The organism is Aequorivita aurantiaca (assembly GCF_030410135.1).
GTDB lineage: Bacteria > Bacteroidota > Bacteroidia > Flavobacteriales > Flavobacteriaceae > Aequorivita > Aequorivita aurantiaca.
This window is the reverse complement of sequence record NZ_JAUGQQ010000007.1, coordinates 1-57,671: the sequence shown is the minus strand read 5'-3', so window position 1 is coordinate 57,671 and position 57,671 is coordinate 1. Positions and strand designations below refer to the sequence as shown.

Genomic DNA, 57,671 nt, shown 5'->3' with positions numbered 1-57,671 from the left:
TAATATATATCTAGTTTTTTATTTAAAAAAAATCAAATCTAATCAAAATTCAAACTTCTCATTTACGGAAAGCCTCAAAGGTCCAAATTATTCCCCTTTCCCGAAAGCCCCTCAAACTTCTCCGTCATAGTAGGGTTGCCTCTGGTGAGTTTTTTAATAGTCAAATCTTCCGCCTTATTATTGGCAAGGCGTAGGTTGTTTACGGATGCCAACAGACTGTCCTTTGTTTTTTGGAGATGATCCATTGTTTTGTCTATTTCCTCAATTGCGGTTTTAAATTGCCTGCTGGCCAAATCATAATTGCGGGCAAAGCCTTCCTTAAAGGTGTTTATTTTTTCCTCAAAATTGGTAATGTCCACATTTTGGTTTTTTATTAAACTGAGCTCTGCTTTGTATTGCATGGAGTTCATTGCCGCATTGCGAAGCAGGGTGATAATGGGAATGAAAAATTGGGGCCGCACCACGTACATTTTTTTACAGCGGTGCGATACATCTACTATGCCGGTGTTATAGAATTCATTGTCCGCTTCCAGTAAGGAAACGAGCACGGCGTATTCGCATTTTTTATCTGAGCGGTCCTTGTCCAGTTTTGCGAAGAAATCTTCATTTCGTTTTTTTGTGGCGGTCTCGTCGTTCTCATTTTTCATTTCGAACATAATGGAAATGATTTCATTGCCAGTTTCATCGAATTCCCGATAAATGAAATCTCCTTTGTTGCCGCCGCGGGCATCGTTGTCCTTTTCAAAATAGGCGTTTTGGAAGGCGGTGGCGCGCAGTTTGTTGAATTCGGCTTCGCAATGTTGTTCCAGGGTTTCGCCAATCATTTTTGTGGATAGCTTTTGCTTGAAGTCCTTTAGCCTATCAATTTCATCATCCTTCATTTTGATGGTTTCGTCCTTTACCATCAGTTGGGTTGAGAATTGTTCGCGAATGGATTTTTCAAGCAATTGCTTTTCGGTTTCCTTTATTTTAAGATCGCTGGCAAGGGTGTCGCGTTCTTTTTCGATGGCGCGGATGGCTTCGCCTACGGTTAGTTTTTTGTCGATTTCGGCATTTTGGATTTTGGATTTCATCTGGGATATCTCGGCTTCCTTTTTTGCCAGTTTTTCGGCAAGCGTACATTCGTTTTGATATTTAAGCTCGCTTATTTCCCTTTCCTTGGCGGCGAGTTTTTCGGCGAGTTCGCTGTTGCTTTTGGCTTTTAGTTGGATGAGTTCGTTATCCTTTTTTGAAAGTTGTTCCTGCAAGGCGTTTTTTATGTTAGCCTCGGCGAGTTTTACGGCGCTTTCCTTTTCCTTTTCGGCGAGATTTAGGCGGTTTTTTAGTTCGTGCTCAAATTCGTGGTCGCGGACTTGCTTTAGGATATCGGCAAATCCGGCTTCGTCTACTTTAAAGGCTTTTTTGCAACTGGGGCAGATTATTTCGTTCATTGTTTTATTATTCAGTTATTCTTTTTTTTAAATCCATTCTTTCGTGAAGTATTCTGGTTATTTCCACATAGTTTTCATTTAATTTTCGATAGAAAATAATATGTCGATTTGTTTTGAATGCGAATAGACTTTGGATAATTCCCTCATAGTTTTTCCCTAAAATTGGGTTTTCAGCTATTTCTTGACAGCTTGAAATTAGCATTTCGTAATATTTGTCGGCTTGATTTTCAGACCAAACTTCGAAAGTATAATCCCAAATCTGGGACAAATCCTCAACAGCTTTATTCGTTAATTCAAACTTAGCCATTTAAGTTTTTTTTCTTTTTCAAGGATTCGAGATGTTTTTTCGGGTCAAAATCGTGTGCAATTCCACTCTCTATTCCATCTTGAATTGCGGATCTTAATGCAATTACTTTAGTTTCTTCTTCTTCTAAAAGTCTTAATCCTGCGCGTATAACTTCGCTAACATTTTTAAATCGACCTTCCTTTATTCTGCTTTGAACGAATTCGTCAAAATAATTTCCGAGTGATATTGATGTGTTTTTACTCATTTTATTTCTATTTGATTCAAATGTACCAAAAATTGGTAATATTTGCAAAAGGATAAAATGTTGAATAGGTGTGCTTCGACAGGCTCAGCATGACGTTTAGTTAATTTTTAAATATGATGGGTGAATTGGTGAGTAGCGTAGGTGTGCTTCGACAGGCTCAGCATGACCTTTTGTGAATTTTTAAATATGGATGATTAATATACTTCTGCGATTACAACTCCCAAAGCTTCAGCATTATTGATATAAATTGAATAAACGCTAAGGTCTTCAATAATGAGCAAATTACCAGTTTTCAGAATATAATTTTCATTCATAAGTTGCAATTGCATAGTACCGGAAGTTGGAAATAAAAACAAAGTCTTGCAGGTTTCTTTTGGTTTTAGAACATAATTGTTACCTGCCTCCATTGCTATATGATATAACTCGCTTTGCTGCGAGCCAGTGGTCATTACATTAAAATCTATGCAGGTGCCTACGGCCGTGGTTTTCCAATCGCCGGAAAATGTATCTACCTCGAACGGTTTTAGATTTTTGCTGTATTGGCCTTCGTGGGTTATGTTTATTTCTCCCTCCAAAATCATAAGCTTGCGGTGCACTCCTGGCAAGGCCGTGAACGTTGAGGTTTCAACTTCCACTTTCGCGGTGCTTATTCTTATTTCAAAATTCCGTTCGGCATAAGTTGCGTCTGCTGGGTATATGTAAAGTTGGGTACTGCTTCCGCCCGACCATTTACTGGTAAGGAATTGTGCTGGCGAGAGAATCGTGGTTTTCAAGAGGGAGGAAATTTTATATTCAATAGATAATAAACAGCGGAGTTATCTATATTTTTCTTTGGTTATATTTTCGTTTTGTTCGGATAAATTTATGTCTCATATCGTCATAAAAAAGACTTGTTAATAAAATTCCTGCCCCGAACATGAGCGTATTCAGTTTTAAGTCGAGACTGGAATAAAGAAATCCGCCCACTATACCACCGAGAAAGAAAAAACAAATTATAAAGATTCGCAGTTTTATAGTGGATTTAATTTTAGCTCTATTAGGGTGGGATTTAGGGAAGAAGAGGTGCGATAGCTCAATTCCTAAATCGGTGAACAGTCCCGTTAGATGCGTTGTTCTGACAACTTCATTTGAAATTTTTGTAACGAAGGAGTTTTGGAGACCCATTGCGAAAAGTAGTAGACAAACAATTACATCGGGATATTTTATTTCTTCGGAATTGCTTGTGATTGCTATTGAAAATAGAATTAAAGATTCAATTATGGTTAATAGAACAAAAACGTTAGGTTTTCGATTTTCCTTAAATTTTTCGATTACAAAACTTGAAAAAAAGGACCCGAAAAGAAAGGAAAAAATATAAAGGAAGTAAACTGTTCCTTTCCAAAATTCGAAATTTGCGACATCATTAATAAAAAGAGCAAAATGACCGGTTACATTGGTTGTAAGTTGTTTAAAGGCTAAAATGCCAGTAACATTTACGATTCCGGCAACGAAAGACAAAATTATAGCAATGCGCAGGTTGTGCTTTAAAGTTCTGCTTCTGCCTTGATGTCTGAACATTTTAATGCCATTTAGTTGAGGACTTCAAATTGGGGGGTATTTATTTTAATTAAATAAATATCAAATGTAATGATATTTCGAATTAGCGATTTGCAATAGAATAATGCTTTTGGACTTTTTTCTATTTAACATATCATCAATAAACGGGGTTCACCTTTTTTTTCCTTTGGTGCGCGATGCAGGCAGGGGGGAACCATGCTTTCCGGATGATCAATTGCCAACCTCCATAAATGCCCGATGCCTAAACTGATGGGTTGCGCGTTAGGTAATTTCTGATAGTGGAGGTCAAAGAAGTTTTCGCTTAAAAAGTCTTCAAAACCATCATCTGCGCCGCCGTATAATTTTTTTAGTTTTTCGCGAATTTCCGGGATGAGCACTTTTTGAATGCCTTGTGAATTCGGTAAAATATCGCTGGGGGCGCCATGATAAGTGCATAAAAAAGTATCGGCGGGGATGGGGGCGCGATCTACGTGAAAGGAATAAACATCGGTTGGAAAAAAGGGGAAGGCGTCATCCCGTTCATAGTATTTTATAACATTCAGGGTTGGGGATGCGCCGTGGGCCTTCAATAATTTGAAGTCATTCAAAAGGATTTCGCGGGCGAGTTGGCCCTCTTCGCTTAATTTTAATTCCCGAAGTTCTTCTTCCTCAAGGGTTGTTATATTTTCGTGCAATTCGACCTTTTTGACGATTTCAGAAAAATCACCCAATAGTTCCCGCTTCCAACAAATTGCATTCACTTCTCCCTTAAAAGGAGTGGAAACCAGGTCGTGAAAATTGGAAACTTGTAGCATTTGGGTGGTCATTTTATTTGTTGATGGTTGATGGTTGATGGATTTTCCCTATTCTTCCCAGAAGCTGTGTGGTTTACACCTCATAGGCCATTTTGGCAAACTTGTTTCTATATTCAATTGGGGTTAGGCCGGTTATTTTTTTGAAAATATCGCGAAACGCTTTGGTGTCGGTATAACCTACATCGAACATTATTTCGGAAACATTTTTTCGGGAGGCTTCGAAGGATTTTTTGGCGGCTTCTATTCTCACCCGCTGCGTATATTCAATGGCGGTATTGTTGGTAGCGGCCTTAAACCTTCTTTCAAATGTCCGACGGCTTGTGCCAATTAAATTCGCCAGGTTTTCGATGGTTATTTTGTCTTCATAATTCGTTTCAATATAATCCTGCACCGTTTGTATTTCAGCATCCTCGTGGGTTCTTTGCCCCCTGAATATAGCGAATTGCGATTGGCTATCCCTTCCCATATCCAATGCAAAATATTTTGAAATCATTACCGCCGTTTCCCTGTCGGAATATTTTTCAATTAAATATAAAATGAGGTTCCACAAACTACTTGCACCGCCACTGCTGTAAATATTATCGTGTTCGGTTATGATGGCGCCGTCCTCAACTTCCACATCGGGATATTTTGCTTTGAACTCTTCAATATGCGCCCAATGGGTAGAGCATTTTTTGCCGTTCAGCAAGCCTGTTTCGGCCAAAAGAAAAGCACCGATGCAAAGACTGGCGAGGCTGGCGCCGTTGCCGTAAAGTTTTTTGAAATAGGGAACCGCTTCCGCATTGGCCTGTATTCCTTTATTGGTATCACCAAAGGTTGGGGGAATTATCAACAAATCGGTGTGGGTTACATTTTGAAGCAACCGATTGGTTTTTATAGTGTATTCGCCATTGTTTGCGGGAACGTATTCATTTAGGCCCACATATTCCACATTAAAAATGGGCTCTTTTCCAAAGGCACTTAAAAACTCATTGGCCGTGTTGAAACTGCGGAAAGGTGGCGTAATGGCTTCAATTACTCCGTATTCAGGTACAAAGACTGAAATTTGCATGATATGTAAAAATTAGATGCCCACTAAATTAGGAATTGTTTGTCATAATGAACCCCTAATGTTGTCATTTTCACTACGGTAATTTTTTTAAATGCTGTTGTAATTTTGAATATCAAATAATAATTAATAATGAATAATGAATAATGAATAATGAACAATAACCAATAACCAATAACCAATACCACACATTATGGAAAAAAACAAAATCATCTTTTGGACGGCGACGATTATTATCATTCTTTGGGAAGGGGTGATGCCGCTTAGCACGGTACTCTTTGCGCCGGAATATGTGAATGCGGGAACAAAACCACTGGGTTATCCTGATTATTTTGCCTATACGCTTATTTTCTGTAAAGTTTTGGGAGTGATTGCCATTGCTATTCCCAATATTCCAGCCAAGCTCAAGGAATGGGCGTATGCGGGTTTAAGCTTTAATTTAATCTTTGCCTTTATCAGCCACTCCTGTGTGGATAAAAATATTGGATATATGCTGATGCCGCTAGTGTTTTTGGGAATTTTGGCGGTTTCCTATATTTATAAAAATAAGATTTATAATAATTCCGCTTCCGGCTTACGGCAGAAAGCTTAACGCCTAAAATTTTTAATCATGAAAAACAACACAGTTTCATTACACAGAGTAATTAAGGCAAGCCCGGAAAACGTATTTCGGGCATTTGCAGACCCTATCGCCAACTCGTTTTGGTTTCCGCCATACGGTTTTCTTTGCACCGTTCAGCAAATGGATTTTATAGTTGGAGGTACTTTTAAAATGACCTTTATTAATTTCAGTACCGGCAACGGGCATTCCTTTGGTGGAGAATATTTGGAAATTAGCCCGAATGAATTAATTAAATATTCCGATAGGTTTGACGACCCAAATCTGCCCGGGGAAATGACCACCACCGTAACGCTAAAAGAAGTTTCGTGCGGGACGGAGCTTCGCATTTTACAGGAAGGAATTCCCGAACAAATCCCTGTGAAAATGTGCTATTTGGGTTGGCAGGAATCACTGCAAAAATTGATAAAACTGGTGGAGCCTGAAATTCCGGATGCTTAAAGTTTATTCAATATTCAATGCTCTATTTTCAATTTTCAATTAATAATAATATGGTTTTTATAACCTTTCCCGGAAATTGTAAAAAGGCACTCACGTTTTACCAATCCTGTTTTGGAGGCAATGTGAAATTCGAACCTTTTCCTTCCGAACTGCAGCATTTCAATGAAATAGTTGTAAGCGGCTCATTGCTTTCCGAAAAAATAATCATCCACGGGTCCGACTTGGTGCACACTGAAGGAAGAAAACTGGGAAATTCTATAGCTATTTTTTTCGGTTGTAATAATGTTTTGGACAGAACGGAACTTGTTGCAAAACTGGCAAAGGATAAAAAGAGATTTTTAAAAGAGAATTGCTCCGACCAAAAGCTTATTGAACTCACGGATGCTTTTGATGTTCGGTGGGTGCTTGGGGTAAATGAAGAATAGGGATTTTGAAATAGGGATTTGGGATGGTGAACCTCACGAAGTACCAGTTCCGTTTATAGCCGAGGTGTTATTCTTGAATTTATTTCTTGTCCTTGTTTTCAGAATAAACAAAGTAACTATGTATAATAAAACTATGGCGAAGGGAATAGCTATAAATCTATATTCCGGGAGTAGATACCATAGTGCTACTAATACTATAGTTCTTGTTAATGCATGGAAAATGCCCACCCAATGTTTTATGATCCACGAAAATGGCAGCCACATCAATCCGGTTAAAATTCCAACTGTCATTGGTAGGGAAGTGTAGTCAAGGAGGAAAAAGGGAATGGCTATTGAATAGACCAATATTGCCTGCCCGGCTGTAAAAAGGAAGAGGTTATCGAATTCATTTTTTGGTTTGCTTTTATCCAGAAAATTTTCACCGGTGAATTTTGAAAGGAATAGTCCAAGGTACACAATGCTACCTGTGCCAATAAAAATGGTCCAAACCGCTATAAAGTCAGAGAAAAAAATTCCGGCAAACCCGATGATTGTCCAAACAATCAACCCCGCTAAAGGGGTGGCCAAAAATTTTTGATTGGAAAATTCAATGCGCTGTTCCTCAAGTGTTCTTTTCATTGGCTTTTGGGTTTATAAACTTATAGTTTTAATTAAATAGATTTTGAATTCCCTCCACCTTTTTATTTAGGGAATCCAAGGTTGAGGATGCATCCTTTACAATGGAATCAGCTTTTTTAAGGCTCCTTTGGGTTTCCGGCAAAATGGAATCTAATTCAGTTATTTTCTCAAGATTTTCATTTAACATTGCATCGAGTTCCTCGGCATGTGAATTTAATCGATTCAATTCTTCTTCAGCTTTGCGGCCATATTCACACGAGGTAAAAAAAGTACCAACTATTAGCGCCAATATTATACTTAATTTAAGCTTCATTACATTTTTTTTGAATTAGGCGCAAAGATACGGCATCGGACGGACAACAAACGTTTCCAAATCGGAATAAGGCTTTATTTTCGGACCTTTTTTGAATTTCCGTCGGCCAATTCTTATTTTTTATTTTATAACAACGACTAGTGAAAATTTATTATTTCAACCCACCGAATCTACTTTGCGTCAATACTTCTAAAAGTAAGATTAATTCGAGGCGTTTGCACTTTAGTGGTTGGGGGCAAGCGGTGTAACCAATGGGTTTGGGTTGTGCCAGTCATAATCAAAAGGCTTCCGTGCTCCAGATTTAGGGAAATGGTCTCCTTCGTTTTCTTGTGCTTAAATGCAAATTTGCGTTCCGCGCCAAAACTTACCGAGCCGATGGCGGCATTTTTTTTCAAATCCTTTTCGGCATCACTGTGCCACGCCATTCCCTCCTCGCCCGAATGGTATAGGTTCAGCAGGCAGCTATTGAAGGTTTCACAGCTTTTTTCTTCTACGATTTTCTTTATTTCCAATAATTCTGGTGTCCACGGTAGGGCTTTTTTGGTCACTTTGGAGTAAGTGTATTCAAAATCGCGGTCGCCGTACCATGCCGCTTTGCGTTTTGTGATTATTTTTTTTCCAAAGATGATTGCCTCATCGTTTTTCCAGTCAATGGTGCGAAGCAGAATTTTATAATAATTATTGGCTTTTTCTTCAGAAAAAATTCTTCCGAAATAATTTACAATTCCATCCTGCGGTAGAAGGTTGCGACCGCTGTCCATTTCAAAATTGAATAACTCCATGCGTCAAAGCTATCACAAAAATTGAAGAAGGGAAAGTCTGCCCAAAAGGAATTTATACTATCTTAGAGCTTCATTTTGAGGCTGAAGGCGGATGATAGATGGAAGAATCCCGATTTGTCAAAAACAATTAAAAATTCACAATAAACAATACACCGAATGAGCCTTCCATTAATTATTCTTGTCCTCCTAATTATCCTTGGCATTATAGTCGTTTTTATTTACAACCGTTTCGTGAAAAACCGAAATGTGGTGAAGGACGCGTGGAGCAATATTGACGTGGCGCTAAAACGACGCTACGACCTGATTCCAAATCTCGTGGAAACCGTAAAAGGTTATGCCGCCCATGAAAGAAATACTTTGGAAAACGTGATAAAGGCCAGAAACGCTGCAATGTCCGTTCCGCCAGATGAAATAAACGCAAAGATAAATGCCGAAAACCAGCTGCAGCAAACCCTTCGCAGTCTTTTTGCCTTGGGGGAAGCCTACCCAGATTTAAAGGCGAACACCAATTATTTAGACCTGCAGCAAAAGCTGAGCGAAATTGAGGAAAATCTTGAACGGAGTCGCCGATATTACAATGGCACCGTTCGTGAAAACAATATCTATGGCGAAAGCTTTCCCGGCGTACTTGTTGCGGGAATTTTCCGGTATCAACATTTTGAGTTTTTTGAAACCGATGAGGTTAGTAGGGAGAATGTTAAGGTTAGTTTGTAAATAGGTTAGTTTGTGAATAGGTTAGTCTGTGAATAGGTTAATATGTGAATAGGTTTTTTTGTGAATAAGTTATTACGGAAATATGTGACTACTTCGATGGGCACGGCTCGGCATTTTTTAATAAATAATTTCGCTTTAAGCAATTCCCCAGTTTTTTAAATACACATTGAAACAATAAAATCTCTCGAAATGAATTTTTTAAGAAATAACATTAACCGCCATAAAGCGCTGATTACTCTAATTTGCGGGGTTTTATTTTTTTTGAAAGGATTTTCACAGGACTTTGAAGTGAAGCAGAGCAAGGTTGATATTTACATCAGCGAGGAGGGTTATTTTGATGTGGTTGAAAATTACGACTTAAACTTCACGGCCTATAAACACGGTATTTACAGAGATATACAGTTGAAATATGATTTACTAACCGAGGATAGTACAAAGGAAAAACGCAGAATAAAAATAGAAAATGTAGATGTTCCAAACCACAAATATGAGTCAGATCCAGATTTTGTCCAAAAGTTAAGCGATAACCTTCAAATAAAAATTGGCGATAAGGACGTTACCATTATCGGGCCACAGCATTATCAAATAAAATATCGGGTTTATAACGCATTTTTATTTGAGGATGACCAAATATATTTTTACTGGAATATTAAGCCCGACGGATGGAACGCAACTTTCAATCAGCTTGACTTCACAATCCATTTGCCGGCAAGCATAAATTCAGGTTTAGAGGATATTATTGTGTATTCGGGAGTTACCGGAAATAATATTCCCAGCACCCAATTTGATGTGAATTACAGTGACGGGGTTTTTACTGCAAAAAGCAATGCCACATTTTTTTCGATGCCCGGCAGCAGTGTTACGGTATTGCTGAAACTTCCGCCCGGATCAATTGCGGAAATAAAACCATTGTGGCCATTTTGGAGCGAATACGGGTGGACGCTAATTCTTGGCGTATTGTTGCTAGGGTTTTACTGGATTTGGAACAAATATGGCAAAGATGAAAGGGTAGTGGCCACAACCAGCTATTTTCCGCCGAACGGAATGGATCCCGCAATGGCAGGGTTTTTAATAGACGATGATGAAGACACCAAAGATCTCATTTCTTTGATCCCACATTGGGGCGCGCGCGGAATTATTAAAATGGAGCAGCTGGAAAAAAAGGGTTGGCTCGGCAGCGACGATACAAAATTAACGCGATTGCGGCCCTTACCTTCGGATGCACCGGATTATGAAGAGGAAATATTCAACGGGCTCTTCGGAAGCAATAATGAAATTGGCGAAAAGGAAGTTTTAATCAGCAGTTTGAAGGATACTTTCTACACAAAAATGGCAAGTGCGAAAACGAAGCTAAAGGCCAAAGCCCAAATCTACTACGAAGCCCAAGCCAAAAAAATGCAGACAAAAACAATTATTGGCGTATTGCTCATAGCAGTTATTTTATTTGTGTTATTCCTGCTCACGTGGGGCTTATGGGCTGCTTTGGCAGTGATTCCCATTACTATTTTTCTGTTGTTTATGACCGTTTATTTGGTGAAGAAAAATGATAAGGGCAACGAGGTTTTTTCCGAATTGAAAGGTTTTAGGCAATTTATAAAAGTAGCAGAGGAAAACAAACTGAAAATGCTTTTAAAAGACAGTCCCAATTATTTTGAAACTACCATGGGTTACGCCCTCGCCTTCGGATTGTTCGATCAATGGGCACAAAAGTTTGAAGCGCTTAATTTGCAACCGCCCAGTTGGTACACTTCTTATGCAGGGGCTTACACTATGCACAATTTCGCAAATTCATTCTCCAGTTCCATTTCATCGGCACAATCAACTATGGTCAGTTCACCCTCAAGAAGCAGTTCTGGCGGAGGATCGTCAGGTGGAGGTTTTGGTGGCGGTGGCGGTGGAAGCTGGTAATATTCATATTTAAAGTATGTGATTGGGAATAACGGCAAGTGAAATACTTTTTGAAAAGACTTCTTTTTCAAAATATATATATAAACAACTAAACCGAACCGTTATGACAACCCGTAGAAAATTCATCAAGCAGGTAGCTGTTTCTACCGCCGGCACCATTTTATTGCCCACTCCTTCCTTCGGCAACATTTTTACTCCCAAAGCAAAATCAGTTATCATTATCGGTGCAGGTTTCGCCGGACTTGCCGCAGCTAATAAACTGAAACAGCGCAATATTGATTGCATTGTTTTGGAAAGCCGTCCGCGCATTGGCGGCCGTGTTTTTTCGCATAAAATGGATACTGATTTAGTGGTAGAACTCGGAGGCGAATGGGTGGGAAATTCGCATACGCGCATTCACGAATTGTGCGGCGAGTTGAATTTGGAACTTCAAAATAACCAGTTTGATACGCATATGATTTACAAAGGCGAATATTCCCCGGCTGGGAAATGGGATTATAGCGACACTTGGAACAACACAATGAAAAAAATGCTGAAGGATTATGGGAATCTTACAGAAAAGGATAAGTTGGTAATGGATAAAATGGATTGGTGGCGCTATTTGGTTCAAAATGGTTGCGACGGTCGCGATTTGGATATCCGCGAACTTTTAGACAGCACCGATTTTGGGGAAAGCATCCGGCAGGTTTCATCATTCGCGGCCTTGGCGGAATATGCTGAAAGCAGTGAAAAGAACGAAATGGATCTAAAAATAAAAGGTGGCAACGGAATGCTTGCCGAACGTCTTTCGGAAAAAATAGGAAAGGAAAAAATTCTGCTGAAACACACCGTAAGCAAAATTGTGCAGGATGGAAAAGTGAAGGTCTATTGCGATAACGGAACTATGTTCGAAGCCGATAAACTTATTTGCACTATCCCAACTTTTGCGATGAACAAAATAGATTGGCAACCGGGTTTGCCCACGGAAAAAGTGAGCGCCATCAACGAATTGCAATACGCCCGAATCAACAAACACGCAATGTTGTTCAACGATCGGTTCTGGAAGGATGAAAGCTTTGATATGATTACAGACCAAAGTCCGCATTATTTTTACCACGCCACCAAAAACCAAAAGTCTGATAAAGGCGTGCTTATTTCGTATAGTATTGGTGAAAAGGCTGCGGTAATGGCAAACCAAAATGATGCTTGGAATGCAAAGATGGTTTCCGAAACCTTAACTCCGCATTTTGGTGATGTGTCTGGCAAATTGAACAAGCAAGTAAATTATTATTGGGGCACGGACCATTATTCCAAAGAGGGGCTACGCTATGTATGGAAAAGACCAATGGTTTAGGGTGCGTCCTATTTTGCAGGAATCATTTTTACACACCCAATTTGCCGGCGAACATTTGGCGGATTGGCAAGGATTTATGGAAGGCGCGATAAATACTGGAGAAGAAGCGGCCGAGAAGGTTTGAGGTTTTTTAAAATCTTTTAATCCCAACTTGGATTCATATAATTATAAATTGTGATTTCATAAATAAAGAATCACGGAATCAATCATAATCTGGAATATTTAAGCCTAAAATAATGTTTCGGTTTAAGCATAAAATTCCACCGTTCAATATCGGTTTTACAATTCCCGAGCCACCGCGATCAGTTAATCTTTCCCGGTGTTTTTGGGTTAAGAATGGGTCATCGTCAAAAATCACATCATCAATATAGTATTCATTTTTGTTTGGTTCCTTCACAGTTAAATGAATATGTTCGGGCTCCTTTGCGTTTGGATATGCCGCTGGCCTAGATGTGAAAAAGGTGTACTTGCCCGTTTTATCGGTTTTGATCCACCCCCGAATATAGCCGTGTCTTTTTGCCCACCCGATTTCATTTCCGTTTGTTGCATAAATACCCTTTCTGTTAGTGTGGTAAATGTACACGATAACATTTTCCGCAGGGGTTTTTCCATCATTTTCAAATACGGTTCCCGTGAGTTTTAGTTTTGGTTCGGTTTTTTCAAAATCCGGAAGCGTATCAACAGGGGATAATGGTTGGTTTCCGTATTCAAAAATTGCCTCACAACCTTCGCAGGGTCCGCCCACTACAATATGGGAACTGGCTTTTTCAGCTTTCTTGGTTTGCGATTCGCAGGATGAAAAGGTGATAATAAATATGAATAGAGCAGCAAAAACTTTCATAATTTTTAATTTTAAATTAATGTATAAGTCTTTGTTTGTTAGTGGTTTGTTACTGGATTTTGAAGATATTATCTTTTTTAATAATTCACATAAACCCACCCAATGAATGGTTCGAGGTATTTTGGATCGTTTAGAACCAAAACGTAATAATAGGTGCCCACGGGAACGGTGCTTCCGGTAAAAAGCAGTCCTTTTGTAGCCACGCCATCCCAAAAACCATCTGTATTTTGGGCGGTGTGAATTAAGTTGCCGTCGCGGGAGTAGATGTTCAGTTCAAAATTTTGGTAAATATTCAAAAGGTTGCTTATCTCGAATTCATCATTTATACCATCATTATTCGGCGAAAAACCTTGCGGAATGAACGGCGCACAGTTTTCCGTAGTCAATAAAAAGGAAGCGGTGGCAAAACAGATTTCGTTTTCCAAGCGCACAAAAATGGTTTGCGGATCGGTACTGTTTTGATATTCGGAAGGATTGGAGATGGGGTTTGTGTTTTGCAAAGCATCTTCGGAAGTTGTAAAATATTGAATTAAATCTGCTGCCCCAATTCCAATTAATTCATTTTGAATAGTCAGATCGAAAACAGCGGTATCAAAACCTTTATCGCACTCCAATAAATCGGGCAAATTGGGAATTGGCGGAATGCTTTCAAATGAAATGGTTTGTGTAAAATTATTGTTATCCTCACGAAGTTCTTCCACGCTGCCGATACCGTTTCCGTCATCGTCCACGACTGCCGTGATTGTAAAGGTATCGGGAAGATTATCCAAAAGAATTAATTCGATTTCCCCATTTTCACTACCATTTATGGGAATGGATTGCCGTGTCTGCGAAAGCCCTAATAAAACTTCTTCAACATAAAAGGCAATTGAAGTATTCGCGGGCAAGGGGCCGGTGGATTCCAGATTATAAACCGTAAACGGCAACATTAACGCCCTGTCTCGGCAAGCGGAAATTTCCGGCAGTTCAATGGTGGCATCGGGCAAAGGGCAGGGAAGTATTTCCACGGTAAAACTGTCAATAAGAAAGCAATCGGGGTTTGAAACGCGGATGAAAATGGTCTGCGGGTTTTCAGTATTCTGAAAAGATTCTGGGTCGAGGATTGGGTTTTCGTTATTTTGGGCGTCTTCTTCGTTTAGGTGAAAACTCAATCCATAAATTGGGTCTATTTGCGAAGTCGCTTCAGTTAGATCAAAAAATTCTTCGCCAATTACATCACAGGTTTCCAGATTTTGAAGTCCCGTAATTACCGGATTTAAAAGCAAATGAATTGGGGTTTCGTCTTCGTTGTTATCCTCATTTATTTCTGAAATGATTCCCGTTCCATTGCCCGTATCGTCAACTACGGCTTTCAACATAAAATCAGCATCGATATTGTTGGGGATAGTGAAGACAATACTTCCATTTTCCTGTCCACCAATAGGAATAATTGCTCTGGTTTCAGATTGTGCAACAAGAGTTTCATCGGCATAAAATGCAATGGGAATACCGGCGGGTAAAATATCGGTACTGTTTAAATTAAAAACCGTATAATCCACACTCATTTCCCGATTACCACATTCCGTACCCCCAATTATCGTGTCCATGGAAATGGTTGCATCGGGTAATTCGGTATTTAAAACTGTGATAATGTTGTTTATCATCACGAAATCCTGTCCGCTGGTAAGCTGAATGTTGGCTGTGGTATCTCCCGGATTTATATAGTTGGAAATGGGATATACATCAATATCCATATTATAAAGAACGCTGCTGCCCGTGAAACTGTTGGTGCCATTGAAGGCATTATCTGCGGGGTTTAGTGGCGGATTGCTAAGAATATTTCCATTGATTCGAAGGGTTTCGTTTACCGATATTCCCCGATCGCCTTCCCAGGCAAGAAACCCAATTTTGGCGCCCACATTGTCCAAAACCAGAAGATTGTTTAGCGTTATTTCTAAAGTCTGGTTGTTACGGGAAACGCTTTCCAAACCGTCAAAAATATTTACTTGGTTATTGGGGAGTGCCGCATCTTCATAAACCACAGTTACCGCCCAACCTCCGAAATTAGTTCCGGAACCCGGGGGGCTGCAGTAGGCGGGAATCACAAGCGTGAGATCCAAATCGGATAGGGTATAGTTGCCGTTGCCGGTGGTTTGGATTTGTTCGGTAATTTCGGCAAAGGCGGAAAAATAGATATAATCTTGGCCGCCATTGTTGTAAATTTCAGTGAAGGTGCGTTGTGCGGTTATCGTTTCCTGATTGAAGGTAACGTTAAAATCTCCCGGACCCGAGCCTGCCCAATACAGATATGCGGCAATAACGCTTTGGTTGGGTTGCAATTGAAACTCTGCGCTGTTGCCCGTAAGGATTGCACACTCACCGCCGGCTCCGTTTTCTTCAATATTTAAGGTATTGCCAAAAGCGGTGTAATCATAATGGCCGTTAAATTGTTTGAATAGCGCAATATCCTGTGGGAATACCGTCGCGGAAATAAGCAGGATACATATTAAAAATAATTTCTTCAAAAAATAACGAGAATTGAATGCCAGCTAAATATAGGAAAAAACCGCAAAAGGATGGAAGATTGTTGCTAAACTAACAAAGCATCTCACAGTTTCCCAAATTCATAAACTCACAAATCCCGTTTTTTCAAGATAGCATAGGACCAATAAAGAAAAAGGGCTGTCCACACCAAAACAATTCCTATGGTGAGCATACTTACATTATAATCCTTTGTAAAGTTTTCGCCCAATTGATTAGCGGCAGATTGAACGGCGCCCAACCGTGTAAAAGGTTCTTTGATGAGATTTGACATCGCTTCCAAAGGAAAAAATTGCATAATGGAATCGGCCTTTTCTTTATATAATCTATACTCCAAAATTCCCCAGAGAATTTTTTCGCCTATAAACCAAACAAAAAGAAAACCCAATGCAAAGGCCGAACGTTTCACTAACACACCCAAAAAAAGGCAGAAGGAAAAGAAGGCAACCAATTTTATAAAATAGGCAGCAACGTATTCCATGTCGCTGAAAATAATGCCAACTTCATTATAATCTGAAAAGGAAAATCCTAAAATCAAGGAAACGGCAAATATGAAAATGGTAGATATTATTGAGAAAAGCAGCACCGTCAAAAACTTTGAAAGCACAAATTCTTTTTTACTGAGGCCATCGATTAAATTTTGTTTGAGCGTTCGGTAGCTGTATTCGTTGCTCATCATCGAAACTATGACAATAGCCAAAAACAATTTCAGAATGGCGGCAATGTAGGTGTTGAAATGCCAGATATACGGAAAGTTGAAAATGCCTTGATCGGCCAGTCGAAAATGAAAATCGCCAAAATTAAATTCAATGGAAGCGATTAGCGCAATAAAAGTTATAAGAATAAAATAGATAATGGAAATAACCTTTGCTGCTCGGTTGTAGCGAAGTTTCTGAAGTTCTATGGTTAACAATCGTAGCATTGGTTAATTTTGTTTGGTGAGTTGCAAAAATTGTTCTTCAAGGCTTTCCTTGCGTTTCACGAGATGTGAAATAGAAATGCCTTTTTCAAAAAGAAGTCTGTTCACTTCGGAAGCGTCCATAGGTTCGTTTAGATAAGCAATCAAAAAATCACCTTCGCGTTTTACAATTCCGAAAGCGGGATTTCCTTCCAAGGCATTTTGAAGCAATTCCATGTTTTTACTTTGAAGGGTTATAAAACCGTGGCTGGCGTTCATAGCGTCAACACTGCCGGAATACAAACTCACACCTTTACGAAGAATCACAACGTGGCTGCATACTTTTTCCACTTCGTCCAATAAATGTGAAGCCAATAATATGGTAGTCCCTTTTGAGGCAATAGTTTTTATGATTTCCCGAATCTGATGGATTCCTTGAGGGTCGAGCCCGTTGGTGGGTTCATCGAGAATTAAAATTTCGGGATCATTCAATAATGCCGAAGCGATTGCCAACCGCTGTTTCATTCCCAAGGAATAAGTGCTGAATTTGCTGTCTTTTCTGTCGAGCAATCCAACGAGTTGTAGTTTCTCGCTAATCTTTTGTTCGGAAACCTCTTTTATTTTGCAAACCAATTGTAGGTTTTGAAAAGCCGTCATATACGGGTAAAAGTTGGGGCGTTCAATAATGGCTCCTACTTTTTTTAGCGCGTCATGTGTTGAGGTGTTGCCGTCAAACCATTTGAAATCGCCGGCGGTTTTATTTACAACATTTAGTACAATGCCAAGTGTGGTGCTCTTTCCACTGCCGTTTGGCCCGAGAATTCCGTAAACGTTTCCTTTTTCAATGGTGAATGAAAGATTGTCGACGGCAGTGAGCGAGCCAAATTTTTTGGTGAGATTGGAGATTGTGAGGATATTTTCCACGGAAGTGTTTTTGGATGGTTTCGTTATTTGTTTGACGAATGGGGTTTGGTTTTGTTACATTTTTGATTTTAGGGAATTTCTACCAGCTCTAACCGCTCTTCGCTTTTCGCTCTGGGCTCATGGCTCTTATATCTAATTTAAGAATTTGATAAATCGTATTTCCGTACCTTTACGGTTCAATTTAAAAAATAAAAAAATGCAAAACGGTATTTACGCAAAGATAACCACTGAAAAGGGAGAAATCCTTATAAAACTTACGCACGATAAAACTCCGGGAACGGTTGGAAACTTTGTTGCCTTGGCTGAGGGAAACTTAGAAAATGCAGCAAAACCACAGGGAACAAAATATTATGACGGCCTTAAATTTCACCGTGTGATTCCCGATTTTATGATACAGGGCGGCGATCCAAAAGGAACGGGTTCCGGCGGACCGGGTTACGATTTTGAGGATGAATTCCACCAAGACCTTCGCCACGATACTCCGGGCGTACTTTCTATGGCAAACTCTGGACCGGCAAGCAATGGCAGTCAATTTTTTATCACACATGTTGCCACGCCGTGGTTGGATAATAAACATACCGTTTTTGGAAATGTAGTGGAAGGGCAGGATGTTGTGGATCGTGTTGCGCAGGGCGATACAATGAAAAGTGTTGAGATAATCCGCGTAGGCGAGGAAGCCAAAAAGTGGAATGCTGTGGAGGCTTTTAGAAGTTTTACAGGCGAAAGGGAACAGCGAATTGCCAATATGAAAGCAAAGGAAGAAGCAGAACTTAAAAAAGTTTCGGAAGGATTTGATAGAACCGAAAGCGGACTTCTTTATAAAATTATCCAAAAAGGAAATGGTAAAAAAGCTGAAAAAGGAAAAACCGTTTCGGTGCATTACAAAGGTGCTTTGACTGATGGAACCGAGTTCGATTCGTCATATAAAAGAAAGCAACCCATCGATTTTCCATTAGGCCAAGGCCACGTGATTGAAGGGTGGGATGAAGGCATTCAATTATTGCAAGTGGGTGACAAGGCGCGTTTTGTAATTCCATCGCATTTGGGTTACGGAGAGCGCGGCGCTGGCGGGGTAATTCCTCCAAACGCTACTTTGGTTTTTGATGTTGAATTGATGGATGTGAAATAATTATTAAGTATTGGGAATTAGGAATTAGCGAAAGGGAATAGTGTCTATTTAAAATTTTTAATTAAAGCCTATTTTTCAACGATTCACAGCTCACTAATTCACTTATTCACGGACCCACTAATTCACTAATTCACCAATGGATATAGAAAAACTAAAATACCCAATCGGCAAATTCGATTGTCCTTCAAATATTACCATCGATATACAGCAAGCTTGGATTTCCATTTTGGAACATTTTCCGAATAGGTTGAATAAATTGGTGAGTACGCTTTCAGAAAACCAACTCGATACACCATACAGGCCCGAAGGTTGGACGGTAAGGCAGACAATCCATCACATTTATGACAGTCATCACAATGCTTATAATCGCTATAAGTGGGCATTAACAGAAGCCATCCCCATTATAAAGACATATGATGAAAAAGCCTGGGCAGAAACTGCTGACGCCAAAAACGCTCTGATTGCATTGTCGTTAGCAGCAATAAATTCGTTGCATGCAAAATGGGTTTATTTGATAAAGGGATTATCGCAGGAGCAATTGCTGAAGGAATTTCACCATCCAGACCGCAACCGAAATTATACACTTTTAGAAACCGTGGGAAGTTATGCCTGGCACAGTAACCATCATTATGCGCATATTGAGAATTTGTTGAAACGGCACGGGTGGAAATGATAATTAGCAATTAGCAATAAGCAATTAGTTATGGTCAATAATCACATTGTCACATAAACAATGGAATGATTAAACATATTATTCCTTCCACTTAATGCCGCACCCCATACTTGGTTTTTGGTCTTTTCGCTGCGGATTGTTGTTGAGCACATTGTCCAAAGCTTCGCGAAGGTCGCGGCCGTTTACGGGAATGCCATTTCCGGGACGGGAATTGTCCAATTGGCCACGGTAAATTAATTTTAATTCGGAATCAAAAAGATAGAAATCAGGTGTACATGCCGCATCGTAGGCTTTTGCAATATCTTGGGTTTCATCGAACAAATAGGGGAAGGGATAATTGTTTTTTCGGGCGGTTCGCCACATTTCTGCCGGGGCATCTTCGGGATATTTTATAATATCGTTACTATTTATTGCTACAAATCCAAAACCGGTAACACGATAATCGTTGCAGAGCCGGACAATTTCTTCATTCACGTGTTTTACAAAGGGACAGTGGTTGCAGATAAACATTACCACCGTTCCCTTTTTTCCACGGATGTCCTTTAGTGAAACTGGTTTATTGGTGACGGAATCAACGAGTATAAAATCTGGTGCGTTGGTACCCAATTCGAGCATTTTGGATTCTGTTCTGGCCATTCTATTTTTCTGTATATGGAATAGGTTATAAAGTTACAATTTTTAAGTTATGGGCAGTTCGTTTTGAATCTCGCGAATTGAGAATTGAATATCTTGCCAACCGTTCCTTATTAAAGAATCCATAAAATTTTGCTGTTAAGCATTATCTCTATTAATTTTAAAATCTAAACTAATCCAATATGAAAAATTCCTATTCATCACTATCTGTGGCCATTGAAGATTTGCAGAAGCACGGATATACCGAAGATTTTAATTTAATAGGCGAGGGTGTTGAATCTAAATCACTCAAGAAGCAATGGAAAGCAGGCGAACTGGACGTTGTGAAATTCTACCGCTTTGAAGGAATGACTGATCCGGGAGACAATACCATTCTATATTTAATAGAAACCAATGACGGCCGAAAAGGCTTGCTCGTTGATGCGTATGGAGCCTATCAAGGCGAGATTTCCCCTGAAATGATTAAAAAACTCACCATTCACCATGACGAATAATCTTTCGTGGGAAGATTTCGAAAAAGTGGAGATGCGCGTGGGCACTATTGTTGAAGCCAATGATTTTCCCGAAGCGCGAAATCCTTCCTATCAGCTTTTGATAGATTTTGGAGAAGAAATTGGCCATCGGAAAACTTCGGCACAAATAACTTCACTTTATTCAAAAGAGGAATTGATTGGAAAGCAAGTGGTGGCGGTAGTAAATTTTCCAAAGAAACAAATTGCAAATATTATGAGTGAATGTCTTGTTTTGGGTGCCGTGGAAGGAAAAAATGTTACGCTGTTGCAACCGGAAAAGAAGGTTCAAAATGGATTGCGCATCTCCTAATTAATTCTACTATTTTTACCGAATAAAATCCACTAATATGAAAAAGTTCATCTTTTTACTCTTTATTCCCTTGCTTCTAAATTCCTGTAAGAACAATTCTGAAAAAGGAAATTCCGGCGCTGAAATTATTGCAAAGGAGGAAAAGATTGATAAGTTGCAATGGCTTTTGGGCACATGGATCAACGAAAATGGAGAAGAGTTTTCACAGGAAACTTGGTCGCAGGAAAGCCCTACTACGTTTACGGCATTTAGCTTTACGCAAGTTGGGAAAGAAACAGTTTTTGCCGAAACCATGGCATTGGAACAAAAAGGAGATAGCCTATTGTTAACGGTTGCTACCGCGAATCAAAATGAGAAAAAACCTGTTACATTTAAAATGGTTTCTTCTGAAAAAGGACATTTCACTTTCGAAAATAAAAACCACGATTTCCCCGATAGGATTATATATACAAATCCGGCAAAGGATTCGCTTCACGCTTGGATTGAAGGCACTGTAAACGGCGTGCCTAAAAAGATTGACTTTTCTTTTTCGAGAAAGAACTAACGTTACAGCTCGGCATCCAATGTATCCGTAACCACATAATAGCGCGGGTCTTCAATGGAATCTTCAATTATGGTTTTAAATTCTGGGTTCCATTTTAAAAGAAGTGCCTTACAATCTGGGCTGAGGTGTGTAAGTTTAATTTGTTTCCCGCTGTCAATATATTTATTTGCGATATTTCGAACCGCCTCTACACCGGAATGATCAGAAATTTTAGATTCTATAAAATCAATCTCCACGGAATTCGGATCGGTTGAAATATTAAATTTACTGTTGAAAGCAGTGGTAGAGCCAAAGAATAGCGGCCCCCAGATTTCATAAACTTTCGTTCCATCTTCTTTAATTTGCTTTCGGGCGCGAATCATCGTGGCGCTTTTCCACGCAAAAACAAGTGCGCTCATAATTACTCCCACAAATACGGCTATTGCCAAATCCTGCCAAACGGTTACTGCCGAAACGGTTATTAAAACAATAGCATCTGCAAGAGGAATTTTATTCAAAATCCTAAAACTACTCCACGCAAAGGTGCCGATAACAACCATAAACATTACACCCACTAAAGCTGCAATAGGAATTTGTTCAATTAAAGGCGCGCCAAAAAGCACAAAACACAGCAAAGCTACCGCTGCCACCGTTCCGGAAAGTCTTCCCCTTCCGCCAGAGCTAACATTGATAATTGATTGACCAATCATAGCACAGCCGCCCATTCCCCCGAAAAGACCGTTCAAAATATTTGCGCTTCCCTGCGCAACGCATTCCCGGTTGCCGCTTCCGCGTGTTTCGGTCATTTCATCTATTAAATTCAGGGTCATCAATGATTCTATTAATCCAACAGCCGCCAATAAAAATGCTGTTGAAAAAATTAAATCCCAATGGCCATTTAGAGTATCAATAAAGCCGAAAATCTGTGTTTGGAAAACCGGAAGCGAGCCCTTTAAACCGCTTCCGCCGCCATCTCGAATAAAAGAGCCCACGGTGCTTACATCAAGATTTCCGAAAATAGTAATACAGGCCACAACAATTATAGCAATTAATGCCGCCGGAATTTTTTTGGTGAGCTTTGGCAAACCGAACATAACACCCATGGTTAATGCAACTAACGCAAGCATAATCCATAAATCTGGACCGGTGAGCCATTGTGGAACGGTGCCACGACTTTCTTTAAAGAGTCCCAATTGGGATAGAAATATTACGATGGCAAGTCCATTTACAAATCCCATCATGACAGGATGTGGAATAAGCCGAACGAATTTTCCCAACCTAAAAACCCCAGCCATAATTTGAATGGCGCCAACAAGCAGAAGCGTTATAAAAAGCCATTGTAAACCAAGATATTGTACGGGTTCGGATAAATTTAAACCGACCTCATTTCCCTTTTGTATTAAATGTACCATCACCACAGCCATTGCGCCGGTTGCTCCCGAAATCATACCCGGACGGCCACCAAAAAGCGCTGTTACTATGCCCATAATAAATGCTCCATAAAGCCCAACCAAAGGGTCAATGCCAGCTACAAAAGCAAATGCCACAGCCTCCGGAACGAGCGCCAATGCTACGGTCAACCCAGAGAGAATATCATTTTTAGGGTTTTGGGTAAAGTTTTTGAAAAGGGATAATAACATATTCTTTGCTTAAAAAGCGGCAAAGATAGGTTTTTCAAAATAGAAGAGTTGTGAACTTTATTTGCTGAATTTCACCATCTGCTTTACAAATTTTGTGGCCGTATCGGCATATTCCTTTTCATAAAATTTGAGCAACTCCTTTTTGGGAGTTTTTTCGCCCTTTGAATGCTTTACCGAAAGAACTGTAAGGGAAGAAAACGGTGGAAACAAAAGGCCAATGGCATTGAAGAAGTTTCCGAAATTGGAAATTAGGCTTTCCGCCCCGTCGGAATCACCGGTAACGACCACGCCGGCAACTTTTCCGTCAAAACGTGATTTTTTACCCTCATTTATTTCATCGTGAAGCTCATCAAGTCTTTCAATAACTCGCTGCATTTCGGAGGAATGGACGTTCCACCAAATGGGCGTGGCGAATATAATAATATCTGCCGCTTCCATTTGTTTGAGAATTTTTGGCCAATGGTCGCCTTTGCCCATATCGTTATAGGTTCCTGGCAAGATATTATGCTCTACCAATTTTATTAAAGAACACTCAATATTTTCCTTATCTAGATAATCTATTAAAAATTCGCAAAGGGTTTCGGTATTGGAAATTTCTTCCTTTTTAAGGGTGCCTAAAAGTATAACTGCTTTCATTTTTTTATTGGAAAGTTACATTAAAATGAAGCAAACAGCTATTAGGTTAAGGAAATTTTAGAATTTTAATTACCTCTAATTTGTTTAAATATTTTCCACGAATTAAATTTCAGAATCGCGGTAGCGCAGAGCAATCCTGAAAGCATAGCCCCTGCCACACCTACCAAAGTAATATCCTGCCCGGCTAAATACAAGCCTTTTATTTTGGTTTTTGGGCGTAAGAATGAAAGCGCAAAGCGTTCCGGCGAATGGGCCAGACCATAAATTTCCCCGCTTTTATAATTGGTAAAATTTTCGGTTGAGAGCGGTGTTGAAACTTCGGAAGCAATGATGGTTCCTTCAATCTGCGGATAGAATTCGTAAAGAATTTTTAGCATTTCGGTTTCAAAATTCTTTTTGAGTTGCACATATTCAATGCCGCGCTTCATCCATTTTGAATTTTTATACGCTTCAAACCAGTCCATATTTCCCACGGAAATGGCTTGAATGGTCGCCGTACCGGGGTTTTTTATTTCCCAGTTGGGGTCCTTGGCAGAAGGGAAGGAAATATATGCGAAGTTTCCAGGAGCATTTTCTAAAGTGGCTTCATCAAAAATTTTATCAATTCCGTGGTATTTGTAATACCACAAATTGTGCTTTGGAAGATTTAAAGCTTCGCTGGATTTGTTTAAACCCAAATACAAACAAATATGCGCACTGGCGGGCTGCACATTTTTTAAACTGAACTTGCAAGTTTTTCTATCTTCTTCCGAAAGTAAATAATTAAAAGTATTGTTCACCCCAATATTGCTGATCACATTTTTACACGGAATGAATTTTTCGCCAAGTTTGATTCCCTTTACGCAATTGTTTTCGGTTACAATTTCGGTGACATCAGCATTTATAAAAACCTTCCCACCGTTTGCCGTAAAGACTTCCAAAGTTTTTTCGCAAATCTGGTCGGCGCCACCAACGGGATAATAACCACCTTCCAAAAAATGGCCGATAACCATTGCGTGTGCCCCGAAACTGCTGTTATTTGGTGACAAGCCATAATTGCCACATTGGGCGCACAGCACGGCAATCAATCTTTCATTTTTGGTAATTTCCTGTAAAACTTCCCAAGTGGTTCTTTGGGAATATTTTGAATATCGATCTCTTAAAATCCAACCGAAAACTTTGCTGAGCCAAGTTTCAAATACTTTTTCAAGGAAAAAGGCATTTGCGCGTTTGTTAGTTTTTTCAATGAGTTTTAAATAGGTATGAATTGCATTTTCTTCTTCGGGAAAGTAGGCAATCATTTGCTTTCTGAAATTTTCCTTTCCAGCTTTAAAAACGTATTCAGTGCCGCCGATATTTGCTACATCATATATTTCTCCCATCGATTCCCACTCCAGTTTTCCATTCGTCAAAAAATCGAAGAAACTGCGCAATGAAGAACCTTCAGCCATATTGCCAACGTAATGCACGCCCACATCCCATTGAAAACCGTCCTTTCTTTTAAAACTGTGCGTGAAACCGCCGGGAACGTAATGCCTTTCAAAAATTGCGACCTTTTTTCCGGCTTTGGCGAGCCACGTAGCGACCGTTAAACCACCCATTCCACTACCAACAACAATATGGTCAAGCCCTGAAAAATCAAGATTGGGTTTGTAAGTTTGATAGAGTTTACTGACCATTTTTTGTGTGAATAAAATTACCGATATTTAGGAAAGCGAATAAAAAAACCGGCAACGGTAATGCCCGTGCCGGTTTTTTATTTAAATTATATTTTTTATATATCGTCAAATTCAATATCGGTGAAGTTGCTAGTGTCAGTTTGCCCATTCTCTGAAATTTTTTCAGCAGCCACAGGCACTTCATCGGTTTCTTTTTTGTAGTCTTTTTGGTGGCGCTCACTAATTACTTCTTCACCTTTTTCGTCGATTACGTAATTTATCATTTCATCCAAAGTGTCCTTAAATTCAGCGAAATCCTCTTTGTAAAGATAGATTTTGTGTTTTTTATAATGGTAGGATCCATCATCGTTTGTGAATTTTTTGCTTTCGGTGATTGTGAGATAGAAATCTCCCGCTTTTGTGGACCTTACATCAAAAAAATAAGTGCGTCTTCCTGCGCGCATTACTTTTGAAAAAATTTCCTCTTGCTCCATCGTATATTGGTCGCTCATAATTTTTTGGTTTATTGCTTACGTTTTGCCAAAAATCCAAAAAAAATCCAAATCAGCCAAAGCAAAATTTACATTTCTTTTTCCAAAAGCTGTTTTGCGTACAATTCCTTATAATATCCTTCGGAATTTACCAATTGGTTGTGTGTTCCCTGCTGAATTATTTTTCCGTCCTCCAAAACGATAATCTTGTTGGCATTTTTTGCCGAAGAAATTCGGTGGCTTACGATAATCGTAGTTTTGTCTTTAGAAATTTTATGCAGGTGTTGAAGAATTTCCTCTTCGGTTTCGGTATCAACGGCTGAAAGGCAATCGTCAAAAAGAAGAATTTGTGGGTCTTTGATGATGGCGCGTGCAATGGAAACACGCTGCTTTTGTCCGCCGCTTAACGTAATTCCGCGTTCGCCGAGAATGGTATCATATCCTTTGGTGAAACCGATAATATTTTTGTGCACCGCGGCATTTTTTGCGGCCTCAATTACTTCTTCTTCGGAAGCGTTTTCTTTTCCAAAACGAATATTATTCCGAAGCGTATCGCTGAAAAGAAAAGCATCCTGCGGCACGTAGCCAATACTATTGCGCAGACTGTTGAGGTTAATATTTCTGATTGCGGTACCGTCAATTTTCAGCATTCCTTCCTCCACATCGTACAGCCTTCCTATCAATTCAAGAATGGTAGATTTTCCCGAGCCAGTATTGCCAACTATCGCCAAAGTTTCGCCCGGTTTTACAGTGAACGAAACATCATTCAAAGCTGTAATTCCGGTATCGGGATAAGTAAATGTAAGGTTGTTGAATTCAATATTACCTTGGACAGGAGTTTCTTCCGCAACTAAATTTACAATTGTCGGTTCGGTTTCCAAAAATTCATTAATTCGCTTTTGTGAAGCCTCCGCCTGTTGCACCATCGACGTTACCCAGCCCACTACTGCAACGGGCCAAGTTAGCATGTTCACATAAATCAAAAATTCCACAATCGTCCCAAACTCGGCAATCTGCCCATTTATATAGCGAATACCGCCGATGTAAATTACGAGAATGTTGCTCACGCCAATCAACAGCATCATTAATGGAAAAAACAGCGCTTGCACCTTTGCGAGATCTATGTTTTTCACTTTGCTGCCTTCGGCAAGTTCTTCAAAATTTGCATTGGTTCTGGGCTCAATTCCGTAAGCTTTTATCACTGCAATTCCGCTGAAACTTTCTTGTGTAAACGTGGTGAGTTTTGAAAGGTATTGCTGTACAATGGTAGTTCTATGATTTATTAAAACGCTGAGTTTATAAATTGCAATTGATAGAATGGGTAAGGGGGCGATGGCATATAGCGTTAGGGTGGGCGCCTTGAAAAACATATAGCTGACCACCACAATAAAAAGCGTGACGGTGGTAATACTGTACATTAACGCTGGGCCAACATACATCCGCACTTTGGAAACGTCCTCACTAATCCGGTTCATCAAATCGCCGGTACGGTTTTGCTTGTAGAAGCCGAGCGAGAGCTTCTCATAATGTTGGAAGATTTCGTTTTTTAGATCATATTCCACATAACGGGAAACTACGATGAAAGTCTGTCGCATCATAAAGGTGAAAAAAGCAGAAAGCAATGCCGCTCCCAAAAGCAATAATATATTAATAAGAAGCTGGTGCTTAACAAATGAAAGGTCCGAAATTTCACCATTCATATACTGTTTTACAACCGTAACGGAGTCGCCAATTTTCATTGGGACTACCAACTTAAAAACCGTGGCAACAATTGTTATAAAAACCCCAAGCAGTAGACGACCTTTGTATTTCAAAAAATATTTGTTGAGATATTTTAATGCTTTCATCTATATTTTTCTGTTGGTTTTAAACAATTTTAAATTACTATACTATTGAACTTTAGCCTTCAACGGAGCGCCTATTGCGATTTTAAAAATTCTTAAATTATCCACCAATGCTTTGTGTTATTGACAACAATAAGTTATTTTTGCACCGCCTTTTTAAAGGATAAACAAAATAATTAAAAAGCTATGGTAACTGAGGTAATTGATACAAACGAACTTCATAAAATGGATCCGGTTTTCGGGCAAATGTCCTTTGATAATCACGAGCAAATCGTTTTTTGCAATGACAAAGATACTGGTTTAAAAGCAATAATTGGGATTCATAATACGGTTTTGGGTCCGGCTTTGGGAGGAACCCGAATGTGGAATTACACCAGCGAATGGGAAGCTTTAAATGATGTTCTGCGCCTTTCACGAGGAATGACATATAAGAGTGCCATAACGGGTCTTAACCTTGGCGGGGGAAAAGCTGTGTTGATAGGAGACGCCAAAACGCAAAAAACCCCGGAATTGATGTTGAAGTTTGGAGAATTCGTTAATTCCTTGGGCGGAAAATACATAACAGCTGAAGACGTTGGAATGGCCACGGCCGATATGGATTTGGTGAAAACCGTAACACCATACGTTACCGGAATTTCAGAGTCCAAAGGAGGTGCGGGTAACCCTTCACCCGTTACTGCATATGGCGTTTTTATGGGAATGAAAGCCGCAGCGAAATATAAATTCGGAAGCGATGTGCTTGAGGATAAAACTATTTATGTTCAAGGAATTGGAAACGTTGGCGAAGCTTTGGTGGAATATTTGAGCAATGAAGGCGCCAAAGTATATATTTCAGACATTAACCAAGATCGGTTGGAAGAAGTTCGCGATAAGTATGGTGTGGAAATTTATGGCGGGAGCAATCTATACGCCGAAAAAATGGATATTTATGCCCCATGCGCTTTGGGAGCTACCGTTAATGATTTCACCATAAATCAACTAACCACAAGCATTATTGCCGGTGCGGCCAACAATCAATTAGCTGAGGAGCAAAAACACGGTAAAATGCTTCGAGATAAAGGTATCGTTTATGCCCCCGATTTTTTAATAAACGCCGGAGGAATTATAAACGTTTATGCTGAACTTGAAAATTATGACCGAAAGGAAATAATGCGCAAGACCGAAAACATTTACAATACCACCTTGGAAATTTTGAAAAAAGCTGATAAGGAAGACATAACAACTTATCAGGCGGCATTCAATGTGGCACAGGCCAGAATTGATGCAAGAAAAAGCCAAAAATAAATTTCCTCTTTTATAAAATACTATCTTTGCGGCGCACAAGAATTTTCTTGTGCGTTGTTCCTTTAAATCAGTTCTTTCATAGAAAAATATGCTTACAAGAAGACATATCCGAGTAAAAGTGTTACAGTCCGTTTATGCCTATAACCAACGCGTAAACCCCGATATTGATTCGCAGGAAAAATTTCTGCTTCACAGTATAGACCAAATGCTGGACCTATATTTATTGCTTTTGCAATTTTTGGTATCACTTCAGGAACAAGCGGATAATTATCTTTTAATATCACAGAAAAAACATCTTGCCACTGCTTCAGAAAAAAATCCGAGCCGCACTTTTGTGGACAATAAGTTAATACGGCTAATTGGCAACAACACCATCTTTAAGGATGTTATAAACAAGAAAAAACTTGATTATTGGGCGCTGGACGGGGAATACGTAAACATCATATTTAAGGAATTGCGCCAACAGCAATGGTATGATTTCTATCTTTCCAAAAAGGAAACCACTTTTAAGGAAGACCAAGAATTCGTTCTTAAGGTGTTTAAAGAAATTATCGCCCCCAATGAAAAGTTATACGATTATTTAGAAGACAAGCGGTTGACGTGGGTTGATGACTTTCCCATTGTAAACACTGCCATCGTTAAAATGCTCGACAAATTAAATGAAAAAAACGCCGCCACACTTTTGGTTCCCAACCTTTATAAAAATGAAGAAGATCGTGAGTACGCACTGCAGCTTTTCAGAAAAGTTATTTTGAACGAGGACAAACTCAATGCACAGATTGAAGGAAAAACCCCTAATTGGGACCAAGAGCGCATTGCCGATGTAGATTTAATAATCCTTAAAATGGGCATTGCCGAATTCCTTTATTTCCCATCCATTCCCGTAAGGGCTACAATTAATGAATATCTGGAAGTTTCCAAAGAATATTCCACTCCCAAAAGCAGCATCTTTGTAAACGGAATTTTGGACAAGATTGTGAAGGAATTTGAAGAGGAGGGCAAACTGAATAAAATTGGCCGTGGCCTTCAGTAAAAATAAAAAAATACCTATTTTTGGCCTGCTAAAAACATAAAATATAATTATCATGAAAAAATCAGTATTAATAGTAGCAATACTATCTGTTTTTGCCTTTGCATCTTGTAAAGACAATGCCGCAGACAAAGTAAATGAAGAAAACGTTGCCACTGCGGAAGCACGCGATGCAGAATCGGGCAAATTTCCAGCAATCACTTTTGAGGAAGATGTATTCGATTTCGGAACTATTGACCAAGGAACAAACGTAGAGCACTTATTTAAATTTAAAAACACTGGCGAAGCTCCTTTAATGATTGTAAACGCCAAAAGTAGCTGTGGTTGTACAGTGCCGGAATACACTAAGGAGCCAATTGCCCCAGGTGCAGAAGGACAGTTGTTGGTAAAATTTAACGGTAGTGGTCAAAATCAAGTTAGCAAGACTGTAACGCTTACAACAAACACAAAAGCTGGTGTGGAAACACTTACAATTAAGGCTTTTGTAAATCCGAAAGCTGGTGCGTCTGCCACTCCCATAAAAACTCCAACCACTAAATAATATTTAGAATTCCCAAATAATTGCTATGGATCAAATTCAAAGTTTTTTACCGATAATTTTATTGTTTCTGGTAATGTATCTATTCTTGATACGCCCACAAATGAAAAAAGCCAAACAAGAGAAACAGTTTGCCGCCCAACTGAAAAAAGGCGACAAAGTAATAACCTTGGGTGGCATTCACGGTAAAATTTCAGAATTGTATGATGATGGAACTTGCGTAATTGAGTGTGGCGCCGGAAAAATAAAGTTTGAAAGGGCAGCTATTTCAATGGAAAAAACCGCAAAATTGAATGCTCCGGTAAAAGAGAAAAAGTAGCAGTAAAAAGGAAATAATATAAAGCACCAACTTCCAATTTTTATTTGGAATTTGGTGCTTTTTTTTAAATAGTTAGCTAGGATTTTTGGATACTTTACCTTTATTCTTCTTCCATTTTAAATTTGGAAATATCCTGTGCGGTCAATTGCGCGATATTCACGATTACTTCCACCGCTTTTTGCATACTTTCCACGGGTACATATTCATACCTTCCGTGAAAGTTGTGCCCACCCGCAAAAATATTTGGGCAAGGCAATCCCATAAAACTCAACTGTGAGCCGTCCGTTCCACCCCGAATTGGTTTTATTATTGGCTCGATGCCTGCTTGCTCCATAGCCTGTTTGGCAATTTTCACAATATGCATTACCGGCTCAATTTTTTCGCGCATATTGAAATATTGATCTTTTATTTCAACGGTAATAATTTCCATTTCAAACTGCTCATTCAATTCATCGGCAAGTTTTTGCATCATTTCCTTTCGTGCCTCAAAATGTTTTTTGTCATGGTCGCGAATAATGTACTCTAATTTAGTCTCATCAACTGTCCCCTTAATATTGTGCAAATGAAAAAATCCTTCGCGGCCTTCGGTGTGTTCGGGGGTTTCGAGCCTTGGCAGTGAATTGATGTAATCCGTAGCAATGTACATACTATTCACCATTTTTCCTTTCGCATAACCGGGATGCACAATTTTTCCCTGGATGGTGACAACAGCGCCTGCGGCATTGAAATTTTCAAATTCAAGTTCGCCCACTTGGCTTCCGTCCATGGTGTAAGCCCAATCTGCCCCGAATTTCTTCACATCAAATTTATGCGCGCCACGGCCAATTTCCTCATCGGGCGTGAAGCCAACGCGGATTTTTCCGTGTTTTATTTCGGGATGGTTTAATAAATATTCCATCGCCGAAACAATTTCTGTGATTCCTGCTTTATCATCGGCTCCCAAAAGTGTTGTGCCGTCGGTGGTAATTAAAGTTTGCCCTTTGTACAGCAACAAATCCTCAAAATAATCTGGCGAAAGAACGATATTTTTTTCTGCATTTAAAACTATTTCCTTTCCATTGTAGTTCTCAACAATTTGCGGTTTCACGTTAGCCCCGGTAAAATCCGGCGAAGTATCAAAATGGGAAACAAAGCCTAACACCGGTACGTGATGCGGAACATTGGAGGGCAGCGTGGCCATGATGTATGCATTTTCATCAATGCTTACGTCTTCCATTCCTATCTGTTTCAGCTCTTCGGCTAGTAAGTTTGCGAGGTCCCACTGCTTTTTCGTGCTTGGGGTAGTATTGCTGTTTGGATCACTTTCGGTGTCAATGGTAACGTATTTTTTGAAACGTTCAATAAGGTGTATTTTTTCAATCATAACTTTTCTTTTACGTTGCAAAATAACGCATATTCAAAAGAACAAATACATTGTTTAGTGTATTTTTGTACCACATTTTTCAACTATGTACAAAACTTTTATCCGCCCAATATTTTTTGGTTTCGACCCGGAAAAAATCCATCATTTTACTTTTTCGGCAATTAGATTTTTTCACAAAATTGGCTTCGGAAGTTTTTTCCGTAATGTATATAAAGTGGAAAATCCCAAACTTGAACGTGAACTTTTCGGTTTAAAATTTCCAAATCCCGTGGGACTTGCGGCGGGTTTTGATAAGGACGCGAAACTTTATAAAGAACTTTCAAATTTCGGTTTTGGTTTTATTGAAATAGGAACCGTGACGCCAAAACCGCAGCCTGGAAATGAAAAGCCACGTTTGTTCCGATTGAGGGAAGATTCCGCAATAATAAACCGAATGGGGTTTAATAATGGCGGGGTGGAAGAAGCAGTCGAAAGATTGAAGAAAAATGCACTCAATGAAAAGCATGTTTTAATTGGCGGAAATATTGGCAAAAACAAAATCACGCCAAATGAGGAAGCGGTTAACGATTATATAATTTGTTTTGATGCGCTTTTTAATTATGTGGATTATTTTGTGGTAAACGTTAGTTCGCCGAATACTCCAAATCTACGGGAATTGCAGGAAAAGAAACCGTTGACCGATTTATTGCAAACACTTCAAAATAGAAATAATTCGCGGAAAAAACGTAAACCCATACTTTTAAAAATTGCGCCAGATTTAACCAATGAGCAACTTTTGGATATTATTGAAATTGTTGAAACCACAAAAATTGACGGGATTATTGCTACGAACACCACCATTTCCCGCAACGGAATTTCTTCCGAAAATAAAAAGGAAATGGGGGGTTTGAGCGGAAAACCTTTAAAAATTAGGACCACTGAGGTTATCCGTTTTCTGTCGGAAAAAAGTAATAAAGCTTTTCCAATTATTGGCGTTGGTGGAATTCATTCGGCAGATGATGCTTTGGAAAAATTGGATGCGGGAGCGAGTTTGCTACAGCTTTACACCGGATTTATTTACGAAGGTCCCGATTTAATAAAGCAAATAAACAAAGCGATTTTAGAACGGAAATGATTGAAACCTTAATTTCATTTTCCATTGCAACGCTTGCCCTCGCCATTTCCCCGGGACCCGATAATATTTATGTGCTAACGCAATCTTTGGTGAACGGAACCAAAAGCGGCATAGCCACAACTGCGGGATTGATCAGCGGTTGCATTGTCCACACTACTCTTTTAGCTTTTGGCGTTTCCGCGATAATTACGACTTCCGAAGAATTGTTTTACGGTATAAAAGTTTTGGGTGCGTGCTATTTGCTGTACTTAGCATACAAGGTTTATAAAAGTGATGAACACATTTCATTGGCTGAGAACGCGCCGAAAAAATCATATTTACAACTTTTCAACACTGGCGTAATTATGAATTTACTGAACCCGAAAGTGATGATTTTCTTTTTGGCTTTTTTTCCGGGGTTTCTTTGGAATAAAGAAGGAAACACCGTGCTTCAATTTTATGTGCTGGGTTTGGTTTTTATGGCCATTTCCTTTTTCACCTTTAGTACAATTTCATTGGCTGCGGGGCGGATTTCAACCCTGCTTTTAAATTGGAAAGATATGGGGATTGTTTTGAAATGGCTCCAAATACTCGTCTTTGTTGGCATCGCCGTTTTCATTTTACTGCCTTAAATTCTTAAATGGGATAGATTTTTCCCTAAGCAGGAATTTATATCTTTGAAGCAATGCAGCAAGTAAAAATCATAGAATGTCCGCGTGATGCCATGCAAGGTATCAAAGAGTGGATTCCCACTGAAAAAAAGGTTCAATACATTCAGTCGTTATTGCGCTGCGGTTTTGATACCATTGATTTTGGCAGTTTCGTTTCGCCAAAGGCAATTCCGCAAATGCAGGATACGGCGGAAGTGATTTCTCGTTTGGACCTTTCAGCTTCAAAAAGTAAACTCTTGGCCATTATCGCGAATTTCCGAGGGGCGGAGGAAGCCGTAGAATATTCCGAAATTGATTATTTGGGATATCCTTTTTCTATTTCGGAAAATTTCCAAATGCGCAATACACATAAAACAATTGCGGAATCCTTGGTGCTGCTTCAGGAAATTCTAAACCTTGCCGATAAACACAACAAAGAAGTGGTGGCCTATCTTTCCATGGGCTTTGGCAATCCTTACGGCGACCCGTGGAATGTGGAAATAGTGGGTGAATGGACGGAAAAACTTTCGGCTATGGGCGTAAAAATTCTTTCGCTTAGCGATACGGTGGGCACATCTACTCCTGCAATTATTTCATATTTATTTACTAACTTGATACCCAAATATCCCCACATAGAATTTGGCGCGCATTTGCACACCACTCCCAACGCCTGGCACGAAAAAATTGACGCAGCATATAAAGCGGGCTGCAGAAGATTTGACGGTGCCATTCAAGGTTTTGGAGGGTGCCCGATGGCAAAGGATGAATTGACGGGAAACATGCCAACCGAAAAAATGATCAGCTATTTTACGGCCGAAAAAATTTCGAACAGCATTAATCCCATGTCTTTTGAAAGCGCGCACAATGAAGCAACCAAAATTTTTACTAAATACCATTAAATGAGAAACTATTTACTTTTGGCCGTTGTGGGCTATTTCTTTTCGAGTTGTGAAGTCCTTCAAATGTATCCGGAAGATCCCATAAAAGGGGCGGGTGCGGTAACCATTAAATTTGTTCAAATAAATGATGTTTATGAAATAGCTCCTTTGAACGGTGGTGAATATGGAGGTTTGGCCCGCGTTGCCCATATTCGCGATTCCATTAAAGAACGATTTCCGAATACATTTATGTTTATGGCAGGCGATTTTCTTAACCCATCCCTCATTGGAACTTTAAAAGTGGACGGTGAACGTGTAAATGGAAAACAAATGATTGACGTTCTAAATGCGATGGATATTGATCTAGTAACTTTCGGAAACCATGAATTCGATTTAAGCGAAAAGGACTTGCAAAATCGCTTGAACGAATCCAATTTCAACTGGACCTCCGCAAATGTTCGGCACGTAACTGAAAAAGGCATCGTTCCTTTCACTACAAAATGGGAATATTCCACGGTTCCTACTTCGGATTTTTCAACTTTTTCCGCCATTGATGCGGATGGAAACAAAATGAAATTTGGTGTTTTCGGGGTTACGCTTCCCTCCAATCCAAAAGATTATGTTTCCTATGCGGACATTTATGAAAATGCCGTAAGGGCTTACGATCTGGCAATCCAAAAAGCTGATTTTGTTGTCGGCCTCACGCATGTATCGTTGGAAGAAGATATTGAAATAGCCAAACGCTTAAGGACACTTCCGTTAATTATGGGCGGGCACGAACATAATAATATGTTGGAAAAGGAAGGGAGAACCATGATTGCCAAAGCAGATGCGAATGCGAAAAGTGTGTACGTGCATACCCTAATTTATAACTTGCGGACAAAGCACCTCTACATCAATTCCGAATTGATGATGGTTACGGACAGAATAGCCTCCTCGGCAAAGGTAGAACGTGTTGTGAGCAAATGGACAGACTTAATGAACCAACAACTAAAGCAAGTAGTGGAAAACCCACAGGAAATAATATATTATGCCGCAAAACCACTAGATGGAACCGATACCGCAAACAGAAGTAAGCAAACCAATATGGGGGAACTTATTACCCGTTCAATGGCATATGTTTACGCCAATAAGGTAGATGGCGCTCTCGTGAACGGCGGCTCCATAAGAATTGACGATAGATTGGTGGGAGATATAACAAGTGTGGATATATTTAGAGTGCTTCCTTTTGGTGGTAGCGTTTTAAAGGTAGATTTAAAAGGAAATCTTTTAAAGGAAATACTTGAATATGGTAAAAATCAAAGTGGACAAGGTGCTTATTTGCAACGCTACAATTTTTCACAAAATGAAAATGGAGAATGGCAAACTAACGGGAAAATTATTAGCGACAGTAAAACATATTCCGTCGCGATAAGCGACTTTTTGCTGAAAGGATTGGACATTCCATTTTTAACTCCCGCAAATAATGGGATCATAAAAATTTATACACCAAACGAAACCGAAACGTCAGCCGATATAAGAAAAGCGATAATCTTCTATTTAAAATCTTTAAAAGAATAATGCTGAAAAAAATTCCAAAGGCAATCCTAATTTTAGTTTTCTTAGCCTTGGTTGCATTACAGTTCATTCGGCCCCAAAAAAATAACGGCAGCTATGAAAGTGTTGCTTATTTTGAAGCTGAAACAAAACCTTCGGAAACCGTGGCTGCCATTCTAAGGGAAAACTGTTACGATTGCCATAGTGACAGAACCCAATATCCTTGGTACGCCGAAATTGCCCCGTTCTCCTTATGGCTAAACGATCATATTGAAGCTGGAAAGAGCCATTTTAATGTTTCGGAATGGAACAAATATTCTGTCACCAAAAAGGAGCACAAACTGGAAGCCCTTGTGGAAATGATAGAAAATGAAAAAATGCCGCTGAAGTCTTATGCAATTATTCACGGAAACCTTTCCCAAAATGAAAGGAAAATACTGCTTCAATGGGCCGGCTTGATGCGTCTTCAATATAAGCATCAATTAGAGGTTTCATTCAGATAGGAGTCAATTTCAAAAATAAGTTTACTTATTCACGTATAAATTTACTAAAGAATTTATAGTACATTTGCACGCAATTAATCCATAACCACTTTCAAACTTGAAAGTTAATTTAATTGCAATGACCGCACACGACAACAAAATTCTAGGAGAGGGCCTAACGTATGACGATGTACTATTGGTGCCTGCCTATTCCGAAGTTTTACCCCGAGAAGTTTCCATCGCCACCAAGTTTTCGAGAAATATTACGCTGAACGTGCCTATTGTTTCGGCGGCAATGGACACTGTAACTGAAAGCGCAATGGCCATTGCCATTGCACGCGAAGGGGGTATTGGGGTATTGCATAAAAATATGACCATTGAGCAACAGGCCGCAGAGGTGCGCAAAGTAAAACGCGCCGAAAGCGGAATGATTATAGACCCGGTAACGCTAAAGAAAGCAAATACTGTGGGCGATGCCCAAAAAACAATGCGCGAATACAGTATTGGCGGTATTCCTATTACTGATGAGGAGGGAAAGTTGATTGGCATTGTTACCAATCGTGACCTTCGTTTTGAAAAGGATTTGAAACGTCCGTTGCACGAAGTAATGACATCCGAAAACTTGGTTACCGTGGCACAGGGAACGTCATTGACCGAAGCTGAGATTATTCTTCAAAAGAATAAAATTGAAAAATTGCCCGTAGTGAACGATGAGGGCAAACTTTTAGGACTTATTACATTTAGAGATATTACCAAACTCACACAAAAACCTTTTGCCAATAAAGACAAATATGGCCGACTTAGAGTGGCCGCTGCCTTAGGTGTTACTGCAGATGCCGTGGAAAGAGCCGAAGCGTTGGTAAAGGCGCAGATTGATGCCGTAATTATTGATACGGCGCATGGCCATACAAAAGGGGTGGTGGAAGTTTTGAAACAAGTGAAACAAAAATTCCCTGATCTCGATGTTATAGTCGGAAATATTGCAACTGCTGATGCGGCAAAATATTTGGTTTCTGCCGGTGCCGATGCCGTAAAAGTAGGAATCGGTCCGGGATCCATTTGCACAACGAGAGTTGTGGCGGGCGTTGGTTTTCCACAATTTTCCGCGGTCTTGGAAGTTGCGGCAGCCATTCAAGGTAGTGGCATTCCTGTTATAGCAGATGGGGGAATTAGGTATACAGGCGATATTCCAAAGGCAATTGCTGCCGGTGCGGACTGTGTAATGCTCGGATCACTTTTGGCCGGAACCAAGGAATCTCCCGGAGAAACTATTATTTATGAAGGTAGGAAGTATAAATCATACAGAGGCATGGGTTCCGTCGAGGCAATGAAACAAGGTTCAAAAGACCGGTATTTTCAGGATGTTGAGGACGATATAAAAAAATTGGTGCCAGAGGGTATCGTTGGGCGCGTGCCATATAAAGGGGACCTTGTTGAAAGCATGACACAATTTATCGGAGGTTTGCGCGCGGGAATGGGCTATTGTGGATCCAAGGATATTGAAACATTGAAGAAAACCGGACAGTTCATTAAAATTACCGCAAGTGGCATTAATGAGAGCCATCCACACGATGTGACTATTACCAAGGAATCACCTAACTATTCAAGATAATCTTTCTGTGGTTACATTTTTTAAGGTTGAATAAAAAATTTGAGTAATTTTTAAATATAAAAAAACGTGAAGCCAAAAGCATCACGTTTTTCTTTTTTGGATTAAGAATGATTATTTTCCAGCTTCTCCGGCATTTATGGTTATGCCTAATTCCAATAGTATGGGAACAGTAAGATCATATTCGGGATCTAAATAAACCATATCTTGTGTGGTTTGCATCACTTGGGTGTAATTTTGGGCTTTCGCGACTTTTTCCAATGCCACTCCTATTTTTTGATAAAGAGGTTTGAGGGCCTCCGTTTGTTTTATATCCATTAATTTGGCACCGTTTTGTTGGAACTTTTGAATTTCCTGTTCCATAGTAATTATTTCAGTTTGCTTTTCCGTTTTCTGTGCTTCAGTGAAAGTGGCCTCGCTTTGTTTGTAGGTTTCTACTAGTTTTTTGTATTCTTCCAATTTTTTATTGAGGTCTGTATCCAATTGGGCTCCATAGGTTTGTATTTCAGTTTCAACAGAAATTAATTCTGGCATTTTTGAAAGAATATACTCTATATCCACAGCGCCAACTTTTCCCTGTGCGAATGTTGTAAGACTAATAAAGAAAATAGCAATTTTGATAAATTTCATTTTGTGTGTTTTTTAATAAATTCAATGCGCAATATTACTATAAAAAAATATAATATTCAGAAAGTTATATCATCGCTTATAAAAAATATAGTCGGTAGAAATGGGTTCCACACCCCGGTTTTTCAAATGGGTCATAAGCTGGCCGCGATGATAGGAGCTGTGGTTAATAATGTGAAAAAGCATTTCGACAATGGTGTTCGTGAACAGTTGTCCTTTACTGTTTGTGTAGCTTATGGAATTTTCCAATGTTGTTTGATCTAGAATTTCCATGGTTTGTTTAAAATTTATGCTATTGATAGGCTGCAATTCGCCCAGTTCTAAAGGTTGCCAAACATCTAATTTGGCATTTTTTCCCAGAATTCGATGGTTCCAAATGTGGTGGGCGTTAAGAGTGTGACTGGCTAACAATCTTATTTTTTCAGAATAAATTTCCGGGTTTTTAATATAAATTTCTATCAGCTGCAAATTGCTGTGGTGCGTATATTCAAAAATATCTTCAAAAAATGATTTCAAAGCGTATCAAATATTTGTCCGCGGTGGGGTTTCAAAGTTTCTCTTAGCCGGTCCATCACACTTCTTTCAACAACCAAAAATGCAATATGATGCATAGGTGTGATTTCCTCATCGCCCGTAAAGGCATTCTGCAGACTTTCGGAATTAGAAAACTCAGAAAGATGTATGGCATGGTGTTTGGCAATATGATGTGCATTGGGCCCTCGAAAATCCCAGATAAGCTTAACTCTTTCGGTCATTTTGTCGTTTTTTGAAGGGGCCAATTTTGTCCTAAAAACTGTAAATTATAATGTCTCTCTTTGGCAATTGCAAAATACGGGTTTTAAAAATATTTTTAAAAGGAAGGAACACTATATTATTATTAAATTCGTTTGCCTTTCCGATGTAAGTTCCCATAGCTTTTTGCTATTTTTGCACCTTTGTTCACAAAAGCTTGTGCGCAAGTGCGTCGCTTCATTAAAAAATAAAATATTCAACAGAGATGAAAAATTTTCTTACCGTATGCATTTTTGCCTTGTTGGGCATAACAAACGTTGTTTCACAAAACAAAAAAGATGTATTGATGACCATAAATGGGAAACCCGTTTATGCCAGTGAATTTGAGCGTGTGTACAAAAAAAACCTTGATTTGGTGCAGGATGAATCGCAAAAGGACGTTGATGGTTATCTCCAGCTTTTTATTGATTATAAACTAAAAATTGCGGAAGCTCAGGCGCAGGGCTTGGATAAGGAAGAAGATTATTTGAGTGAATTCTCAAAATATCGGGACCAGTTATCCCGCAACTATCTGTTTGAGGATAAAGTGGCCGAAGAGCTTGCAATGGAAGCCTACCAACGTGGGAAGGAAGATGTAGCGGCATCACATATTCTGATTCGTGTTGATTACGAAGCATTGCCCCAGGACACGCTGGCAGCTTTTAATAAAATTAAGGGCATTCGTGAGCGTGCGCTGAAAGGGGAGGATTTCGCGAAGCTTGCAAAAACCTATTCCGAAGAGCCGGGTGCAAAGGAAACGGAGGGGAATTTAGGCTATTTCACTGTTTTCAATATGGTTTATCCGTTCGAAACTGCGGCATATAACACTCCCGTTGGCGAAATTTCGGAAATTGTGCGAACAAGTTTTGGATATCATATTATTAAGGTTAGTGACAAAAGAGAGAGAATGCCGAAAATATCGGTATCGCATATTATGATTTCAGATAAAAAAGGGGCCCGGGATTTTAATCCCGAAGAACGCATCAATGAAATCTATAGTATGCTGCAACAAGGCGAAAATTTTGAAAGCCTTGCCAAACAATTTTCTGACGACAAGAATTCAGCGGTAATGGGAGGCAAATTGAAACCTTTCACGAAAGGCGATCTTCGCGCCCCAGAATTTGAGGATGCAGCCTACTCACTAAAAAATCCAGGGGATTTGAGCAAACCGGTAAAAACGGATTTTGGCTGGCATATTATCCGTTTGGATGAAAAATTCCCAATGGAAACTTTTGAGCAGCAAAAGGCCGAACTCGAGAAAAAAGTGAATGAGGGGGATCGATCCAAAATAGTTACCAGTGCCACCAACAAAAAAATAAAGGAGAAATACGGATTCAAAAAGGAGAATAATTATCTGCCCTTTTTTGATACTTACCTTACCGATGATATTTTGAAAAGAAAATGGGTTATGACTCCCATTCCTGCTGATCAAAATAAAACTCTATTCGTTATTGGTGATAAAAAATCAACGTATATTGATTTTGCGAAATATATAGAAGAACGTCAAAGAACGACAAGGCCCTATAAACTGAAAGAAACACTGTTGGTTGATTTTTATGATGAGTTTGAAACAAAGGAATTGAAGGATTATTTCAAAGAAAAACTTGAAGATGAAAATGAAGATTACGCCGCTATTTTAAATGAATATCGCGATGGACTTTTAATTTTCGATGTAATGGACAAAAATATCTGGCAAAAAGGAAAAAATGATTCCATAGGCGTGCAGCAATACTATAATAAAACAAAGCAGGATTATCATTGGAAACAACGTATTGATGCTACTATTTATGCCGCTACTTCCAATGAATTTGCTCAACGGGTGCAAAAAATGCTTGGTGAAGGTAAAACGGCAGAAGACATTAAAACGGCTTTGAATACGGGCAATAAAGTAAACGTCTTAACCACACCAGGAATTTTTGAAGTGGACCAGCGTGAACTACCCAATAATCTAGAAATCAAGACAGGCATTTCCAACATTTACCCCAGTAATGAATCCTTTATTGTGGTAAATATTAATGAAATCATTGGTCCAGGCCCAAAATCATTAGAGGATGTTAAAGGAAAGGTTTTGAGCAGCTATCAAAATGATTTGGAAACTTCTTGGATGGAAAGCTTGCACGCCAAATACACCGTGGAAGTCAATAAAAAAACATTAAAACGCGTTAAGAAGCAATTGAAGTGATAAAACATTCTCTTTATATAATTCTTTGCTGTTCTTTCTTTGTTTCCTGTGATTATTTTCAGCAGAAAACCAAGCAAGATCAAGTAATTGCACGTGTTAATGACACTTATTTATATAAAGCGGATATCGAAAAATTCATTTCTGAAAATATTTCGCCCGAGGATAGCACGCTTATCGTAAACAATTATATAAACCGTTGGGCGACCCAACAGCTGCTTATTGATCAAGCAAAAATCAATATCACTGCAGAAAAGCTTTCGCAATTTGAGAAGTTGGTTCAAGAATATAGAACGGATCTGCTCACGGAGGCCTATAAAAATGTGATTGTAAGCAAGCAATTGGACAGCGTAATCTCGGAACAGGAATACCAAGAATATTACCAACAAAATAAGGATAATTTCAAGCAAAGGGATCTGTTGGTGATGCTTCGTTATGTGCAACTACCTTTGAATTATGCAGGTTTGGCCGCCGTAAAGGAGAAATTGAATAGGTATAATGATAAGGATAAAAAATCGCTTAACAGTCAGGATTACCAGTTCATATCTTCCAATTTTAACGATTCCGTTTGGATTAAAAAAGACGTTCTGTTCACTGCTTTGCCGGTGTTAAAAGGCAATAACGAGCAAATGTTAAAAAAATCAAATTTTGCTCAGTTGCAAGATTCATTAGGAGTATATTTGGTGAAAATTGAAAACGTGCTCAATCCCAATGATACAGCGCCTTTTCCCTACATTAAGCCAACTTTGAGACAGATTATTTTAAACAAAAGAAAGTTGGAACTCATAAAAAAATTAGAAACAGATATCACAAAAGATGCTATTGAAACAAACAATTTTGAAATTTACAATAATGAATAAATATTTATTGATTTTCCTTTTTTTTACGGCTGCAGCGCAAGCCCAAGTTGTATTGGAGCCCGACAGTACTGGAGTTGTAAAAAGCAATGATTCCCTAGCGGTTCAACAGATTCAGGTTCGCGATTCATTGATACCTTTCCAACGCTACAAGGCTGAAGGGGTAAGTGCGGTTGTGGGGGAATACGTTATTTTGGACAGCGATATTGATAAGGCATATGTTGAAATGCAATCCCAAGGCATTTCTATTGAAGATATAACCCGGTGCCAATTAATGGGAAAATTGATGGAGGATAAACTTTATTCACACCAAGCAAAACAGGACAGCATTATGGTACCAGATGCCGAAATCAATGGTATGATTGACCAACAAATGCAATATATGGTTAGTGAATTGGGAAGCGAAGAAAAAGTAGCGGCCTATTACCGAAAAGATAATATTGCCGAATTGCGAAGTGAACTTTTTGACGCCAACAAGAATTTGAAACTCGCGCGAATGATGCAGGATAAAGTGATCGAAAAAGTTGAGGTCACCCCAGAAGAAGTTCGTACGTTTTTCTTTTCCATCCCCGAGGAGGAACGACCCGTTTTTAGTGCGGAAATTGAAATTGCACAAATCGTAGTGGATCCTGAAATTACACAGCAAGCAAAGGATGAGGCAATCGCAAAACTAAATGCGATGCGCGCTGATATAATTGACAATGGAGCCAGTTTTGCCACCAAAGCAGTTTTATATTCTCAAGACCCCGGGTCCAGTTCAAAAGGAGGCCTCTATATGGCTGTCAAAAGAGATTCGCCTTGGGCAAAGGAATTTAAGGACCAAGCGTTTTCGCTTTTGGAGGGGGAAATAAGTGAACCATTCGAAACAGAATTTGGATACCACATTCTATATGTTGAAAAAATTCGCGGTCAAGAAGTGGACGTAAGGCATATATTAATTTTTCCTGAAGTTTCCCAAAAATCAATTGACGCAGCACAGAAAAAAATTGAAGATCTAAAAACCCAAATTGAGGCTGGTGAGATAACTTTTGCAGAAGCGGCCCGCAAAAATTCCGATGATAAGGATACAAGAAATAATGGCGGTCAGTTGATTAATCCTATTACATTTGATACTAAATTCGACCTCACAAAAATGGATCCGGCCCTGAGTGCGCAAGTTTATAATCTAACGGAAGGTGAAGTTTCAAAAATATTTACGGATCGTGATCGCACCGGAAAAAGTAGTTTGAAAATCCTTACCGTAACCAAAAAATATCCTGAGCACAAGGCTGATTATTCAAAGGATTATGAGCGCATAAAGCAATTGGCACTTCGCGAAAAGCAGATAAAGGCGATCAACAAGTGGCAGAACGAAAAAATTAAAGATACCTATATTAGCATCAACCAAGACTACCAAGAATGTGATTTTGCGGGTAATTGGATGAAAAAATAACAATATCAATATGTCAGACGTAGCAGCGGTTCAGCAACTGGTTTCTAAATACAATGCCCTTCGGCAGGAAATAAAAAAAGTGATAGTAGGTCAGGATGAAGTGGTTGAGCAAGTACTGCTCGCCATTTTTTCAGGTGGCCACGCCTTATTGATTGGTGTTCCGGGTCTTGCTAAAACGTTGTTGGTAAATACAGTAGCTGAAGCTCTGGGGTTGAAATTTAAAAGAATTCAATTTACTCCAGATTTAATGCCCAGTGATATTTTGGGATCAGAAATTTTGGATAAGGACCGTGAATTTAAATTCATAAAAGGGCCAATATTTGCCAATATTATTCTTGCAGACGAAATTAACCGGACGCCACCCAAAACGCAAGCCGCTCTTTTGGAGGCAATGCAGGAACGTGCCGTTACTGTGGCTGGTCATCATTATAAATTGGAACTGCCTTACTTTGTGCTTGCTACCCAAAACCCCATAGAGCAGGAGGGAACATATCCTTTGCCAGAAGCCCAGTTGGATCGATTTATGTTCGCAATTAATCTTGAGTATCCCACTTTCTCGGAAGAAGTAGAAGTTGTGAAACAAACCACCGCCGGCGAAATTCAGCGTGTAAATGCATTATTCACGGCCGATGAAATAATTCAATTTCAGCAATTAATACGAAGAATTCCAGTGGCCGATAATGTGGTAGAATATGCAGTTACCTTGGTCGGTAAAACTCGCCCTAACAGCCCTTCAGCTACGGAAATGGTAAGAAATTACATCGATTGGGGAGCTGGTCCCCGTGCCTCACAAAATCTCATTTTGGCTGCTAAATCCCATGCGGCACTACAAGGGAAATTTTCTCCCGATATCGAAGACGTACAAAAAGCCGCAATTGGTATTCTCAGACATAGGTTAATTAAAAATTATAAAGCTGAAGCGGAGGGTTTGAGTATTGAAGACATTATAAAAAGTTTGTATTAAAAACTTCTTCTTCACTTCTAACATATTTTTGTCATCTCCATATTTGCAAATTGATAATATTATATAATATTAATTATCAATTTAATAATATACTTCAACGATAATTGTATTTCAATGCACTATATTCACTAAATACGCTATTCTTTTAAATATTTTTTAAATAATGCGAATTTTTGTATTTTCGCACTCAACAAAAATTAGCAACATGGCTTTTGATATAGATATGATTAAAAAGGTTTATGCCCAAATGGCGGTACGTGTGGACAAAGCACGTGACATTACGGGTAAACCGCTCACACTTTCTGAAAAAATATTATATTCCCACTTATGGGATGGCAATCCAACAAAAGCTTTCCAGCGCGGAAAGGACTATGTAGATTTTGCGCCTGATAGAATAGCCTGCCAGGACGCTACTGCACAAATGGCACTTCTACAGTTCATGCAAGCCGGAAAGAAAACCGTGGCAGTGCCCACTACTGTACACTGTGATCACTTAATACAAGCAAAGCAAGGTGCCGCGCCCGATTTAAAGCGAGCCAATGAAACTAGCAACGAAGTTTTCGACTTTTTGGAATCTGTTTCAAATAAATACGGCATCGGATTTTGGAAACCGGGAGCAGGAATTATTCATCAAGTTGTTTTGGAAAACTATGCATTCCCAGGTGGAATGATGATCGGTACCGATAGTCATACCGTAAATGCAGGCGGATTGGGAATGGTTGCCATTGGCGTGGGCGGTGCAGACGCCGTAGATGTAATGGCTGGAATGGCATGGGAACTAAAATTTCCGAAGTTGATTGGAGTAAAGCTTACGGGCGAGTTAAATGGTTGGACGGCATCAAAAGATGTTATTTTAAAAGTAGCAGGAATACTTACCGTAAAAGGAGGTACCGGCGCTATTGTTGAATATTTCGGTCCAGGTGCAAAAAACCTCTCTTGTACGGGAAAAGGAACAATTTGTAACATGGGGGCTGAGATTGGCGCAACTACTTCAACTTTTGGATATGATGATGCCATGGAGCGCTTTCTTCGGGCTACGGACCGAGCCGACATTGCAGATGAGGCAAACAAAATCAGACCCTATCTAACAGGCGATGATGAGGTGTATGCCAATCCCGAAAAATATTTTGACCAAGTTATTGAAATAGATCTTTCCACTTTGCGCCCTCACTTAAATGGGCCCTTTACCCCAGATTTGGCTACACCGGTAGGCGAGTTGGGAGAGAAGGCACTTAAAAACGATTGGCCTATAAAAGTAGATTGGGGGTTGATAGGATCCTGTACAAATTCCTCATATGAAGATTTATCCAGAGCCGCGTCAATCGCGCAACAGGCTGTTGATAAAAGATTAATACCAAAAAGTGATTTTGGAATTAATCCTGGATCAGAACAAATTCGCTTTACTGCGGAGCGGGATGGATTGCTGGATGTTTTTGAGAAATTGGGCGCAACTATTTTTACGAACGCTTGCGGTCCTTGCATTGGGCAATGGGATAGGAGTGATAGAAAGGGTGATGAAAAGAATACTATTGTTCATTCATTTAACCGAAATTTTTCAAAACGTGCTGACGGAAATCCAAATACTCACGCCTTCGTTGGCTCGCCAGAAATGGTTGCGGCAATTGCAATATCGGGCCGTTTGGATTTTGACCCAATGACCGACACCCTATTGAATGAAGATGGACAGGAGGTGAAATTGGACGAACCAATTGGCCTGGAACTTCCACCAAAGGGCTTTGAAGTCGATGATAATGGCTATTTGGCACCCAAGGAAGATGGGAGCTCCGTGGAAGTGAAAGTCGCGAAAGATAGTGAGCGTCTTCAAATTCTGGAACCGTTCGAAGCTATTAAGGATTCTGAACTGCAAGGTGTAAGATTGCTGATAAAGGCTTTTGGAAAATGTACTACGGATCATATTTCAATGGCAGGGCCGTGGCTACGTTATCGCGGGCATTTGGACAATATCGCTAACAACACCTTAATAGGTGCCGTAAATGCTTTTAATAAAAATACAAATTTTGTAAAAAACCAACTCACAGGTGAATACGGCGGTGTGCCGAATGTACAGCGTGAATATAAAGCAAAGGGCATAAAAACCATAGTAGTGGGTGACCATAATTATGGCGAAGGATCCTCACGAGAGCATGCCGCTATGCAGCCTAGATTTCTGGGTGTTGCTGCAGTCTTGGTGAAATCGTTTGCACGAATACATGAGACTAACCTGAAAAAACAGGGAATGTTGGCTTTGACATTTGCCAACGAAGCCGATTATGATTTAATCCAAGAAGATGATATCTTCAATTTTTCGGATATTTCAGATTTCGCTGAAAATAAACCCCTAACCCTCGAAGTGGTCCATAAAAACGGAAATAAGGATATAATTATGGTAAACCATACTTATAATGATGCACAAATACGCTGGTATCGAGAAGGTTCAGCTTTAAATTTGATTAAAAAGCAGAACGCGTAAAAAAAATTATTATACAACCAAACCTAACAGGTTTCTGAAACCTGTTGGGTTTTTTTATATCTATAAAAATGATTTCCTTTTTAAAAAAAAATTGGAGCAACATATTGTTTTTTGGCTTCGTTGCGCTAATGCTCATTCCTCAAACCAGAATGCCTCTCCAGGTTTTCGTTCAGCGATTGATATCTTTTTCACCCACTGAAACTGCTGAAAATGATCGTAAATCCTTACAGGACTACGAATGGAGCTTACACCAATTAAATTCGGAACAAATAAACTTTTCTCGTTCACAGGGCAACGTGGCCATAGTTAATTTTTGGGCCACTTGGTGCCCGCCTTGTGTGGCGGAAATGCCGTCATTTCAAAAGTTATATGACAAGTATGGGCAGAAGGTAGATTTCTATTTTATCACATCAGAAAAAAGCGATAAAATTTCGGCATTTATGAGTAAAAATGGATACTCAATGCCCATTTATTTGCAAATTGAAGAAGCCCCGCAACAATTGCAGTCCGAAGCACTGCCCACCACGTTTGTAATTTCAAAAAAAGGAAAAATTGTTATAAACGAAGAAGGTGCTGCGGACTGGAACAGCAAAAAGATACAATCCCTATTGGATGAACTTCTTGAAGAATAACTATTGCAGCTTAACCAAAAAAATGATTTTCTTTAATAGATTTCATTTCCTTTTTCCCTTCAGCAATTGCGGTAATATCCTTCCATAATTTTGGTGTAATCAAGGATTTTAATGGTTGTTCTACCTTTACTATTTTTGGGAAATTTTTTATAAGTTGTTTGTCCCAAGCCTCGGAATGATTTAAAAGATCATCGGGATAAACAGTTTTCCGGCGGGTTCCTTCGTCAATTCCTCTAAATGGTTCGGTAACATTTAAATATCCGTAATCGTCGGTCAATTCCTCGCCCGCTTGTATATCGCGTATGGCTATTTCAAAATCATAAGCCGTGGATATACAATTACTTTTAAAGCTATGGTTTACATATCGGCCATTGTCCCAGCAAAGCACAAAATTTCCTTTATTGTTTCTGTAGCAATAAGTTTCTAAAATGTTTTGATAAAGCGGATTCATTTTTTTCAATTTGGACGGGGTAAATTCGCGATCTAAATCATCTAGCGCCCAGGTGATTGTTCCAGCGGGAATGAACTCAGTTGCGACAACTCCGTATCCAATTTGGTTGCTAATAAATTTCAGCTCGGTCTTTGGATGTATCATAAAGGATAGAATTTTTTTGTTTAAATGTAATGCAAAAACTCAATTGATTTACATTCAAAATTCTATTGTTTATGAAATTTTAATACCGTTAATTTGCCGATTTTTATGGAGGAAATTGTCTAATCTGCGCAATTCTTTAAGGCTTTTTTCTGCCTAAACTTTTCCATTAATACATATACAGTCAGCAACATGCTCAAAGCGTAAATACTATCTTCTATGGGGACGGTGCCCAGCCGGATACCGAGGTTTTCCGCATCATTGTACCACACTACTTGTTCGTTTATCCAACTTCCGGTTAGGAATCCGTTCACAATAAAAAAGGGAATTAAAAGGTTAAGGAATATCGGGAAAAACACATTCAATGCTTCCCTTTTAAAATTATAGACCAGCCCCAACAATAGGATTGCATAGCCGAAGTTGATTGCCGTATACCACAGATTATAAAAGTAAAGCAGGGAAACGATCAATAGGGTTTGAAGTGAAAAATATACAATGGCAGTAACGCGGTTCGAAAATGAAAACTTCGGCAATAAATTTTTGAAGGCGTAAATAGTAAAGAGGCAGGCATAAGGAATACAAATAAAGAATAGCCATTCCTCCATTGGAAGGTTTCCCCAATTGATGCCTGAAAGGTATCTATCATTGAATCCCCAAAAGCCGTGATGCGTAAAAATCATATCCCACGGAATAAAAATTACCATCATTATGAAAGTGGCGGGAAAAAAGTATTTCCAAAGTTTATAAAATTTAAGTTTTGGATGAAAGCTGAATAGAAAGGGAATACTTAATGAAGCTATATCCAACACTAAATAGAGATGCCACATAATTTATTTTTTGAAATATTTTAAAGGCGGAAATAACATTCCGAAACACTCGCCTTTTTCCTTTCCCAAATGTTTGTGGTGCATTTTGTGTGCGCGCCTAATTCCGCGCGCATAACGATTGTTCGCATTTCTGAATATTTTGAACCTTTGATGGATAAAAATATCATGGACAATAAAATAGGCCACCCCGTAGGCGAAAATTCCAAGGCCAATGGGAAGGCCCGCCCAAAAGCCGTAGTAACTCCACCCAATAAAACATCCAATACTTACCAAAGCGTAGAAAAGAAAGAAATAATCATTGCGCTCCCACCAACTTCCGTGATCCTTGTGGTGGTGATCTTTGTGCAAATTCCATAGAAATCCGTGCATAATATATTTATGGGTGAACCATGCCATAAATTCCATAATGCAGAATGTGCAAATGAAAATTAATATCCAAAGAACGATAGTCATTATTTTATGTTTTATTTAATTGGGATAAATTAAAGCTGGATTTGAATTTTGGAGTTTGATGGAAAATGTTTTTTCTAATTCTTCAATGCTTATTGTTTTGAAAAAGATAGTTTAATTATTTCACCAAATTTAATTGATATTTCACATAGCTTCGTGTCAACAGGCCGATTTTTTCAATGTTCGGCACTCGGATTCTCGCGTTTTTAATTTCTACGGCGGGAGTTTGCTGTAGCTTTTTTAACAGCCGCCTATAATATCGATAGGCAATGAAAACTCCCAGTTTTGCCTCTGGTGGCAATAACAAAATACCTTGGTAACCTTTGTTGAAATTTTGGTCTATCTCATCTATAATCCGCTGTTTGGAAAGTTCATTTAGGGAATTTAAGTTGGTGTTGGGAAAATAGGACCGACTCAGAATTTCATGATCTTCTTTCAAATCGCGCAGAAAATTCACTTTTTGAAATGCTGAACCTAAATTCATTGCGGCTTGTTTCAAATCGTTGTATTTTCTTTCGTCACCCTTAACAAAAACCTTTAGACACATCAAGCCCACTACATCGGCCGAACCATAAATGTATTGGTTGAATTCTTGTTCAGTGGCATAATTGTTTTTCGTCAGATCCCACCGCATGCTTTCCATAAATACATGTATTAAATCGGTATCAATATTATATTTATAAACCGTTTTCTGAAAAGAGTTTAGAATCGGGTTAAGGCTTATGCGGTCATGGAGTGCTTCTTCAAGTGATGTTTCGAAACGGTTAAAAAGAATTTCCTTTTCATAATTGTGGAAGGAATCAACTATTTCATCCGCAAATCGAACAAAACCATAGATATTGTAAATATCTTGCCGAATGGAAGGCCCCAGCATACGCGTAGCCCAGGAAAAAGATGTGCTGTAAGTTTCAGTTACCTTTTTGCTGCAGGATTCAGATACTATGTCAAAAAGTTCTTTCAATTTCTGTTTTCTTTTTCAATTAATCCTGCCACCAATTTTCCAGAAATCAGAGCTGGGGGAACTCCTGGACCAGGAACGGTTAACTGTCCTGTAAAGAATAAATTTTGCACCTTCCCGCTTTTAAGTTTCGGTCTCAAAAAAGCTGTTTGTAACAAAGTATTGGCCAGGCCATAGGCGTTTCCTTTATAGCTGTTGTATTGGGAAACGAAATCATTTATGCAAAATGACTCTTTAAATATAACGTATTTTTTAACCTCTTGGTTGGTCAATTTCTCAAAACGCATCATAATTTTATCAAAGTATTCTTCGCGAATTTCTGGTATATCGTCCAATCCAGGTGCCAATGGAATTAAGAAAATTCCAGCATCCATCCCATTGGGTGCGGCGGTTTCATCTGTTTTTGAAGGAAAACTTGCGTAAAATAGTGGATCCTCTGGCCATTGCGGAACGTCATAAATTTCCTTGGAATGCTTTTCAAAATCCACATCAAAAAATAAGGTATGATGGGATACATTGTCGATTTTCTTGTTGAACCCAACGTAGAACATTAGCGCAGCAGGAGCAAAGGTTTTTTTATTCCAATATGTTTCGGAATATTGGCGATATTCAGAATTCAAAAGGCTTTCGGTATGATGATAATCTGCGCCACTCAAAACTATATCAGTCGTTACCGTTTCGCCGTTTATAACTAAGGCTGATGCTTTTCCATTTTGAACGAATATTTTTTCAACATTTTGGTTCGTTTTGATGGTCACCCCTAATTCTTCCGCAAGATTTTTTATTCCGTTTACTACTGAAAACATTCCATCCTTCGGATGAAAGGTGCCGAGGCCGAAATCGGCATAGTTCATAAAATTATAAAATGCCGGTGTCTTGGAAGGTTTGGCGCCCAAGAATAAAACCGGAAACTCTAAAATTGAAATTAACTTTGGGTTGTTGAAATCCTTTCTAACTTCTTTACTGACAGTGCTGAAAAACTGCCCTATTTTGCTCATGGTTTTGGTATTAATGAGCTCCATTGGAGAAATTCCCGGACGATATACCAAATTTTTTATGGCTATTTCATAATTGTCCAGCGCAGCGTGCATAAATTTTCTGAGTTTGGCAGAACTGCCCTTTTCTTCAGTTTCAAATGTTTTGCAAATTTTTTCGATGGAATCTTCAATTGTTATAAAATCATCCGTTCCGAAGAATACGCGGTAGGCGGGATTTAATTTTTGTAAAGAATAATAATCCGATGGTTTCTTTCCGAAATCGGCGAAAAAACGCTCAAAAACATCCGGCATCCAATACCAGGTGGGGCCCATATCAAAAGTAAAACCATCCTTTTTTAACTGCCGTGCCCGCCCGCCGATGGTACTATTTTTTTCAAGAATTGTTACATTATATCCCGCCTTCGCTAGATAACAGGAGGCTGAGAGAGCGGAAAAACCGGAGCCAATTATGGTAATTTTTTTCATACTGTTTAACAAAATTAAAAATATATTAAACAAAAAGAAGGTCGGTTATAAATTTTGGCTTTTATTTAATAATACCTTTTATGCAGTAGTTACAGATTATTATTCAAAGGGGAAAATTTCGATATGTTCTTGAAATTGTCTGAGATCTTTAAACAGGATAATATTTTTTGACTTCTTAATATTTTTTTCCGCCTTGGGACCTAACACCCAAAGTTCGCTACCGCCTTCGGCAAGAATTTCCTTTTGAAAATCCAAAAGATATTTTTCGAGATTATCATTTTCTGGAAGAACTGTAAAGTAGGTTATAAAAATAACCTTTGTCTTAGTTTTTAAAAGGTGTTTCAAGCTGTCTGAGGGAATGTTTGCGCCTAAGAAAACAGTTCTGTAACCAGCGGAAACCAATTCGTAATTTGCATAAAGCAAACCAATTTCGTGAATTTCTTTATAAGGAAGATAAAGTGCAAAAAGGGTGGAGGATCTTTCTGAAGCGACTTTTTTATGTTTGCCGCTAAATTGAATGATGGAATGCTTGATTTTTTCCGAAATAAAATGTTCGTGGGAAGGATCTATGGATCCAGAATGCCACAGAATTCCAGTTTCGTTAAGTATGGGAACAAACACTTCTGAGAATGTTTCTCTGAAGGATTTTTTTTTCAAAATTTTTTCTAGGGTAGCATCAAACAAATCGCCGTCAAACTCAAACATTGCAGATTTAAAAACATTTCCCAAATATTGGGAATCCACCCCATTGATGCTATTTTGTATTAACACCTGAATTTCCGATGCATCTAAACTTGCAATTTTTGAAATTTTATGGCCGGCGTGGTAAAGGTAAGCCACATTCAAAAGCTTTTTCAGATTTTCAATATTGTATTTCCTAATATTAGTGTCGGTTCTGTCCGGCTCAAGAAGATTGTAACGTTTTTCCCAAATCCTAATAGTATGGGCTTTAACATTCGACAGGTTTTCCAAGTCCTTAATTCCAAATTGAGTTTTGACCACGGAAGATAAATTTATAGCTGGGTGAAAATACTAAAAAGATGTGAGAATGTTTACTTAAGAGCTAATAACTCTAAACAGAGGTACAGAATAATATCCGAAAATGCAAAGCGAAAAGATTCTTGATATTAAAGTACCCGGGATGGGACTTGAACCCACACGTCCGTAGGACACATGGCCCTCAACCATGCCTGTCTACCAATTCCAGCACCCGGGTGAATGCCTAAAACAAAAAAAGTTAAACGCGATGTTTAACTTTTTGTGACCTGCCTGGGGTCTGAACCTAATCCCTTAGGCCCAGATACAGCGGGACATCTGCTAATTTTTTTAATTCGTGTTGACGAATTGTGAACCAATATGTCAATAATTACTTTCGGAGCACAAATATATTTATAATATCTTCATAATATAGATAATCTCCTTTTTTTCTTATAAAACGTCAACACTACTTCATTTTAAACAGTATGCATCAAATTTTATAATTAAATTTTTATTAAAATATTTATTTAGAAGGCCTGAGGAACTAGAATGTAGCTGCTCATTGCACCGTGAAGAGGGAGTTTCAAGACCCTTGTTTTTCTTGCTCACCGAATAGGTGACTTTTTAAGATTTACAATTTAATAAGTATGATGTGGTAGCATTATTCATTAAATAATATTGAAAACTTTGTTTTAGTTATAGCCTAATTCTACGCCTGATTCAGGTTCCCAAATGGGATGTTGCAGATACTTGAATATTTACCTTATTGACTGCATTTTTTACGATTGCACCAATGCAGATAGTTCACGATGAATATAACATAGGTTGCGTTGAGACCCCAAAGGATCTCTCTTGCCTCGTCCATATTTTGCAGTTCAATATTAAAGATCGAGCCACCGCTTAAAATTGCTGCATCTTTCTCTTGAAACGATGACCTGATCATTTTCTTTCGGATCTAATTTCAGCAACAATCTGCTATTGAAATAACTGTGTATTTCGACGACGGCCTTGACCGACACCATAAATTTTCGATTGATCCTAAAAAACTGTATGGGATCCAATATTTTTTCCAATTGGTCGATTGTATATTCAACCGGAAAGGTTTTTCCGTTGTGTACGTGGAGAAAAATAAGTCCTTCATTCGATTTGAAATAGGCAATATCATCCACATTAAGAGACTTAAAATGGTTGCCCACTTTGACCATAAAGCGATGTTTATACTCTTTGTTGAACAATTGTTTAATTTGATTCATTTTTCCCTGCTCCCAAAAATCTATTTGTTTATCGTTAGACTTACGGTACTTTTCTAAAGCAGACTTAAGATCTTTTTTATCAATGGGTTTTAATAGATAATCCAATCCGTTATATTTGAAGCCACGCAAGGCATATTCGTTATAAGCAGTGGTAAAAATTATGGGGGGGTGGTCTTTCAAAGTATCCAGAATATCAAACCCATATCCATCGTTCAACTGAATATCCAAGAATATTAGGTCTGGAAGTTCATTTTTTTTAAACCATTGTATTCCGTTTTCAACCGATATCAATTGGGCAACAATTTCGACATCGGGCGCCAGCTCACCTATCAATTGCGCCAGACGTCTTGAAGCTATACTCTCATCTTCAACAATTACTGCTTTCATACTATAATATTATTAAGATAACGACAACACAGAAGTTTCAAATGCGTTTTTGGTTAACAAGGGCATTGTAACCGTAAAAAAACCTTTAGTTGTCCCCGTCGTAACTTCTTGATCGGTATAGAACGAATATCTTTTTTTTATGTTGGCAATTCCCAGTTTAGTGGAAGCTTCCGCTGTATCCCGTTTTCGTAGGTTATTAATGACCACTATGGACATGCTAGCAACAGTTTCTATACGGATTGAAAGCGGTTTTTCTTTTGAAAAATAGTTGTGTTTTAAAGCATTTTCGACCAACATTTGCAACGAAAGTGTAGGGATCATAAACATATTTGGATCGACCAAAATTTTTATCTTTATATCTATGGCACCTTCGTGCCTTACATTCATCATAAAAATAAACGCATCGAGAAAATCAAGCTCTTTTTTTAAAGGTACCATATCTTCCTCTCCATTGTCCAATATATAGCGGTAACTCAAGGCCAGCCTAGTTACAAAATCTGAAGCCAAATCTCTATCCTCGTACATCAATCCTGTGAGCGTATTAAAACTATTGAACAAAAAATGGGGGCTGATCTGATTTTTCAACAATTGGTATTTTGAGGTTACCAATTCCTTTTGTAAGCGATCCATTGTACGCTCCATATCTTTTTTTTGTTGCATAGAGTGATAAAAAAGGTTGAAAACAATTATACTTAGTGCAATGATTGCTGCTCGCAGCACATCAATCCTAAAATTGAATGCGGGGTTTTCATGTTTTTGCAAAAAAATAGCTTCGGCAAAAACATAATTAGACAAATAATAAACAATCGTACAAACGGGAAGTACAATAATAAAGTTTACAAGTAATAAACGTACACCGCTGGAAAAATTAATGCTTTTTCCTGATTTTACTTGTCTGTAGACAAGCCAGTCATTAACTGTCCAAGTTCCGATAATAAAGACAAGTGCGCTAATTAAATAAAAGAGTGAAGTGGGATCAAATGATTCTTTACCAAAGGTATTGGTAAACATTGTCCATTTGACTACTAAATAGATTATTAGGGCGATAAGCACCTGCAACCCGAGTTTTTTTAGATTAAATCCAGACTTTACGGACATTTTATTGAAAAAATAATGATGCTAAAGATAATTATAAAAGTGATTTGGATAAAAGGCGATATCCTGAACTGGTAAAATAAGGGTTGAACCGTGCAAATTTGTCTTTGATTTGAAAATCATTAAAATGACCATTCTTATTCAATTCAACTTTCTTTTTGATGATTCAATATGTTTATTGACAATTTAAGAAGATATGATCTTTAGCAAAATCTTATATATATAGTTTTGAACAGATTATAAAATGATTAGTCATGAAAAATTTAATTTATATTTTAATGCTTTTGGTTGTTTCCGGACATCAAGCACAAACAGGAAACATAAAAGGTGTTGTTATTGATAAACAATCTGAACTTCCTTTAGAAGGGGCGACCATTGAACTGCTCAATTTGGCAGAGGGGACTGGGGTGATTACTGATTTTGATGGAAGGTTTATCTTAGAAGAAGTGCCCGTAGGCAGACATTCCATTCGTATAAGCTATATCGGTTTCGAAACTAATACAGTTTCCGATATCTTAGTTAGCTCAGGGAAGGATATTTTTTTGAAGGTTGGATTGTTGGAAGCCTTTAATCAATTGGAGGAGGTGGTGCTTTCCACAGAAACCAATCAAGACGGAGCATTAAACGAAATGACCAAAGTTTCGGTACGGCAATTCGGAGTTGAGGAAGTTACTCGGTTTGCGGGCGGAAGAGCAGATGTAGGTCGATTGGCCGCCAATTTTGCGGGAGTCTCTACCCCTAATGATGGTAGAAATGATATAGTTGTGAGAGGTAATTCCCCTTCAGGACTTCTATGGCGTTTAGAGGGTATTCCCATTCCTAGCCCTAATCATTTTGCGACCGCGGGAACAACGGGTAGCCCAGTCTCAGCGTTGAACCCCAATATGCTTGCGAATTCCGATTTTATCACGTCGGCCTTCCCGGCGGAATATGGAAATACCATTGGGGGAGTATTTGACCTAGATTTTAGAAACGGGAATATAGACGATTACGAATTTTCTGCGCAATTGGGTATTTTTTCTGGAGTTGAATTGGATGCAGAGGGACCTTTTGGGAAGAAGAATGGTTCATTTTTAGTTGCTGGACGGTATTCATTTATTGGTTTGATAGGGGCAGGAGGTGCCGGGGGAACTTCAGCTGTACCCAATTACCATGATATTTCATTTAACCTCGATTTGGGCAGTGGGAAAGCCGGGAATCTTTTTTTTTT

The 57,671-nt window shown here is 38.9% G+C and carries 61 protein-coding genes and 1 tRNA gene; 29 read left to right on the top strand and 33 right to left on the bottom strand.

Annotated features, from left to right (window positions below):
• Nucleotides 1–74: 74 nt before the first annotated feature.
• The 7 genes from QRD02_RS11195 to QRD02_RS11165 form a co-directional block, all read right to left on the bottom strand.
• Nucleotides 75–1,430, bottom strand: a complete 1,356-nt coding sequence (locus tag QRD02_RS11195; protein ID WP_290255043.1) for a DUF2130 domain-containing protein — start codon at nt 1,428–1,430, stop codon at nt 75–77.
• Nucleotides 1,431–1,437: 7 nt separating this feature from the next.
• Complete coding sequence (locus QRD02_RS11190; protein WP_290255042.1) at nt 1,438–1,737, bottom strand: type II toxin-antitoxin system RelE/ParE family toxin; 300 nt, start codon at nt 1,735–1,737, stop codon at nt 1,438–1,440.
• Complete coding sequence (locus QRD02_RS11185; RefSeq protein ID WP_290255041.1) at nt 1,730–1,981, bottom strand: type II toxin-antitoxin system ParD family antitoxin; 252 nt, start codon at nt 1,979–1,981, stop codon at nt 1,730–1,732. The genes QRD02_RS11190 and QRD02_RS11185 overlap by 8 nt, the downstream gene beginning before the upstream one ends.
• A 194-nt stretch (nt 1,982–2,175) precedes the next feature.
• A complete protein-coding gene (locus tag QRD02_RS11180) occupies nt 2,176–2,754 on the bottom strand; it encodes a HutD/Ves family protein (protein WP_290255039.1) in 579 nt (192 codons plus the stop codon).
• Between the two features lie 46 nt (nt 2,755–2,800).
• Nucleotides 2,801–3,538 (bottom strand): YoaK family protein, encoded by a 738-nt coding sequence (locus tag QRD02_RS11175; protein ID WP_290255038.1) that lies wholly within the window; start codon nt 3,536–3,538, stop codon nt 2,801–2,803.
• A 125-nt stretch (nt 3,539–3,663) separates the two neighbouring features.
• Nucleotides 3,664–4,332, bottom strand: a complete 669-nt coding sequence (locus QRD02_RS11170; protein WP_290255037.1) for a hypothetical protein — start codon at nt 4,330–4,332, stop codon at nt 3,664–3,666.
• Nucleotides 4,333–4,405: 73 nt separating this feature from the next.
• A complete protein-coding gene (locus QRD02_RS11165; RefSeq protein WP_290255036.1) occupies nt 4,406–5,383 on the bottom strand; it encodes a GlxA family transcriptional regulator in 978 nt (325 codons plus the stop codon).
• A 190-nt stretch (nt 5,384–5,573) separates the two neighbouring features.
• Here QRD02_RS11165 and QRD02_RS11160 point away from each other — a divergent pair, with 190 nt between their 5' ends.
• Genes QRD02_RS11160 through QRD02_RS11150 form a run of 3 tightly spaced genes read left to right on the top strand, consistent with a single transcriptional unit; the run spans nt 5,574 to nt 6,865 of the window.
• Nucleotides 5,574–5,972 carry a DoxX family protein gene (locus QRD02_RS11160; RefSeq protein ID WP_290255035.1) on the top strand — a complete coding sequence of 133 codons (399 nt, stop codon included), beginning with the start codon at nt 5,574–5,576 and terminating at the stop codon, nt 5,970–5,972.
• Nucleotides 5,973–5,990: 18 nt separating this feature from the next.
• Nucleotides 5,991–6,440, top strand: coding sequence for an SRPBCC family protein (locus QRD02_RS11155; protein WP_290255034.1), 450 nt, complete (start codon nt 5,991–5,993; stop codon nt 6,438–6,440).
• A gap of 50 nt (nt 6,441–6,490) precedes the next feature.
• Nucleotides 6,491–6,865 (top strand): VOC family protein, encoded by a 375-nt coding sequence (locus QRD02_RS11150; protein WP_290255033.1) that lies wholly within the window; start codon nt 6,491–6,493, stop codon nt 6,863–6,865.
• A 33-nt stretch (nt 6,866–6,898) separates the two neighbouring features.
• Here the strand turns inward: QRD02_RS11150 and QRD02_RS11145 are convergent, their stop codons facing one another.
• From QRD02_RS11145 to QRD02_RS11135, 3 genes are all read right to left on the bottom strand, one after another.
• Nucleotides 6,899–7,483, bottom strand: coding sequence for a DUF7010 family protein (locus tag QRD02_RS11145; protein ID WP_290255032.1), 585 nt, complete (start codon nt 7,481–7,483; stop codon nt 6,899–6,901).
• Nucleotides 7,484–7,511: 28 nt separating this feature from the next.
• The gene (locus tag QRD02_RS11140) at nt 7,512–7,796 is read right to left on the bottom strand and encodes a DUF1732 domain-containing protein (RefSeq protein ID WP_290255031.1); all 285 of its coding nucleotides are present in this window, start codon (nt 7,794–7,796) and stop codon (nt 7,512–7,514) included.
• Between the two features lie 170 nt (nt 7,797–7,966).
• On the bottom strand, nt 7,967–8,578 hold the full coding sequence (locus QRD02_RS11135) for an alpha-ketoglutarate-dependent dioxygenase AlkB family protein (RefSeq protein WP_290255030.1): 612 nt from the start codon (nt 8,576–8,578) through the stop codon (nt 7,967–7,969).
• 156 nt (nt 8,579–8,734) lie between these two features.
• On the opposite strand from QRD02_RS11135, the gene QRD02_RS11130 reads away from it, so the two are divergent.
• The 4 genes from QRD02_RS11130 (at nt 8,735) to QRD02_RS11115 (ending at nt 12,657) form a co-directional block, all read left to right on the top strand.
• Nucleotides 8,735–9,292, top strand: coding sequence for a LemA family protein (locus QRD02_RS11130; protein ID WP_290255029.1), 558 nt, complete (start codon nt 8,735–8,737; stop codon nt 9,290–9,292).
• A 189-nt stretch (nt 9,293–9,481) separates the two neighbouring features.
• Nucleotides 9,482–11,200: a DUF2207 domain-containing protein gene (locus QRD02_RS11125; protein ID WP_290255028.1), complete on the top strand. Its 1,719-nt coding sequence runs from the start codon at nt 9,482–9,484 to the stop codon at nt 11,198–11,200.
• Between the two features lie 103 nt (nt 11,201–11,303).
• On the top strand, nt 11,304–12,533 hold the full coding sequence (locus QRD02_RS11120) for a flavin monoamine oxidase family protein (protein WP_290255027.1): 1,230 nt from the start codon (nt 11,304–11,306) through the stop codon (nt 12,531–12,533).
• Nucleotides 12,508–12,657 (top strand): FAD-dependent oxidoreductase, encoded by a 150-nt coding sequence (locus tag QRD02_RS11115; protein ID WP_290255026.1) that lies wholly within the window; start codon nt 12,508–12,510, stop codon nt 12,655–12,657. The genes QRD02_RS11120 and QRD02_RS11115 overlap by 26 nt, the downstream gene beginning before the upstream one ends.
• A gap of 78 nt (nt 12,658–12,735) precedes the next feature.
• Here QRD02_RS11115 and QRD02_RS11110 read toward each other — a convergent pair whose 3' ends face one another.
• The 4 genes from QRD02_RS11110 to QRD02_RS11095 form a co-directional block, all read right to left on the bottom strand.
• Nucleotides 12,736–13,374, bottom strand: a complete 639-nt coding sequence (locus QRD02_RS11110) for a dioxygenase family protein (protein ID WP_290255025.1) — start codon at nt 13,372–13,374, stop codon at nt 12,736–12,738.
• Nucleotides 13,375–13,451: 77 nt separating this feature from the next.
• Nucleotides 13,452–15,878, bottom strand: a complete 2,427-nt coding sequence (locus QRD02_RS11105) for a T9SS type B sorting domain-containing protein (RefSeq protein WP_290255024.1) — start codon at nt 15,876–15,878, stop codon at nt 13,452–13,454.
• 107 nt (nt 15,879–15,985) lie between these two features.
• Nucleotides 15,986–16,816, bottom strand: coding sequence for an ABC transporter permease (locus tag QRD02_RS11100; protein ID WP_290255023.1), 831 nt, complete (start codon nt 16,814–16,816; stop codon nt 15,986–15,988).
• A gap of 3 nt (nt 16,817–16,819) precedes the next feature.
• On the bottom strand, nt 16,820–17,716 hold the full coding sequence (locus QRD02_RS11095; protein ID WP_290255022.1) for an ABC transporter ATP-binding protein: 897 nt from the start codon (nt 17,714–17,716) through the stop codon (nt 16,820–16,822).
• 196 nt (nt 17,717–17,912) lie between these two features.
• On the opposite strand from QRD02_RS11095, the gene QRD02_RS11090 reads away from it, so the two are divergent.
• Entirely contained in the window at nt 17,913–18,845 is a 933-nt protein-coding gene (locus tag QRD02_RS11090) for a peptidylprolyl isomerase (protein ID WP_290255021.1), read from the top strand.
• 136 nt (nt 18,846–18,981) lie between these two features.
• A complete protein-coding gene (locus QRD02_RS11085; protein WP_290255020.1) occupies nt 18,982–19,518 on the top strand; it encodes a YfiT family bacillithiol transferase in 537 nt (178 codons plus the stop codon).
• A 78-nt stretch (nt 19,519–19,596) separates the two neighbouring features.
• Here QRD02_RS11085 and QRD02_RS11080 read toward each other — a convergent pair whose 3' ends face one another.
• Entirely contained in the window at nt 19,597–20,154 is a 558-nt protein-coding gene (locus QRD02_RS11080) for a thioredoxin family protein (RefSeq protein WP_290255019.1), read from the bottom strand.
• Nucleotides 20,155–20,333: 179 nt separating this feature from the next.
• On the opposite strand from QRD02_RS11080, the gene QRD02_RS11075 reads away from it, so the two are divergent.
• Genes QRD02_RS11075 through QRD02_RS11065 form a run of 3 tightly spaced genes read left to right on the top strand, consistent with a single transcriptional unit; the run spans nt 20,334 to nt 21,517 of the window.
• On the top strand, nt 20,334–20,645 hold the full coding sequence (locus tag QRD02_RS11075; RefSeq protein ID WP_290255018.1) for a phosphoribosylpyrophosphate synthetase: 312 nt from the start codon (nt 20,334–20,336) through the stop codon (nt 20,643–20,645).
• Nucleotides 20,635–20,973 carry a tRNA-binding protein gene (locus QRD02_RS11070; protein WP_290255017.1) on the top strand — a complete coding sequence of 113 codons (339 nt, stop codon included), beginning with the start codon at nt 20,635–20,637 and terminating at the stop codon, nt 20,971–20,973. Before QRD02_RS11075 ends, QRD02_RS11070 begins: the two co-directional genes overlap by 11 nt.
• Nucleotides 20,974–21,010: 37 nt before the next feature.
• A complete protein-coding gene (locus QRD02_RS11065; protein ID WP_290255016.1) occupies nt 21,011–21,517 on the top strand; it encodes a DUF6265 family protein in 507 nt (168 codons plus the stop codon).
• Nucleotides 21,518–21,519: 2 nt separating this feature from the next.
• On the opposite strand, the gene QRD02_RS11060 is transcribed toward QRD02_RS11065, so the two are convergent.
• From QRD02_RS11060 to QRD02_RS11040, 5 genes are all read right to left on the bottom strand, one after another.
• Nucleotides 21,520–23,136, bottom strand: a complete 1,617-nt coding sequence (locus QRD02_RS11060; protein WP_290255015.1) for a SulP family inorganic anion transporter — start codon at nt 23,134–23,136, stop codon at nt 21,520–21,522.
• A gap of 57 nt (nt 23,137–23,193) precedes the next feature.
• Entirely contained in the window at nt 23,194–23,772 is a 579-nt protein-coding gene (locus QRD02_RS11055; protein ID WP_290255014.1) for a flavodoxin family protein, read from the bottom strand.
• A gap of 65 nt (nt 23,773–23,837) precedes the next feature.
• On the bottom strand, nt 23,838–25,430 hold the full coding sequence (locus tag QRD02_RS11050) for a phytoene desaturase family protein (protein ID WP_290255013.1): 1,593 nt from the start codon (nt 25,428–25,430) through the stop codon (nt 23,838–23,840).
• 95 nt (nt 25,431–25,525) lie between these two features.
• Nucleotides 25,526–25,921, bottom strand: coding sequence for a PUR family DNA/RNA-binding protein (locus QRD02_RS11045; RefSeq protein ID WP_290255012.1), 396 nt, complete (start codon nt 25,919–25,921; stop codon nt 25,526–25,528).
• Nucleotides 25,922–25,989: 68 nt separating this feature from the next.
• A complete protein-coding gene (locus QRD02_RS11040) occupies nt 25,990–27,747 on the bottom strand; it encodes an ABC transporter ATP-binding protein (RefSeq protein ID WP_290255011.1) in 1,758 nt (585 codons plus the stop codon).
• Nucleotides 27,748–27,930: 183 nt separating this feature from the next.
• Between QRD02_RS11040 and QRD02_RS11035 the strand changes: the two genes are divergently transcribed.
• From QRD02_RS11035 to yajC, 4 genes are all read left to right on the top strand, one after another.
• Nucleotides 27,931–29,028 carry a Glu/Leu/Phe/Val family dehydrogenase gene (locus QRD02_RS11035; protein ID WP_290255010.1) on the top strand — a complete coding sequence of 366 codons (1,098 nt, stop codon included), beginning with the start codon at nt 27,931–27,933 and terminating at the stop codon, nt 29,026–29,028.
• Between the two features lie 88 nt (nt 29,029–29,116).
• Entirely contained in the window at nt 29,117–30,061 is a 945-nt protein-coding gene (nusB, locus tag QRD02_RS11030; protein WP_290255009.1) for a transcription antitermination factor NusB, read from the top strand.
• Between the two features lie 52 nt (nt 30,062–30,113).
• Entirely contained in the window at nt 30,114–30,599 is a 486-nt protein-coding gene (locus QRD02_RS11025; protein ID WP_290255008.1) for a DUF1573 domain-containing protein, read from the top strand.
• Between the two features lie 25 nt (nt 30,600–30,624).
• Complete coding sequence (gene yajC / locus QRD02_RS11020) at nt 30,625–30,915, top strand: preprotein translocase subunit YajC (RefSeq protein WP_290255007.1); 291 nt, start codon at nt 30,625–30,627, stop codon at nt 30,913–30,915.
• Nucleotides 30,916–31,015: 100 nt separating this feature from the next.
• Here the strand turns inward: yajC and pepT are convergent, their stop codons facing one another.
• Nucleotides 31,016–32,278, bottom strand: coding sequence for a peptidase T (gene pepT / locus QRD02_RS11015; protein WP_290255006.1), 1,263 nt, complete (start codon nt 32,276–32,278; stop codon nt 31,016–31,018).
• An 85-nt stretch (nt 32,279–32,363) separates the two neighbouring features.
• Here pepT and QRD02_RS11010 point away from each other — a divergent pair, with 85 nt between their 5' ends.
• The 6 genes from QRD02_RS11010 to guaB all read left to right on the top strand — a co-directional run bounded on the left by QRD02_RS11010 (nt 32,364) and on the right by guaB (nt 38,529).
• Complete coding sequence (locus QRD02_RS11010; RefSeq protein ID WP_290255005.1) at nt 32,364–33,392, top strand: quinone-dependent dihydroorotate dehydrogenase; 1,029 nt, start codon at nt 32,364–32,366, stop codon at nt 33,390–33,392.
• Nucleotides 33,389–34,003 carry a LysE family translocator gene (locus QRD02_RS11005; protein WP_290255004.1) on the top strand — a complete coding sequence of 205 codons (615 nt, stop codon included), beginning with the start codon at nt 33,389–33,391 and terminating at the stop codon, nt 34,001–34,003. Before QRD02_RS11010 ends, QRD02_RS11005 begins: the two co-directional genes overlap by 4 nt.
• 53 nt (nt 34,004–34,056) lie before the next feature.
• Nucleotides 34,057–34,920 (top strand): hydroxymethylglutaryl-CoA lyase, encoded by an 864-nt coding sequence (locus tag QRD02_RS11000; RefSeq protein WP_290255003.1) that lies wholly within the window; start codon nt 34,057–34,059, stop codon nt 34,918–34,920.
• Nucleotides 34,921–36,459 (top strand): bifunctional metallophosphatase/5'-nucleotidase, encoded by a 1,539-nt coding sequence (locus QRD02_RS10995; RefSeq protein WP_290255002.1) that lies wholly within the window; start codon nt 34,921–34,923, stop codon nt 36,457–36,459.
• Nucleotides 36,459–36,938, top strand: coding sequence for a heme-binding domain-containing protein (locus tag QRD02_RS10990; RefSeq protein ID WP_290255001.1), 480 nt, complete (start codon nt 36,459–36,461; stop codon nt 36,936–36,938). The genes QRD02_RS10995 and QRD02_RS10990 overlap by 1 nt, the downstream gene beginning before the upstream one ends.
• Before the next feature lie 118 nt (nt 36,939–37,056).
• Entirely contained in the window at nt 37,057–38,529 is a 1,473-nt protein-coding gene (gene guaB / locus QRD02_RS10985) for an IMP dehydrogenase (protein WP_290255000.1), read from the top strand.
• 111 nt (nt 38,530–38,640) lie between these two features.
• Here the strand turns inward: guaB and QRD02_RS10980 are convergent, their stop codons facing one another.
• The 3 genes from QRD02_RS10980 to QRD02_RS10970 form a co-directional block, all read right to left on the bottom strand.
• Nucleotides 38,641–39,156, bottom strand: coding sequence for an OmpH/Skp family outer membrane protein (locus tag QRD02_RS10980; RefSeq protein ID WP_290254999.1), 516 nt, complete (start codon nt 39,154–39,156; stop codon nt 38,641–38,643).
• 69 nt (nt 39,157–39,225) lie between these two features.
• Entirely contained in the window at nt 39,226–39,669 is a 444-nt protein-coding gene (locus QRD02_RS10975) for a DinB family protein (RefSeq protein ID WP_290254998.1), read from the bottom strand.
• Nucleotides 39,666–39,908, bottom strand: coding sequence for a hypothetical protein (locus QRD02_RS10970; RefSeq protein WP_290254997.1), 243 nt, complete (start codon nt 39,906–39,908; stop codon nt 39,666–39,668). The genes QRD02_RS10975 and QRD02_RS10970 overlap by 4 nt, the downstream gene beginning before the upstream one ends.
• Nucleotides 39,909–40,150: 242 nt before the next feature.
• Between QRD02_RS10970 and QRD02_RS10965 the strand changes: the two genes are divergently transcribed.
• The 6 genes from QRD02_RS10965 (at nt 40,151) to QRD02_RS10940 (ending at nt 48,458) form a co-directional block, all read left to right on the top strand.
• On the top strand, nt 40,151–42,106 hold the full coding sequence (locus QRD02_RS10965) for a peptidylprolyl isomerase (RefSeq protein ID WP_290254996.1): 1,956 nt from the start codon (nt 40,151–40,153) through the stop codon (nt 42,104–42,106).
• Complete coding sequence (locus QRD02_RS10960) at nt 42,103–42,963, top strand: peptidyl-prolyl cis-trans isomerase (RefSeq protein WP_290254995.1); 861 nt, start codon at nt 42,103–42,105, stop codon at nt 42,961–42,963. Before QRD02_RS10965 ends, QRD02_RS10960 begins: the two co-directional genes overlap by 4 nt.
• Nucleotides 42,920–44,392 carry a peptidylprolyl isomerase gene (locus QRD02_RS10955; RefSeq protein WP_435373037.1) on the top strand — a complete coding sequence of 491 codons (1,473 nt, stop codon included), beginning with the start codon at nt 42,920–42,922 and terminating at the stop codon, nt 44,390–44,392. Before QRD02_RS10960 ends, QRD02_RS10955 begins: the two co-directional genes overlap by 44 nt.
• A gap of 10 nt (nt 44,393–44,402) precedes the next feature.
• Entirely contained in the window at nt 44,403–45,356 is a 954-nt protein-coding gene (locus QRD02_RS10950; protein WP_290254993.1) for an AAA family ATPase, read from the top strand.
• Nucleotides 45,357–45,561: 205 nt separating this feature from the next.
• A complete protein-coding gene (locus QRD02_RS10945; protein ID WP_290254992.1) occupies nt 45,562–47,826 on the top strand; it encodes an aconitate hydratase in 2,265 nt (754 codons plus the stop codon).
• Between the two features lie 68 nt (nt 47,827–47,894).
• Nucleotides 47,895–48,458 carry a TlpA family protein disulfide reductase gene (locus QRD02_RS10940; RefSeq protein ID WP_290254991.1) on the top strand — a complete coding sequence of 188 codons (564 nt, stop codon included), beginning with the start codon at nt 47,895–47,897 and terminating at the stop codon, nt 48,456–48,458.
• 10 nt (nt 48,459–48,468) lie between these two features.
• Here QRD02_RS10940 and QRD02_RS10935 read toward each other — a convergent pair whose 3' ends face one another.
• From QRD02_RS10935 to QRD02_RS10895, 9 genes are all read right to left on the bottom strand, one after another.
• Nucleotides 48,469–49,053 carry an SET domain-containing protein gene (locus tag QRD02_RS10935; RefSeq protein ID WP_290254990.1) on the bottom strand — a complete coding sequence of 195 codons (585 nt, stop codon included), beginning with the start codon at nt 49,051–49,053 and terminating at the stop codon, nt 48,469–48,471.
• A gap of 119 nt (nt 49,054–49,172) precedes the next feature.
• A complete protein-coding gene (locus QRD02_RS10930; protein WP_290254989.1) occupies nt 49,173–49,877 on the bottom strand; it encodes a lycopene cyclase domain-containing protein in 705 nt (234 codons plus the stop codon).
• Between the two features lie 3 nt (nt 49,878–49,880).
• Nucleotides 49,881–50,330 carry a sterol desaturase family protein gene (locus tag QRD02_RS10925; protein ID WP_290254988.1) on the bottom strand — a complete coding sequence of 150 codons (450 nt, stop codon included), beginning with the start codon at nt 50,328–50,330 and terminating at the stop codon, nt 49,881–49,883.
• Nucleotides 50,331–50,445: 115 nt separating this feature from the next.
• A complete protein-coding gene (locus QRD02_RS10920) occupies nt 50,446–51,288 on the bottom strand; it encodes a phytoene/squalene synthase family protein (RefSeq protein WP_290254987.1) in 843 nt (280 codons plus the stop codon).
• The gene (gene crtID / locus QRD02_RS10915; RefSeq protein ID WP_290254986.1) at nt 51,285–52,748 is read right to left on the bottom strand and encodes a bifunctional phytoene desaturase/3,4-desaturase; all 1,464 of its coding nucleotides are present in this window, start codon (nt 52,746–52,748) and stop codon (nt 51,285–51,287) included. Before crtID ends, QRD02_RS10920 begins: the two co-directional genes overlap by 4 nt.
• Before the next feature lie 99 nt (nt 52,749–52,847).
• Nucleotides 52,848–53,750 (bottom strand): MerR family transcriptional regulator, encoded by a 903-nt coding sequence (locus QRD02_RS10910; protein ID WP_290254985.1) that lies wholly within the window; start codon nt 53,748–53,750, stop codon nt 52,848–52,850.
• Nucleotides 53,751–53,881: 131 nt separating this feature from the next.
• A tRNA-Leu gene (locus QRD02_RS10905) sits at nt 53,882–53,964 on the bottom strand.
• A gap of 643 nt (nt 53,965–54,607) precedes the next feature.
• Nucleotides 54,608–55,366: a LytR/AlgR family response regulator transcription factor gene (locus tag QRD02_RS10900; protein ID WP_290254984.1), complete on the bottom strand. Its 759-nt coding sequence runs from the start codon at nt 55,364–55,366 to the stop codon at nt 54,608–54,610.
• Between the two features lie 12 nt (nt 55,367–55,378).
• A complete protein-coding gene (locus tag QRD02_RS10895) occupies nt 55,379–56,377 on the bottom strand; it encodes a sensor histidine kinase (RefSeq protein ID WP_290254983.1) in 999 nt (332 codons plus the stop codon).
• Between the two features lie 338 nt (nt 56,378–56,715).
• Between QRD02_RS10895 and QRD02_RS10890 the strand changes: the two genes are divergently transcribed.
• On the top strand, nt 56,716–57,671 hold a 956-nt coding region (locus QRD02_RS10890), incomplete at its 3' end, for a TonB-dependent receptor (protein WP_290254982.1).

Coding starts and splice junctions, on each gene's coding strand:
- QRD02_RS11065 (WP_290255016.1), top strand. CDS start 21,011: ATGAAAAAGTTCATCTTTTTACTCTTTATTCCCTTGCTTCTAAATTCC.
- QRD02_RS11010 (WP_290255005.1), top strand. CDS start 32,364: ATGTACAAAACTTTTATCCGCCCAATATTTTTTGGTTTCGACCCGGAA.
- QRD02_RS10950 (WP_290254993.1), top strand. CDS start 44,403: ATGTCAGACGTAGCAGCGGTTCAGCAACTGGTTTCTAAATACAATGCC.
- QRD02_RS11050 (WP_290255013.1), bottom strand. CDS start 25,430: ATGGTCAGTAAACTCTATCAAACTTACAAACCCAATCTTGATTTTTCA.
- QRD02_RS11140 (WP_290255031.1), bottom strand. CDS start 7,796: ATGAAGCTTAAATTAAGTATAATATTGGCGCTAATAGTTGGTACTTTT.
- QRD02_RS10945 (WP_290254992.1), top strand. CDS start 45,562: ATGGCTTTTGATATAGATATGATTAAAAAGGTTTATGCCCAAATGGCG.
- QRD02_RS11120 (WP_290255027.1), top strand. CDS start 11,304: ATGACAACCCGTAGAAAATTCATCAAGCAGGTAGCTGTTTCTACCGCC.
- QRD02_RS11085 (WP_290255020.1), top strand. CDS start 18,982: ATGGATATAGAAAAACTAAAATACCCAATCGGCAAATTCGATTGTCCT.
- QRD02_RS10940 (WP_290254991.1), top strand. CDS start 47,895: ATGATTTCCTTTTTAAAAAAAAATTGGAGCAACATATTGTTTTTTGGC.
- QRD02_RS11165 (WP_290255036.1), bottom strand. CDS start 5,383: ATGCAAATTTCAGTCTTTGTACCTGAATACGGAGTAATTGAAGCCATT.
- QRD02_RS11080 (WP_290255019.1), bottom strand. CDS start 20,154: ATGGCCAGAACAGAATCCAAAATGCTCGAATTGGGTACCAACGCACCA.
- QRD02_RS11090 (WP_290255021.1), top strand. CDS start 17,913: ATGCAAAACGGTATTTACGCAAAGATAACCACTGAAAAGGGAGAAATC.
- QRD02_RS11060 (WP_290255015.1), bottom strand. CDS start 23,136: ATGTTATTATCCCTTTTCAAAAACTTTACCCAAAACCCTAAAAATGAT.
- QRD02_RS10895 (WP_290254983.1), bottom strand. CDS start 56,377: ATGTTTACCAATACCTTTGGTAAAGAATCATTTGATCCCACTTCACTC.
- QRD02_RS11155 (WP_290255034.1), top strand. CDS start 5,991: ATGAAAAACAACACAGTTTCATTACACAGAGTAATTAAGGCAAGCCCG.
- QRD02_RS10980 (WP_290254999.1), bottom strand. CDS start 39,156: ATGAAATTTATCAAAATTGCTATTTTCTTTATTAGTCTTACAACATTC.
- QRD02_RS11025 (WP_290255008.1), top strand. CDS start 30,114: ATGAAAAAATCAGTATTAATAGTAGCAATACTATCTGTTTTTGCCTTT.
- QRD02_RS11000 (WP_290255003.1), top strand. CDS start 34,057: ATGCAGCAAGTAAAAATCATAGAATGTCCGCGTGATGCCATGCAAGGT.
- QRD02_RS11005 (WP_290255004.1), top strand. CDS start 33,389: ATGATTGAAACCTTAATTTCATTTTCCATTGCAACGCTTGCCCTCGCC.
- QRD02_RS11160 (WP_290255035.1), top strand. CDS start 5,574: ATGGAAAAAAACAAAATCATCTTTTGGACGGCGACGATTATTATCATT.
- QRD02_RS10900 (WP_290254984.1), bottom strand. CDS start 55,366: ATGAAAGCAGTAATTGTTGAAGATGAGAGTATAGCTTCAAGACGTCTG.
- yajC (WP_290255007.1), top strand. CDS start 30,625: ATGGATCAAATTCAAAGTTTTTTACCGATAATTTTATTGTTTCTGGTA.
- guaB (WP_290255000.1), top strand. CDS start 37,057: ATGACCGCACACGACAACAAAATTCTAGGAGAGGGCCTAACGTATGAC.
- QRD02_RS10930 (WP_290254989.1), bottom strand. CDS start 49,877: ATGTGGCATCTCTATTTAGTGTTGGATATAGCTTCATTAAGTATTCCC.
- QRD02_RS11135 (WP_290255030.1), bottom strand. CDS start 8,578: ATGGAGTTATTCAATTTTGAAATGGACAGCGGTCGCAACCTTCTACCG.
- QRD02_RS10965 (WP_290254996.1), top strand. CDS start 40,151: ATGAAAAATTTTCTTACCGTATGCATTTTTGCCTTGTTGGGCATAACA.
- QRD02_RS11035 (WP_290255010.1), top strand. CDS start 27,931: ATGGTAACTGAGGTAATTGATACAAACGAACTTCATAAAATGGATCCG.
- QRD02_RS11185 (WP_290255041.1), bottom strand. CDS start 1,981: ATGAGTAAAAACACATCAATATCACTCGGAAATTATTTTGACGAATTC.
- QRD02_RS11195 (WP_290255043.1), bottom strand. CDS start 1,430: ATGAACGAAATAATCTGCCCCAGTTGCAAAAAAGCCTTTAAAGTAGAC.
- QRD02_RS11055 (WP_290255014.1), bottom strand. CDS start 23,772: ATGAAAGCAGTTATACTTTTAGGCACCCTTAAAAAGGAAGAAATTTCC.
- QRD02_RS11045 (WP_290255012.1), bottom strand. CDS start 25,921: ATGAGCGACCAATATACGATGGAGCAAGAGGAAATTTTTTCAAAAGTA.
- QRD02_RS11110 (WP_290255025.1), bottom strand. CDS start 13,374: ATGAAAGTTTTTGCTGCTCTATTCATATTTATTATCACCTTTTCATCC.
- nusB (WP_290255009.1), top strand. CDS start 29,117: ATGCTTACAAGAAGACATATCCGAGTAAAAGTGTTACAGTCCGTTTAT.
- QRD02_RS11145 (WP_290255032.1), bottom strand. CDS start 7,483: ATGAAAAGAACACTTGAGGAACAGCGCATTGAATTTTCCAATCAAAAA.
- QRD02_RS11070 (WP_290255017.1), top strand. CDS start 20,635: ATGACGAATAATCTTTCGTGGGAAGATTTCGAAAAAGTGGAGATGCGC.
- QRD02_RS10995 (WP_290255002.1), top strand. CDS start 34,921: ATGAGAAACTATTTACTTTTGGCCGTTGTGGGCTATTTCTTTTCGAGT.
- QRD02_RS11175 (WP_290255038.1), bottom strand. CDS start 3,538: ATGTTCAGACATCAAGGCAGAAGCAGAACTTTAAAGCACAACCTGCGC.
- QRD02_RS10955 (WP_435373037.1), top strand. CDS start 42,920: ATGCTATTGAAACAAACAATTTTGAAATTTACAATAATGAATAAATAT.
- QRD02_RS11125 (WP_290255028.1), top strand. CDS start 9,482: ATGAATTTTTTAAGAAATAACATTAACCGCCATAAAGCGCTGATTACT.
- crtID (WP_290254986.1), bottom strand. CDS start 52,748: ATGAAAAAAATTACCATAATTGGCTCCGGTTTTTCCGCTCTCTCAGCC.
- QRD02_RS10970 (WP_290254997.1), bottom strand. CDS start 39,908: ATGACCGAAAGAGTTAAGCTTATCTGGGATTTTCGAGGGCCCAATGCA.
- QRD02_RS11130 (WP_290255029.1), top strand. CDS start 8,735: ATGAGCCTTCCATTAATTATTCTTGTCCTCCTAATTATCCTTGGCATT.
- QRD02_RS11100 (WP_290255023.1), bottom strand. CDS start 16,816: ATGCTACGATTGTTAACCATAGAACTTCAGAAACTTCGCTACAACCGA.
- QRD02_RS11115 (WP_290255026.1), top strand. CDS start 12,508: ATGTATGGAAAAGACCAATGGTTTAGGGTGCGTCCTATTTTGCAGGAA.
- QRD02_RS11150 (WP_290255033.1), top strand. CDS start 6,491: ATGGTTTTTATAACCTTTCCCGGAAATTGTAAAAAGGCACTCACGTTT.
- QRD02_RS10990 (WP_290255001.1), top strand. CDS start 36,459: ATGCTGAAAAAAATTCCAAAGGCAATCCTAATTTTAGTTTTCTTAGCC.
- QRD02_RS11190 (WP_290255042.1), bottom strand. CDS start 1,737: ATGGCTAAGTTTGAATTAACGAATAAAGCTGTTGAGGATTTGTCCCAG.
- pepT (WP_290255006.1), bottom strand. CDS start 32,278: ATGATTGAAAAAATACACCTTATTGAACGTTTCAAAAAATACGTTACC.
- QRD02_RS11075 (WP_290255018.1), top strand. CDS start 20,334: ATGAAAAATTCCTATTCATCACTATCTGTGGCCATTGAAGATTTGCAG.
- QRD02_RS11170 (WP_290255037.1), bottom strand. CDS start 4,332: ATGCTACAAGTTTCCAATTTTCACGACCTGGTTTCCACTCCTTTTAAG.
- QRD02_RS11040 (WP_290255011.1), bottom strand. CDS start 27,747: ATGAAAGCATTAAAATATCTCAACAAATATTTTTTGAAATACAAAGGT.
- QRD02_RS10935 (WP_290254990.1), bottom strand. CDS start 49,053: ATGATACATCCAAAGACCGAGCTGAAATTTATTAGCAACCAAATTGGA.
- QRD02_RS10925 (WP_290254988.1), bottom strand. CDS start 50,330: ATGACTATCGTTCTTTGGATATTAATTTTCATTTGCACATTCTGCATT.